This is a genomic window from Tenacibaculum sp. 190130A14a, assembly GCF_964048965.1.
GTDB lineage: Bacteria > Bacteroidota > Bacteroidia > Flavobacteriales > Flavobacteriaceae > Polaribacter > Polaribacter polynesiense.
The window spans coordinates 1,787,817-1,845,487 of the sequence record NZ_OZ040189.1; the positions used below are offsets into that span (position 1 = coordinate 1,787,817).

Annotated in this window: 57 protein-coding genes (2 of these 57 cut by a window edge); 24 read left to right on the plus strand and 33 right to left on the minus strand. The window is 31.4% G+C overall.

The features are described from left to right. From ABNT22_RS08635 to ABNT22_RS08670, 8 genes are all read right to left on the minus strand, one after another. Positions 1–2,009, minus strand: partial view of an NADP-dependent isocitrate dehydrogenase gene (locus ABNT22_RS08635; protein WP_348717551.1) — the 5' portion only. The gene continues 217 nt to the left of window position 1, outside the view; 2,009 of the gene's 2,226 nt are visible here — the first part of the coding sequence; its start codon is at positions 2,007–2,009; the stop codon falls past the left edge of the window. Positions 2,010–2,763: 754 nt separating this feature from the next. After that, entirely contained in the window at positions 2,764–3,111 is a 348-nt protein-coding gene (rplS, locus tag ABNT22_RS08640) for a 50S ribosomal protein L19 (RefSeq protein ID WP_348717549.1), read from the minus strand. Positions 3,112–3,247: 136 nt separating this feature from the next. Continuing rightward, the gene (gene trmD, locus ABNT22_RS08645) at positions 3,248–3,925 is read right to left on the minus strand and encodes a tRNA (guanosine(37)-N1)-methyltransferase TrmD (RefSeq protein ID WP_348717547.1); all 678 of its coding nucleotides are present in this window, start codon (positions 3,923–3,925) and stop codon (positions 3,248–3,250) included. Positions 3,926–3,948: 23 nt separating this feature from the next. After that, the gene (locus ABNT22_RS08650; protein ID WP_348717545.1) at positions 3,949–5,391 is read right to left on the minus strand and encodes an energy transducer TonB; all 1,443 of its coding nucleotides are present in this window, start codon (positions 5,389–5,391) and stop codon (positions 3,949–3,951) included. Between the two features lie 142 nt (positions 5,392–5,533). Beyond that, positions 5,534–6,409, minus strand: a complete 876-nt coding sequence (locus tag ABNT22_RS08655; protein ID WP_348717544.1) for an RluA family pseudouridine synthase — start codon at positions 6,407–6,409, stop codon at positions 5,534–5,536. Between the two features lie 22 nt (positions 6,410–6,431). Further along, positions 6,432–8,108, minus strand: coding sequence for a gamma-glutamyltransferase (ggt, locus tag ABNT22_RS08660; protein WP_348717542.1), 1,677 nt, complete (start codon positions 8,106–8,108; stop codon positions 6,432–6,434). A 4-nt stretch (positions 8,109–8,112) separates the two neighbouring features. Next, positions 8,113–8,697, minus strand: a complete 585-nt coding sequence (locus ABNT22_RS08665; protein ID WP_348717540.1) for an ACP phosphodiesterase — start codon at positions 8,695–8,697, stop codon at positions 8,113–8,115. A gap of 63 nt (positions 8,698–8,760) precedes the next feature. Next, positions 8,761–10,227 carry an aminoacyl-histidine dipeptidase gene (locus tag ABNT22_RS08670; RefSeq protein WP_348717538.1) on the minus strand — a complete coding sequence of 489 codons (1,467 nt, stop codon included), beginning with the start codon at positions 10,225–10,227 and terminating at the stop codon, positions 8,761–8,763. A gap of 130 nt (positions 10,228–10,357) precedes the next feature. On the opposite strand from ABNT22_RS08670, the gene recR reads away from it, so the two are divergent. Continuing rightward, positions 10,358–10,975 carry a recombination mediator RecR gene (gene recR, locus ABNT22_RS08675; RefSeq protein ID WP_348717536.1) on the plus strand — a complete coding sequence of 206 codons (618 nt, stop codon included), beginning with the start codon at positions 10,358–10,360 and terminating at the stop codon, positions 10,973–10,975. Positions 10,976–11,171: 196 nt separating this feature from the next. Here recR and ABNT22_RS08680 read toward each other — a convergent pair whose 3' ends face one another. Then, positions 11,172–11,645 carry a hypothetical protein gene (locus tag ABNT22_RS08680; RefSeq protein WP_348717534.1) on the minus strand — a complete coding sequence of 158 codons (474 nt, stop codon included), beginning with the start codon at positions 11,643–11,645 and terminating at the stop codon, positions 11,172–11,174. 469 nt (positions 11,646–12,114) lie between these two features. On the opposite strand from ABNT22_RS08680, the gene ABNT22_RS08685 reads away from it, so the two are divergent. Next, the gene (locus ABNT22_RS08685) at positions 12,115–12,483 is read left to right on the plus strand and encodes a hypothetical protein (RefSeq protein ID WP_348717532.1); all 369 of its coding nucleotides are present in this window, start codon (positions 12,115–12,117) and stop codon (positions 12,481–12,483) included. A gap of 123 nt (positions 12,484–12,606) precedes the next feature. Continuing rightward, complete coding sequence (locus tag ABNT22_RS08690) at positions 12,607–12,984, plus strand: DUF2200 domain-containing protein (RefSeq protein WP_348717530.1); 378 nt, start codon at positions 12,607–12,609, stop codon at positions 12,982–12,984. A 131-nt stretch (positions 12,985–13,115) separates the two neighbouring features. Here ABNT22_RS08690 and ABNT22_RS08695 read toward each other — a convergent pair whose 3' ends face one another. From ABNT22_RS08695 to ABNT22_RS08740, 10 genes are all read right to left on the minus strand, one after another. Then, positions 13,116–13,514, minus strand: coding sequence for a hypothetical protein (locus ABNT22_RS08695; protein WP_348717528.1), 399 nt, complete (start codon positions 13,512–13,514; stop codon positions 13,116–13,118). A 200-nt stretch (positions 13,515–13,714) separates the two neighbouring features. Next, on the minus strand, positions 13,715–14,548 hold the full coding sequence (locus tag ABNT22_RS08700) for a universal stress protein (protein WP_348717526.1): 834 nt from the start codon (positions 14,546–14,548) through the stop codon (positions 13,715–13,717). Between the two features lie 18 nt (positions 14,549–14,566). Beyond that, positions 14,567–14,869, minus strand: a complete 303-nt coding sequence (hpf, locus tag ABNT22_RS08705; RefSeq protein WP_348717524.1) for a ribosome hibernation-promoting factor, HPF/YfiA family — start codon at positions 14,867–14,869, stop codon at positions 14,567–14,569. 183 nt (positions 14,870–15,052) lie between these two features. Next, positions 15,053–15,622, minus strand: coding sequence for a hypothetical protein (locus tag ABNT22_RS08710; protein WP_348717522.1), 570 nt, complete (start codon positions 15,620–15,622; stop codon positions 15,053–15,055). Between the two features lie 68 nt (positions 15,623–15,690). Then, positions 15,691–16,089, minus strand: a complete 399-nt coding sequence (locus tag ABNT22_RS08715) for a hypothetical protein (protein WP_348717520.1) — start codon at positions 16,087–16,089, stop codon at positions 15,691–15,693. A gap of 10 nt (positions 16,090–16,099) precedes the next feature. Then, positions 16,100–16,495, minus strand: coding sequence for a lipocalin family protein (locus tag ABNT22_RS08720; protein ID WP_348717519.1), 396 nt, complete (start codon positions 16,493–16,495; stop codon positions 16,100–16,102). 41 nt (positions 16,496–16,536) lie between these two features. Continuing rightward, positions 16,537–17,118 (minus strand): CopD family protein, encoded by a 582-nt coding sequence (locus ABNT22_RS08725; RefSeq protein WP_348717517.1) that lies wholly within the window; start codon positions 17,116–17,118, stop codon positions 16,537–16,539. Positions 17,119–17,165: 47 nt separating this feature from the next. Further along, the gene (gene hemH / locus ABNT22_RS08730; protein ID WP_348717515.1) at positions 17,166–18,194 is read right to left on the minus strand and encodes a ferrochelatase; all 1,029 of its coding nucleotides are present in this window, start codon (positions 18,192–18,194) and stop codon (positions 17,166–17,168) included. 39 nt (positions 18,195–18,233) lie between these two features. Then, a complete protein-coding gene (locus ABNT22_RS08735; protein WP_348717513.1) occupies positions 18,234–18,764 on the minus strand; it encodes a TrmH family RNA methyltransferase in 531 nt (176 codons plus the stop codon). Beyond that, positions 18,765–19,652, minus strand: coding sequence for an AraC family transcriptional regulator (locus tag ABNT22_RS08740; protein WP_348717511.1), 888 nt, complete (start codon positions 19,650–19,652; stop codon positions 18,765–18,767). It lies immediately after the preceding gene. A gap of 210 nt (positions 19,653–19,862) precedes the next feature. Between ABNT22_RS08740 and hemA the strand changes: the two genes are divergently transcribed. The 14 genes from hemA to ABNT22_RS08810 all read left to right on the plus strand — a co-directional run bounded on the left by hemA (position 19,863) and on the right by ABNT22_RS08810 (position 33,591). Next, positions 19,863–21,131 carry a glutamyl-tRNA reductase gene (gene hemA, locus ABNT22_RS08745; protein WP_348717509.1) on the plus strand — a complete coding sequence of 423 codons (1,269 nt, stop codon included), beginning with the start codon at positions 19,863–19,865 and terminating at the stop codon, positions 21,129–21,131. Next, positions 21,115–22,701 carry a hydroxymethylbilane synthase gene (gene hemC / locus ABNT22_RS08750; protein WP_348717507.1) on the plus strand — a complete coding sequence of 529 codons (1,587 nt, stop codon included), beginning with the start codon at positions 21,115–21,117 and terminating at the stop codon, positions 22,699–22,701. Before hemA ends, hemC begins: the two co-directional genes overlap by 17 nt. A gap of 47 nt (positions 22,702–22,748) precedes the next feature. After that, positions 22,749–23,711 (plus strand): porphobilinogen synthase, encoded by a 963-nt coding sequence (hemB, locus tag ABNT22_RS08755; RefSeq protein WP_348717505.1) that lies wholly within the window; start codon positions 22,749–22,751, stop codon positions 23,709–23,711. A 3-nt stretch (positions 23,712–23,714) separates the two neighbouring features. Further along, positions 23,715–24,053, plus strand: coding sequence for a hypothetical protein (locus ABNT22_RS08760; protein ID WP_348717503.1), 339 nt, complete (start codon positions 23,715–23,717; stop codon positions 24,051–24,053). 1 nt (position 24,054) lies between these two features. Continuing rightward, positions 24,055–25,344, plus strand: coding sequence for a glutamate-1-semialdehyde 2,1-aminomutase (gene hemL / locus ABNT22_RS08765; protein WP_348717501.1), 1,290 nt, complete (start codon positions 24,055–24,057; stop codon positions 25,342–25,344). A 12-nt stretch (positions 25,345–25,356) separates the two neighbouring features. After that, the gene (locus tag ABNT22_RS08770; protein WP_348717499.1) at positions 25,357–25,821 is read left to right on the plus strand and encodes a protease complex subunit PrcB family protein; all 465 of its coding nucleotides are present in this window, start codon (positions 25,357–25,359) and stop codon (positions 25,819–25,821) included. Positions 25,822–25,823: 2 nt separating this feature from the next. Beyond that, positions 25,824–26,849, plus strand: a complete 1,026-nt coding sequence (gene hemE, locus ABNT22_RS08775; RefSeq protein WP_348717497.1) for a uroporphyrinogen decarboxylase — start codon at positions 25,824–25,826, stop codon at positions 26,847–26,849. A 25-nt stretch (positions 26,850–26,874) separates the two neighbouring features. Then, positions 26,875–27,477: a TlpA family protein disulfide reductase gene (locus ABNT22_RS08780; RefSeq protein ID WP_348717495.1), complete on the plus strand. Its 603-nt coding sequence runs from the start codon at positions 26,875–26,877 to the stop codon at positions 27,475–27,477. A gap of 72 nt (positions 27,478–27,549) precedes the next feature. Next, positions 27,550–28,296, plus strand: a complete 747-nt coding sequence (locus ABNT22_RS08785) for an EI24 domain-containing protein (protein ID WP_348717493.1) — start codon at positions 27,550–27,552, stop codon at positions 28,294–28,296. Between the two features lie 27 nt (positions 28,297–28,323). Further along, positions 28,324–29,226, plus strand: coding sequence for an oxygen-dependent coproporphyrinogen oxidase (gene hemF / locus ABNT22_RS08790; protein ID WP_348717491.1), 903 nt, complete (start codon positions 28,324–28,326; stop codon positions 29,224–29,226). 110 nt (positions 29,227–29,336) lie between these two features. Continuing rightward, on the plus strand, positions 29,337–30,728 hold the full coding sequence (locus tag ABNT22_RS08795; RefSeq protein ID WP_348717490.1) for a HAMP domain-containing sensor histidine kinase: 1,392 nt from the start codon (positions 29,337–29,339) through the stop codon (positions 30,726–30,728). After that, positions 30,729–31,421, plus strand: coding sequence for a response regulator transcription factor (locus tag ABNT22_RS08800; RefSeq protein ID WP_348717488.1), 693 nt, complete (start codon positions 30,729–30,731; stop codon positions 31,419–31,421). It begins immediately after the preceding gene. Between the two features lie 105 nt (positions 31,422–31,526). After that, entirely contained in the window at positions 31,527–32,087 is a 561-nt protein-coding gene (locus ABNT22_RS08805; RefSeq protein ID WP_348717486.1) for a hypothetical protein, read from the plus strand. A gap of 193 nt (positions 32,088–32,280) precedes the next feature. Continuing rightward, entirely contained in the window at positions 32,281–33,591 is a 1,311-nt protein-coding gene (locus ABNT22_RS08810; protein WP_348717484.1) for a dihydrolipoamide acetyltransferase family protein, read from the plus strand. A gap of 54 nt (positions 33,592–33,645) precedes the next feature. On the opposite strand, the gene ABNT22_RS08815 is transcribed toward ABNT22_RS08810, so the two are convergent. Beyond that, on the minus strand, positions 33,646–35,643 hold the full coding sequence (locus tag ABNT22_RS08815; RefSeq protein WP_348717482.1) for a dehydrogenase E1 component subunit alpha/beta: 1,998 nt from the start codon (positions 35,641–35,643) through the stop codon (positions 33,646–33,648). Positions 35,644–35,851: 208 nt separating this feature from the next. Between ABNT22_RS08815 and ABNT22_RS08820 the strand changes: the two genes are divergently transcribed. After that, positions 35,852–36,589, plus strand: coding sequence for a DUF6263 family protein (locus ABNT22_RS08820; RefSeq protein WP_348717480.1), 738 nt, complete (start codon positions 35,852–35,854; stop codon positions 36,587–36,589). Between the two features lie 49 nt (positions 36,590–36,638). Here the strand turns inward: ABNT22_RS08820 and ABNT22_RS08825 are convergent, their stop codons facing one another. The 6 genes from ABNT22_RS08825 to ABNT22_RS08850 form a co-directional block, all read right to left on the minus strand. Further along, positions 36,639–37,316, minus strand: a complete 678-nt coding sequence (locus tag ABNT22_RS08825) for a GNAT family N-acetyltransferase (protein WP_348717478.1) — start codon at positions 37,314–37,316, stop codon at positions 36,639–36,641. After that, positions 37,306–38,196 carry a TIGR01777 family oxidoreductase gene (locus tag ABNT22_RS08830; RefSeq protein WP_348717476.1) on the minus strand — a complete coding sequence of 297 codons (891 nt, stop codon included), beginning with the start codon at positions 38,194–38,196 and terminating at the stop codon, positions 37,306–37,308. Before ABNT22_RS08830 ends, ABNT22_RS08825 begins: the two co-directional genes overlap by 11 nt. Further along, positions 38,190–38,768, minus strand: a complete 579-nt coding sequence (locus ABNT22_RS08835; RefSeq protein ID WP_348717475.1) for a YdeI/OmpD-associated family protein — start codon at positions 38,766–38,768, stop codon at positions 38,190–38,192. The genes ABNT22_RS08830 and ABNT22_RS08835 overlap by 7 nt, the downstream gene beginning before the upstream one ends. A 1-nt stretch (position 38,769) precedes the next feature. Further along, positions 38,770–40,101, minus strand: a complete 1,332-nt coding sequence (locus tag ABNT22_RS08840) for a M28 family metallopeptidase (RefSeq protein WP_348717473.1) — start codon at positions 40,099–40,101, stop codon at positions 38,770–38,772. 60 nt (positions 40,102–40,161) lie between these two features. Further along, the gene (locus ABNT22_RS08845) at positions 40,162–41,484 is read right to left on the minus strand and encodes a hypothetical protein (RefSeq protein WP_348717471.1); all 1,323 of its coding nucleotides are present in this window, start codon (positions 41,482–41,484) and stop codon (positions 40,162–40,164) included. A 75-nt stretch (positions 41,485–41,559) separates the two neighbouring features. Beyond that, positions 41,560–42,948 carry a Gfo/Idh/MocA family protein gene (locus ABNT22_RS08850; protein ID WP_348717469.1) on the minus strand — a complete coding sequence of 463 codons (1,389 nt, stop codon included), beginning with the start codon at positions 42,946–42,948 and terminating at the stop codon, positions 41,560–41,562. Between the two features lie 105 nt (positions 42,949–43,053). Here ABNT22_RS08850 and ABNT22_RS08855 point away from each other — a divergent pair, with 105 nt between their 5' ends. Continuing rightward, a complete protein-coding gene (locus ABNT22_RS08855; protein WP_348717467.1) occupies positions 43,054–44,061 on the plus strand; it encodes a beta-ketoacyl-ACP synthase III in 1,008 nt (335 codons plus the stop codon). A gap of 53 nt (positions 44,062–44,114) precedes the next feature. Here the strand turns inward: ABNT22_RS08855 and ABNT22_RS08860 are convergent, their stop codons facing one another. Continuing rightward, on the minus strand, positions 44,115–46,499 hold the full coding sequence (locus ABNT22_RS08860; protein WP_348717465.1) for an outer membrane beta-barrel family protein: 2,385 nt from the start codon (positions 46,497–46,499) through the stop codon (positions 44,115–44,117). Between the two features lie 93 nt (positions 46,500–46,592). Beyond that, positions 46,593–48,989: a TonB-dependent receptor domain-containing protein gene (locus tag ABNT22_RS08865; protein WP_348717463.1), complete on the minus strand. Its 2,397-nt coding sequence runs from the start codon at positions 48,987–48,989 to the stop codon at positions 46,593–46,595. Positions 48,990–49,083: 94 nt separating this feature from the next. Here ABNT22_RS08865 and ABNT22_RS08870 point away from each other — a divergent pair, with 94 nt between their 5' ends. Continuing rightward, positions 49,084–49,446: a CoA-binding protein gene (locus ABNT22_RS08870; RefSeq protein ID WP_348717461.1), complete on the plus strand. Its 363-nt coding sequence runs from the start codon at positions 49,084–49,086 to the stop codon at positions 49,444–49,446. Here ABNT22_RS08870 and ABNT22_RS08875 read toward each other — a convergent pair. From ABNT22_RS08875 to pyrR, 5 genes are read right to left on the minus strand one after another with little or no spacing between them, the layout of a single operon-like run. Beyond that, positions 49,433–50,380: a ribonuclease Z gene (locus ABNT22_RS08875; RefSeq protein WP_348717459.1), complete on the minus strand. Its 948-nt coding sequence runs from the start codon at positions 50,378–50,380 to the stop codon at positions 49,433–49,435. The genes ABNT22_RS08870 and ABNT22_RS08875 overlap by 14 nt on opposite strands. Next, positions 50,381–50,704 carry a T9SS type A sorting domain-containing protein gene (locus ABNT22_RS08880; protein WP_348717457.1) on the minus strand — a complete coding sequence of 108 codons (324 nt, stop codon included), beginning with the start codon at positions 50,702–50,704 and terminating at the stop codon, positions 50,381–50,383. A 37-nt stretch (positions 50,705–50,741) separates the two neighbouring features. Then, entirely contained in the window at positions 50,742–51,074 is a 333-nt protein-coding gene (locus ABNT22_RS08885; protein WP_348717455.1) for a hypothetical protein, read from the minus strand. A 2-nt stretch (positions 51,075–51,076) separates the two neighbouring features. After that, the gene (locus ABNT22_RS08890; RefSeq protein WP_348717454.1) at positions 51,077–52,012 is read right to left on the minus strand and encodes an aspartate carbamoyltransferase catalytic subunit; all 936 of its coding nucleotides are present in this window, start codon (positions 52,010–52,012) and stop codon (positions 51,077–51,079) included. Between the two features lie 46 nt (positions 52,013–52,058). Next, the gene (gene pyrR, locus ABNT22_RS08895) at positions 52,059–52,598 is read right to left on the minus strand and encodes a bifunctional pyr operon transcriptional regulator/uracil phosphoribosyltransferase PyrR (RefSeq protein WP_348717452.1); all 540 of its coding nucleotides are present in this window, start codon (positions 52,596–52,598) and stop codon (positions 52,059–52,061) included. Between the two features lie 151 nt (positions 52,599–52,749). Here pyrR and ABNT22_RS08900 point away from each other — a divergent pair, with 151 nt between their 5' ends. From ABNT22_RS08900 to ABNT22_RS08915, 4 genes are all read left to right on the plus strand, one after another. Next, entirely contained in the window at positions 52,750–54,411 is a 1,662-nt protein-coding gene (locus tag ABNT22_RS08900) for a SulP family inorganic anion transporter (RefSeq protein ID WP_348717451.1), read from the plus strand. 194 nt (positions 54,412–54,605) lie between these two features. Further along, complete coding sequence (locus ABNT22_RS08905) at positions 54,606–57,050, plus strand: M1 family metallopeptidase (RefSeq protein ID WP_348717449.1); 2,445 nt, start codon at positions 54,606–54,608, stop codon at positions 57,048–57,050. 11 nt (positions 57,051–57,061) lie between these two features. Further along, a complete protein-coding gene (locus tag ABNT22_RS08910) occupies positions 57,062–57,544 on the plus strand; it encodes a hypothetical protein (protein ID WP_348717447.1) in 483 nt (160 codons plus the stop codon). 112 nt (positions 57,545–57,656) lie between these two features. Next, positions 57,657–57,671: the 5' portion of a hypothetical protein gene (locus tag ABNT22_RS08915; RefSeq protein WP_348717446.1), read on the plus strand. 1,179 nt of this gene lie beyond the right edge of the window; only the first 15 of its 1,194 coding nucleotides appear in the window; the start codon lies at positions 57,657–57,659; its stop codon lies beyond the right edge, outside the window.

Below are 57,671 nucleotides of genomic sequence, written 5' to 3' on the forward strand. Positions count from 1 at the left end.
TGAGCCCAATACATTGCTAGGTAAAAATGTGACCCTCTATTGTCTAATTCACCAGCCTTACGAGAAGGTGACTTTTTATTATCTAACAAGGTTTCAATAGCTTCATCTAAAGCATCCGCTAAAACTTTTGCTTTAGGATTGTTATTTGTTTCACTTAAATGCTCTAAAGAAACAGCTAATGCTAAAAATTCACCTAAAGAATCCCAACGTAAGTGATTCTCTTTAACGAATTGCTGAACGTGCTTTGGAGCAGAACCTCCAGCACCTGTTTCAAATAAACCTCCACCATTCATTAATGGTACAATAGATAACATTTTAGCAGAAGTACCTAATTCTAAAATAGGGAACAAATCTGTTAAGTAGTCTCGTAGTACGTTTCCTGTTACAGAAATAGTATCTTTTCCTTCTTTTGTTCTTTGTAAAGTGAATGCTGTTGCCTCTGCAACAGACATGATATGAATTTCTAATCCTGAAGTATCATGGTTTGGTAAATAAGCTTCTACCTTTTTAATTAATTCAGCATCATGAGCTCTGTTTTTATCTAACCAAAAAACAGCTGGTGTTTGTGTAGCTTTAGCACGTGTAACAGCTAATTTTACCCAATCTTGAATTGGGGCATCTTTAGTTTGACACATTCTCCAAATATCTCCTTCTTCTACATTGTGAGAAATTAACACAGTTCCGTTTGCGTCAACTACTTCTACGGTACCGTTTGATGCAATTTGGAAAGTTTTGTCATGAGAACCATATTCTTCTGCTTTTTTAGCCATTAAACCAACATTTGGAACAGTACCCATAGTAGTTGGATCAAAAGCACCATTTTCTTTACAGAAATCAATTGTTGCTTGGTATAGAGAAGCATAAGAGCTATCAGGAATTATTGCCTTAGCATCTTGTTGCTTTCCTTCTTTATTCCACATTTGTCCTGAAGTACGAATCATTGCTGGCATAGAAGCATCAATGATAATATCAGACGGCACGTGTAAATTAGTTATTCCTCTATCAGAATCAACCATTGCCACATCTGGATTCTTTGCATAAATTGCGTCAATATCAGCTAAAATCTCTGCTTTTTTATCAGCAGAAACTTCTTCTAAATTGCTTAATAAGTTTCCAAAACCATTATTAACATCAACACCTATTTGTTCAAATGTATCTCCGTGTTTTTCAAACAAATCTTTGAAGAAAGTACGTACTGCATGCCCAAAAATGATAGGGTCAGAAACTTTCATCATCGTAGCTTTCATATGTAAAGAGAATAAAATCCCTTGTTCATTAGCATCTTGTACTTGCTTATCTAAGAATGCTAATAATGCCTTTTTACTCATTACAGAAGCGTCAATAACTTCGTCTGCTAACAAAGAAACTTTTTCTTTTAGTACTGTTTTGATTCCGTTAGCATCTGTGTGTACAATTTGTATATCCGTTGCAGTTGGTACAGTAACAGATTTTTCACTATGTGCAAAATCACCATCAGTCATTGTTGCTACGTGCGTTTTAGAGTCTGCACTCCAAGCTCCCATTGAATGTGGATTTTTCTTAGCATAGTTTTTAACTGCCTTTGGAGCACGTCTGTCTGAGTTTCCTTCACGTAAAACAGGATTTACCGCAGAACCCTTTACTTTATTATAACGAGCTAAAATTGCTTTTTCTTCTTCAGTATTTGCATCTTCTGGATAATCTGGTAAAGCATATCCTAATGCTTGTAATTCTTTAACTGCTGCCTTTAACTGAGGTACAGAAGCAGAAATGTTTGGTAATTTGATAATGTTAGCTTCTGGTTTTGTAGCTAACTCACCTAAAAATGCCAAAGCATCTTCTACACGCTGATCTTCAGGTAACATATCTGAAAAATTAGCTAGTATCCTTCCTGCTAATGAAATATCTTTTATTTCGATTTCAATGTTTGAAGATTTTGTAAAAGCTTTTACAATTGGTAAAAACGAACGAGTAGCTAACGCTGGAGCTTCATCCGTTTTTGTATACATAATTTTAGCTGTTTTACTCATACTGTTGTATTTTGAATCTCACTGTATGTGAGTAATTAGTAATGATTAAATTCTTTTGATTTTGAAGCGTAGCAAATTTAAGGATTACAAATGAAATTTTTCATAGAGATTTTTCATTAATCTTTAGTTTTTGTTATGGATATGATAAAAATATGAGGTGATTTTGAGAAGTTGTTATAAATAATAAAAGCCATATCATGCAGTTTCCTGTCTGATATGGCTTCCTTGAAATAGCATGTATGTCCTAATTTGGTATTGCTACAAACTAAATAGATTAACATCTATGTTTTTAATAAATTAAAAACTACATATAATGACTATTTCAAAATGAAATAATAATTGATAAACATTTTATTTATGAATTACTATCTCAAGCGTTTTTAAACGAACCTCAATTGTTATAATGAATCTAATCAAATAACTATTTTAACTTTCAATTAAAATTATAAATCATAAAATAATCTATAATTCTATTTCAATTACATAAATATTAAATCAACTATTACTTCGGTTGCTTAAAAACGATTTATATAAAGAACGTTACTTTATGTATTTACTTTTCGGTGATTGCAATAGTAAACTATTTTCTGACGTCACTTACTTTTGTAAACTACTCAAATTTAAGAAATAAAGTTTGTTTAAAATAAGAATTAACTAATTATTAATCAACAAGATAAGAACAGGTGTTGTTAACAATTGTTAATAAAAAAAGGAGCTTTTAAAAGCTCCTTTTATAGTTTGTTTGAAGATAAAATTAGTTTCTTCTTTCTTTGATTCTTGCTTTCTTACCAGTAAGACCTCTGAAGTAGTAGATACGAGCTCTACGAACTTTACCTCTTTTATTAACTTCAATCTTTTGAATAGAAGGTAAGTTAATTGGGAAAATACGCTCAACACCAATAGTACCAGACATTTTTCTGATAGTAAAAGTTTCTGAAGAACCGCTTCCTCTTTTTTGAATAACAACTCCTCTAAAGAACTGAGTACGAGTTTTGTTACCTTCTTTAATTTCGTAATAAACAGTGATTGTATCACCAGCACCAAATTCTGGTAATTCGTTTTTTGTTACAAATTCGTCTTGTACAAATTTTACTAAATCCATTTTATTTAAATGTTATGATTTTAACAAAGCAACATGCACGATTTTCGTCAGAGGTTGATTTTGTGGGTGCAAATTTATAAATATTTTTTAAATAGAAGAAATATTTTTGTTGTTGATTTATAGAGAGATAGCTAAATTAATCTTCCAATAAATCTGGTCTTATCTCTTGTGTACGCTTATAGGCTTGCTCATTTCGCCATTCTTCAATTTTAGGAAAATTACCTGACAAGAGAACGTCCGGAACTTTCATTCCATCAAATTCCGAAGGGCGTGTGTACACAGGAGGTGATAATAGATTGTCTTGAAAACTATCTGTTAAAGCAGATGTTTCATCACCTAATACACCTGGTATAAGTCTAATTACTGCATCACATAAAACGGCAGCTGCTAATTCACCACCTGTTAAAACATAATCTCCAATAGAAATCTCTTGGGTAATATATTTATCTCTTATACGTTGATCTACGCCTTTATAATGGCCTGTTAATATGATAATGTTTTCTTTTAAAGAAAGCGTATTAGCCGTTGCTTGATTTAAGGTTTTAGCATCTGGGGTCATGTAGATAATGTCATCATAATCTCTTTCTGCTAATAATTTTTCAATACACTCTGAAATAGGTTTAATCATAAGTACCATTCCTGCGCCACCACCAAATTGATAGTCATCTACTTGACGGTAGTTTCCTATTCCGTATTCTCTTAAATTATGAAAATGTACTTCAGCCAATCCTTTTTCAATAGCTCTTTTCATCATAGAGTTTTCAAAAGGACTTTTTATTAAATCGGGTTCTACTGTAATAATATCTACTCTCATGCCGCAAAGATATAGTATTATACTTATTCAACATTAAAGGTTACCGGTAAAGTAAAACCTATTCTTGTAGGCTTATCACCATACATTGCAGGAGAAGCCTTTGTCAGTTTTTTGATAACTCTGATAGACTCTTCTTTTAGTTTTGGATGTGGAGCTCTACATCTTATATCCGTAATCTTTCCCTTTTTATCAATTTTAAACTGAACAAAAATTCTTTTTCTTCCAGGAGAAAGTCCAAGTCTATTTGCTAAGCCCGCATTAAATCTCCTAACAAAGAATTCTCTAATAGTTCGGTTATAACAGTTTTTTCCCATAGTAGCATTTAAAGAGTTTTTACAACTTGGAAAAACAGGAATCCTGGTATATCCTATAATACTATTCGTAACTACTTTATTACTACCATTTTCAAATTTTATTACCGATGTAAAATACTTATTTACTGGATGTCTATTTTTAAAAGTAGAATTTGAAAGGTCATATTTTTTGAATAGACTAATAATCTTTTTTTCTAATTGTTCAGATCTAGAATTGGTAGATATTTTAAAAGCTTTACCAGTTACATCTAACTCAAAGAAAAGCTTTAGTCTATCGTTTACTCTATTTAGATTGGCTTTTTTTATATCTTCTTCCGTTAAGTTTTCTTTGAAATAGGTAGCCAATGTATTTGTCGAATTTGGTTTGAAAACACTATCAAAATTATGGTCTAATTCTATGTTAGTTGGGGCATCATTTTTTTCAAATTCTTGTTTTATGTGGTAATAATAACTTGTAGGTTCATTATTAATCATTTTCGGAACAAAAATAGTGTCGTACTCTTTGGTTATTTTAAGAATGTTCTTTTTGAAAACTTCAGGAGCTTTTAATTCACTTACATTTAGTTTACCATTTGTGTCAATTAATACCTTGAAATCGAGAATAACTCTCTCATTATTATTTAATAAACTATCTGTTAGATTATAATTTATTGAATTATAAAAATAGTTTCTAATAGTTTTATTTAGGCAATAGTTAATATCACTGTAAAAGTCTAAATCGTCACAAGATGAACAATTAGGAGAAGAAATTTCTAAGGGAACAGAGCTGCAATTGATAATGTTTTGGGTTCCTTTATTTGAAATGATTTGCAAGGAATATTTTTTTCTTGTGTCTAGTTTTGTCGTAAAATTATGTAGACTATACTCTTTAAATGCATTTTTTAAAGATGCTCTTAAATCTTTATTAAGATAGGTGTTTAAATTGATTCGATATGGAATATTCTCTTTATTAACTTGAAAAGACAAAATAATCTTTTTACTATTTTTCGGATAAGTAATGTTTTTTAATAAATCTGGATGAATTTTTTCTTTTAAATAATTAGAAAGTTTATTGTTGGCATTTGGACTTGTAAACGTATCGTATAATTCATCTTTAGCAGTTTGAGAAAAAGAAAATGATGATACCAATAATAATAGAAATAGTTTTTTCATTGCAATAAATAAATTTTGGGTAAAGGTATAAAAAACATCTAAGTTGCTTAAGAGCAAATTATAAAATAGCGCTAGTTTTATTTGAGATATTTACCCAATAATAAATAGTTTTTGATTGTTATTTCTACAAATATGAATTTGCTTAAAATTCAGGAAATATTTTTTTAAACTTTTTAGGAAGTTCAGAGGTAATGTAAAGTTTTTTGTTAGTTAGTGGATGGGTAAATGCTAAGGTTTTGGCGTGAAGGTATAGACCTTTTCCTTTTAATAGTTTACCTTCTAAAAAGTAATCTTTATCTCCTAAAATTGGGTTGTGAATAGAAAAGAGATGTTTTCTAAGTTGATGTCTTCTACCAGTAATAGGATTTAGTTTAACGAGATTTAAAAAATCGAAACGTTCTGAAGAAACTGTTTTTTCAACTTTAAAATGAGTGATAGCTTCTTTTTCTTCAAGTGTTTTGTTGATGGTTCCTTCTAATTTCATTTTCCCTATGGTAATAGCAACATAGGTTTTTTGGATGTCTTTATGTTCAAAAAGTTTGTATAAAGCTCTAATGGAACTACTTGTTTTTCCCACTAATAATAAGCCACTTGTAGGATAATCTAATCTATGAATGGGGGTGGGACGAACAGCATCTTCTAAGGTACTTTTTTGAAGGTTTTGTGGAAGTGCGTTATAAATAGTCACAAAGGTATTTCCGCTAACTAAAACACCGGGAGGTTTTTCTATAATGGCCAAATAATCATCTTCAAAAACAACTTTTAAAGGAAGCTTAAGTTTTTGAATTGATTTGGGAAGTTCAGTTGTTTGAAATAGTTCAATAGTTTCTTTTCCTTTAATAAACAGGGCAGTTGTTGCTATTTTACCGTTAACTCTAACTAAATTCTTTTTAATGGCTTTTTTAAAGCCAGATTTACTGGGTAATGTTTTAAAAATACCTACTCCATACTCTTGTAATCGAATAGGGCTATCAAGCTTGGGAACGATATGAGTTTCAATTAACTTTACTTCTTTCAATATCAATATCTATGTATTAGCATTAAAATCCTACTGCCTTATCATCTCCACGTGGATCTGCTCCTCCTTCTAATTTTCCATTAGGTAGAATTAAAATTCCTTCAACTTTACCAATTACAGGAGAATTGGTTTCGTCTAATTCATACCCGATAGTTTTGAGTTGGTCTTTTACTTTAGGATCAAAACTATTAGGTTCCATTCGTATGACATCGGGTAACCATTGATGATGAAATCTTGGTTGGTTTATAGCTTCTTGCATTCCCATATTATATTCGTGAACATTCAAAATAGTTTGTAAAACAGAGGTGATAATAGTAGAACCTCCCGGAGTACCAACAACCATATACAACTTGCCTTCTTTTTCAACAATTGTAGGAGTCATAGAACTTAGCATGCGTTTTTCTGGAGCAATTTTATTAGCTTCAGCTCCAATAAGTCCAAACATATTTGGTTCACCTGGTTTACTGCTAAAATCATCCATTTCGTTATTTAGAAAGAATCCTAATTCAGAGCAATATAGTTTTGAACCATAAGCTCCATTAATAGTTGTTGTTACCGATACTGCATTTCCATATTGATCAACAATGGAATAGTGGGTGGTTTCATCACTTTCTACCATTTCAATATTTCCATGAGATACCTCTGAAGATTTCGTTGGTTTTTCAAAAGAAAAGTTATCCATACGTTTTTTTGTATACTCTTTTGAAATTAATTCTTTTACTGGGATTTTAACAAAATCAGGGTCACCTAAAAAGAAACTTCTATCTGCGTATGCTCTTCGTTCTGCTTCAGTAATTACTTGTATCGATTTTGCCGTGTTATGTCCAAACTTATCTAATTCATAAGGTTCAAGAGCATTCATAATTTGAGCAAGGCAAATTCCACCACTTGAGGGAGGTGACATGGAAATAACTCTTAAGTTATCGTATTGGAAGGTGATTGGAGTTCTCCATTTTGCTTCGTACTTGGCTAAATCTTCTTCTGTTACATATCCGCCATTTTCTTGTAAAAACTGAGCGAGCTTTTTAGCAGTTTCACCTTTGTAAAACTCATCTCTACCGTTTTGCTGAATTCGCGTTAAGGTTTTAGCAAGTGCCACATATTTAATAGTGTCACCTGCTTTCCATTTTTTATCAAATAGAATTTTGTTTTTGTTTGCTTTGGGAAAATTGGGTTGGTATTTCTGAATCCTTTTTTCTTGTTTTTTAGTGACAACTACTCCCTTGTATGCAAGTTCAATAACTGGTTGAATAATTTCTTCAATAGGTAATTTTCCAAATCGTTTATGAGAAGCAAATACTCCAGCAATAGTACCTGGTACACCTACTGCTGTAGCTCCTAATGTGCTTTTGTTTTTGATTACGTTTCCTAAGCTATCTAGATACATGTCTTTATGCGCTGCTAGAGGAGCTTTTTCTCTATAATCTAGCGCACCTATTTCTCCGTCATTTTTTCTGTAAATCATAAAACCTCCACCACCAATGTTTCCTGCATAAGGATAGGCAACAGCTAAAGCAAGTTCGGTAGCAGCCATGGCATCAAAAGCATTTCCTCCCTTTTCTAAAATAGCTACACCAATTTTAGAAGCTTCTTCACGGGCAGATACAACCATTGCTTTTTCAACAATTAATCCTTTAACTTCTTTTTTACATGAAATAGTAAAAAGAGTAAATAAAAATAAGATGGTTAGTTTTTTCATATACTTATAACAATGCGATTTTTTCTTTACAAAAGTTTTGTAATTCTATAAAAAATGTGGTGAAATCTTGTTCAAATTGGCCATAATGATTTAACAGATCTTCAGTGGCAAGATTCATCTGAGATTTTCCTTCTGTGCGACGATTCATTCCGTTTAATACTTCTTGAATTCCTTTAGCAAACTGGTAGTTGTATAGCCAATTATATTGAATCATATAAGGAAGCATTTCTTGAGTTCTTTCAGGAAGAATATGGTTGTGTTCTTGGAGTAAGTTGTATACTGAGTTTACAAATACTCCTAAAGGAATTTGAGAATAATTTTTCCAGTTTTTAGCTAGGAAGTGATCGTAAAAAATATCAATAATAACTCCGTCGTAATGTCGGTAACGTTCATGAAGTCTACGCTTGCTTTTTCTAACTATAGGATGCGCATCTGTAAAAGTATCAATACTACGATGTAGTAAGATGCCTTTTTGTATATTTTCAGAAAAATGGGAAAACTGATTTCCTTTTACATGATCAGCAATAAAATTACCAATCATTAACTCTTTATTATCACCCGAAAGGTATAAGTGCGCCAAAAAATTCATTTGATAAATGTAAACAAAAAACCACAACTAAAAAGTTGTGGTTTAAAATAGATGTTAACATCTCTAATTTTTTGAAGGAGTATGTTTTAAAATTTCTAATAAATACTTCCAGAATTTTTGTGTTGATGAGATTTGAGCGCGTTCATCTGGAGAGTGTGCTCCTCGAATGTTTGGACCAAAAGAAATCATATCCATTTTAGGATAGTTAGTTCCTAAAATACCACATTCTAATCCGGCATGACAAGCAGCTACGTGTGGTTGCTCTCCGTTGTTCATTTGAATATATAAGTCTCTTAATACTTTTAAGATTTCTGAATTTACATTTGGTAGCCATCCAGGATACGATCCAGAGAACTCTACGTTGAAACCAGCTAATTCAAAAGCAGCACGTAATGAATTGGCTAAATCCCATTTGTTAGTTTCTGAAGAAGAACGTGTTAAACATCCTACTTTAATGGCTCCGTCTTTAACAATTACACGGGCAATATTGTTTGAAGTTTCTACTAAGTCTTCAATATCTGGACTCATACGGTATACTCCATTTAAAGCAGTATATATTGCTTTGATTAATCCTTCTTGTACACCTAAATCCATAATAGAAGCTGGAGATGCAACTTCTTTAATTTCTATAGTTAAGTTTTCTTCTAAAGAAGCAAACTCCTCTTTAATTGTATTGATAAGCTCATTGATTTCAAATAAGAAAGGTTCTTTAGAAACAGTGTCAATTACAATGGTAGCAAAACTTTCACGAGGAATAGCGTTACGTAAACTACCACCATTAATTTCAGCAATACGTAATCCGTAATTTGTAAACCCGTCAAATAACAAACGGTTCATGATTTTATTTGCATTTCCTAAACCTTTATGAATATCCATTCCTGAATGTCCACCATTTAAACCTGTAACAGAAATTTCAAAAGCGGTGGTGTTTTCAGAAGTTACTTCTTCTTGGTAGGTTCTTGTTGCAGTAATATCAACCCCTCCGGCACAACCAATTCCTATTTCATCATCTTCTTCTGTGTCTAAGTTTAATAAGATTTCACCAGTTAACAAGCCTCCTTCTAATCCCATTGCACCAGTCATACCGGTCTCTTCATCAATTGTAAAAAGAGCTTCAATTGCTGGGTGTGCAATATCTGTAGAAGATAATACAGCCATAATAGAAGCTACTCCCAAACCATTGTCGGCTCCTAAAGTAGTTCCTTGAGCTTTTACCCAATCACCATCTACAAACATTTTGATTCCTTCTGTATCAAAGTCAAATTCTGTATCAGCATTTTTCTGACAAACCATATCTAGATGGCTTTGCATTACTACAGTTTTTCGATCTTCCATTCCAGAAGTTGCAGGTTTACGAATGATTACGTTTCCTACCTTGTCTACTTGAGTTTCTAGGTCTAAACTTTTACCAAAGTCAACCATAAATTGAATGACTCTTTCTTCTTTTTTAGATGGACGTGGAACTGAATTTAAATCAGCAAAGTGATTCCAAACAGCCTTAGGTTCTAAGTTTCTTATTTCTGAACTCATTGTGAATTGTTTGTTTAATTTTTGTAGGTTCAAAGGTACGTTTTTAGACTTTTAAGACAAAAGATAAAAGCAGAAAGAGTGTATGTCTTTTTTCTTGCTTTGAAGCTTCTTATTGTTGTAATTTTGCAACATGGATTTCTCTTCAAAACTTTTAGAAAATGCAGTAAATGAAGTAAGTCGATTGCCTGGAATTGGTAAGCGAACTGCTTTACGTTTGGTACTGCATTTATTAAAGCAACCATCTGAAAATACAAAGTATTTAACAGAGGCTTTGTCAACTTTGCGCAATGAAGTAAAATCATGTAAAAAATGTCATAATATTTCAGATACTATTTTGTGTGAAATATGTGCTAACCCGAACAGACATACAGAGGTAATTTGTGTAGTTGAGGATATCCGCGATGTAATGGCTATTGAAAACACAGCGCAGTTTAAAGGTTTGTATCACGTATTAGGGGGGAAGATTTCTCCTATGGAAGGAATTGGTCCGCAGAACTTACAAATAGAAAGTTTGGTAGAAAAAGTACGTAATGGAGAAGTAAAAGAATTGATTTTTGCGTTGAGTTCTACGATGGAGGGAGATACAACCAATTTTTATATTTATAAACAAATTGAAAAATACAATATTACAACATCGACTATTGCAAGAGGAATCTCTGTGGGAGATGAGTTGGAATATGCAGATGAAGTTACTTTAGGACGAAGTATTGTAAATAGAATCCCATTCGAAAATAGTTTGAAGTCTTAAGTTTGGTTAAAATAAAAGGAGTGTAAAAAACACTCCCTAATTTATACAATTTTGCCAATCATTCCCCAACATGAATGATTTGTTCAAGTGGACGTTCAAGAATGTATATCCTTACAAATATTATTAATAGTTAAGGTTGTATTTCATATTATGAACTTAATTATTTTAAACGTTTTCTTTAAATTTTATAAATGACCTAGAATGATTTATCAATAAACTCATTTACGCTAGAAGGTAATAGTTTTTTATGACCGTTTAATTGTTCTATAATTTGAACATCCTTATCAAAGTATCTTTTTTGGATAAAAATAGCAGGTTTTCGTAAGTCCGTTCGATACTCTATTAATGAATAGATTTTCTGATTAGCGTTGTAGTAAACGATAATTCGAGCCTCTGAAAAACCAAGTTTAGGATAAAAATAGGTAATGGTTTGAAGTTTATTTCCCTTTAAATCTTTTTCAACTTGATGAGAATATTTGGACGCACAGGAAATAATGCATGTAGTTTTGTTGGAATCTATTAAACTATCTACTTTCTTTTTATAATGATTAGAATGTTGTTTAACCATTAAACTATCAACTATACCTTTGCTATTTTCATTGTGTGTTATTTTTTGTTGACAGGATAACGCTATTAAAAATATTACTATATAAAATACATTATGCTTCATAACTGTTTAATAACTTTAAGTAGTAACTAGTTAAAAATAAAGGGGGTAAGTGTTTTTATTAAGAAAGGAAACTTCCATAAATATGGATGAATACAAAACTAAAATATAAACTATCCCGAAATCATTGGCCAAATTACTTCAACAACTAGTTTGTAAATTATAACTCCAAGTAAACCTCCAATAAATAAGCTTTTTGTGTTTTTTTGTGGTTGTTCTTTTTTCATAATGCATTGATGGATTTTAGTTGATAGCACTTAATATTTATACAGAGTAATTTGTGCTATTGGTGCTAATGTAATAATTTACTTTTAGGTTTGAAGATTTAGAGAGGTATTTCTTTTATGAATTGAATGTATTGGTTTCACTACATAGAATTGATGATTCACAACAGTTACTTAAAAGTAGTGAATTATCCACGGTACATTTGGAGTAATTATACTAATTATTAACCAAATAAAATTTAAAAAAAATGAGTGTACCAACTTACGGATCATTACAGAACCAAATGAACAAAGAGTATCGTTGTAATCATGCAGCTCAACTAAAAAAAAGTTATGAATCTCCAGAATGTTTAATGAATTTTGTTGAGCAAAGCAATGGTTCATATGGTATAAAGAATGTCAAGAACAACGAATATTTTGATAGTAGCATAACAACAATGACTAAGAAAGTTAGCGGGGCAAGTGAGCAATGGCGATTATTAGCGTTGCCAGATGTTGAAAATGGATACTATGTTCAAAACGTAAAGAATAATGAGTTTATGACCAGTAGTGCAAGTCAATTAAGCTCTAAAGCAGGAAGTAAAGAAATTTGGATTATTGAAGAAAGACAATCTTAATTTTCTAATAAAAAAAGAGGGGAGAAGTACTCCTCTTTTTTGTTATGATTAATAATCTTAAATTTTTTGATTAGTTTTAGGGTTATTAACGAAAGCTAGGCATGGCGATCAATTCAAAGTCAAATGAAAGTTACACCAGAAAAGAACGAAAAAGTAGCACAAATGATATTTTCATCTATTTATCCATTGTATTTGAATAGATTAGAAAAAAATGGAAGAACAAAAGAAGAGCTGGACCAAGTACTTGAATGGTTTACAGGTTTTGATAAAGATACGTTACAAGGACTTATCGATGAGCAGGTGACATTTGGGACATTTTTTAAGCGAGCAAACATACATGCAAATGCCCACTTGATTAAAGGTGTTGTTTGTGGGTATAGAATTGAAGAGATAGCCGATGAATTTGAGGTGTATAAGCAATGTAGGCAAATGGAAAAGCTTATAGATGAATTGGCAAGAGGACGTAAAATGGAAAAAATTTTACGTCAAGAAAAGAAATAATTCAAGAGGAATAAAAATAAAAAAAGTACAGTTTAATCTAATCTTAGTTATAAATTAGAAAGATTGTAAACTAAAAGAGATCCCCTTTAATAGTAAAGGGGAAAGAAAGTTTTGTAATCTATATTTTAGGGCTAGCGCTCAAGTTCTGTGAAAAAGCCATCTGCTTGTGCTTCAAAGTCAAGTTTCAGTTTTGTATTAGACAAAATAATAATATCTCCTTTTCTAATATTGTTAATATACAAGGCTTTTTTATCTCCATTTTGTTGTATAGTGTATTTATAAGTGCCAGTAGTAGGTTCAATAGCTGTGTTTATATTGTTTTCAATAAATACAGTATTCTTTTTGGTGTTAAAAGTCCACACAACATCTCCTGCGTTAAAGTTGGAGTTTGCCGCAAACCCGCCGTAGATTTTTTTAAGATTCCATGTTCCACTGATGTTTTTAGCCTCTGCAAATTCATCATTGTTACTACAACTTAAAAATAAAATAGTACTCGAAATAAGAAGTAAACTGAGTATTCTAATTTTCATAGTTAAATATTTAATAGTTCATTAGGGTAGATGAAAAAAATTGAATAAGGTTGCGTGGATTTCAAGATAATTGCTTGTTGGTATATGTTTATGTATTTCAGTTGAATAAAAATTGAGTTTTATTTTTAACATCTTGCATTAAAAAAGCACAGGTATAAAACTGTGCTTTTTTGTGAAAGTGTTCTATTTTAAAGAATAAGTTAAGCTGTGGCAGGTATTACCATAAACGGAATTGTTAATTGGTGTCCTAAGTTTGCAATTACAGGTTCTCTAAATAATTTTTCAAAAAAACCATGCTTATATTTTATCATTGTTAAAATATCAACTTCCTCATTTTTGATAAAATTGATAATTTCATCTGTTTTGTTAGTGTATTGAGGAATTTCAACATAAGCATGATCCATATCTTTTAAATGTCCTTTTAATGCTTCTAGATTTTCCTTTTGACTTTCATTTAAATTAGGAGCTGTTTGAATATGAAGAACATGAATGTTAGATTTGTGTAAGTTGGCTAAATCTTTAATTTCGTTTAACTCAGAACTATTGTATAGACGTTTAAGTCCACTAGAAAAACCAATATTTTTTGGTGTAGTATACTTCAAGTCATTTGGGATTGCCAACACCGGACATTTAGAAAGTTTACTAATAATTTCTACGGTGTTACTTCCTAAGAATATCTCTTTTGCTCCAGTTGCTCCTTTGGTTCCCATTACAACTAAGTCTATTTGATGATTTTCTACGGCAATACTAACGGCTTGCTCAATATCATGGGTGCTTGTAGATGATTTAAAGCTATGTTTAGGGTTAGGATGTGTTTTTTCAATACGTTCTTGTAAATGTTTTAAATCTTTTAGAGCATTTTCTTGCATAACACGTGATAGCTTGTTAGAAAAAGAAGAAATTCTAGAAGATGTAACAGGTGCCGAATGAAGTAGATGAAAAGTGCAGGTTTCATTGGTAAAAAGATTCAGAATATATTTGGTAGCTGCCCAAGCATTTTCTGAAAAATCGGTGGGAATGAGTATATGTTTCATAATGGTTGCTTTTATGGTTTATAAATGAGACATCATTATTTGCTTACGTTTGCTGAGTTGCTTTTCTAAATCATTGACTGTATGTTTTACAGCAACTTGATAATTTTCTTCATTAGAAGAAGCAAATATTTGAGGTCCAGATTGACTTAAAATTATTTCACAAATTTTACCTTTTGCTGTAGGGGTATTTTCGTATTTGATAAAAACCTGTGCTTTTATAAGCCAATCGTACTTTTTGTAAAGTTTATGTAGCTTTTTCTCGATATAGTCTTGTAGGTTTTCACTTACAGGCATTTTTACAAATTCAATATGTACTTCCATGGTAATTTATTTTTAAATAGATACTCAAATTTACATGGAAGAAATAGGTAGAGGAATGATATATATCATGTTATATCATATATGATAAAGGTATATTTGTTAGAATTGTGTTGAATTGATGTAAAAAGATGGTCAAATCTATTTATATAATCAGTTATATGATGATGTTTTACATGAAAAAGGTTAGTTAATCCTGATTTTAGCTTTTTGTCGAATACTGAAAATTATTCCAACCAATAGCCCAACAAGTCCACCGAGATAACTGAAATTATGAATACAACCTACTAAAACAAATTGTTTGTGATGAATAAGGTTGTTAGGTAAATACCAATTAGTGGAAGTTTCTAAAAGAAAAAGTTTACCGTATAAAAAACCTAGAAAACTGGTAAGTAAAGAGATTCCTAAGGTTAAAAACAGTGCTTTCATTGTAATATAAAACATCCTTTTGTGATTGGAGTGAATCAATCCAGTTATACTAAGAAAAATGCCTATGATAAGGCCCACCCACCAGGTTGCTAATATACCTACAATGGTTACACCGATTCTGGGATTATTCATTATAATTTCTGGTGATTGAATAGTGTTAATGTTTTGCCCCAACCCCCAGTCTTCAAAACCAAATTGTATAAATTTAAACTTGGTATAATATTCTTTGGATATACTATAAGTTATATGGTCGTGAAGTACTCCGTACATACTTCCTAAAATAGTTGCAATGATGATAACTAAGCATAAAATAAAAGCTTTCTTCATATTTTAAGAAATAAACTATGGATTAATCATGAAAAAAGCGAAGGTTAAAACTTCGCTTTTTTCAATGTTTACTTTCTTTTAAAAGTAGTCGTTTCTGTGATGTTGTCTATAACGGTTTCACTTTTAAAAGTATTTGATTTATCGCTAAAAATGATGGTATAGACTTCTTTTATACCGGTACTTTTTTCAGTGAGTTCATAGGTGTCTGTTCCTTTTTTTACCCAAGTGGCATTAAAGGTGTTTTCTATAATACACTCGTTAGAATTGTCTTGGTTTCCGTAGTTAATAGCAGTAAAATTTCCGTTTTCAGAAACTGTAATAGTTGATTTATTGTTACAGGCATCTACTTCTTTACCGTTTTCAGAAAAGAAATACCAAGTTCCAACAAATGGGTCTAAAGTTTCAGTATTGTCTGAACAGGCGAATAATGAGATAGCAATTAATGCTAAACAGAGCAATTTTCTCATAATTTTAAGTTTATTGTTTTCTCTTGTAAACAGTAGTTTCAGTAACTTGGTCAATTACTTCTGTAAAAGTAAAAGTATTTCCATTATCACTGAAAGTTACTTTGTTAACGCGTTCTTCGGTACTTCCTTCATTTGTTAATCCGTAGTTACCATTCCCCTTGTTTGCCCAGTTTCCATTTGCAGTATTGTCAAGAATACATTGTTTGTCAACCATTTCATATCCAGTAAAGGTGTATTTTCCATTTTCAAGAATAATTACGGTAGATTTTTTTTTACACTCGTCAACTTCTACACCATTATCAGAAAAGTAATACCAATTTCCAACAAAGGGGTCTAAAGAATCATCAGAATCTGTACAAGCAAAAAAGCTCATAGCAACAAATGCTACTGATAGTAGTTTTTTCATAGCTTAATTTTTTATTGTTAATAATTTGAATGCGAATATATTTATTTTTTTTCATCATCCAAGAGTTCTTCTTCAAACTTATCCCAGCTTTTTTTAGCACGTATTTTTTTGTAAAATCGAACAGCTAGCATTAGCAAAATAGAGACTAATAAAATACCAACAACACCCCAAATCCAATTAATGGTGTCTTTTAGTACAACCAAAAAGACAATTGAAAAAAGTAGAATAGTTGCTACTTCATTCCATAAACGTAATTTAAAAGAGGTATACTTAATCTCGTTGCGCTGTAATTGATTGTATATTACTTGACAAAATCCATGGTATACATATAATACTAGTACAAAAGAAAGTTTAACTAACATCCAGCCTTCTTCTAAATACACTGGATGTTTATATAGCATCCAAAAGGCAAAAAAACTTGCCAATATTGCAGAAGGCCAAGTAATTATATACCACAAACGTTTTTGCATTAATTGATACTGAGTTTGTAAGATTTCTTTTGCTGGTTGCTCTTTTTTATCGGCTTCTACATGATATATAAATAAACGAACCATATAAAATAGCCCTGCAAACCATGTAACTACAAAAATGATGTGTAATGCTTTTACGTATAAGAAATCCATTTCAGTTTTTTTTCTAATTATTTTATCAATCGATTTGTTTGAGATGTTTAATTATTATCAAACTCGTTAATCCATTTAGCTAAGACGTCTACCCATTCATCATTATCATTAATACAAGGTACGGTATAGAATTCATCACCACCCGCTTCTAAAAATTCATGTTTACCTTCCATGGCAATTTCCTCTAGAGTTTCTAAACAATCAGAAACGAATGCAGGAGTTACGATAGCCAGTTTTTTGATACCATCCTTTTCTGCCTTGTTAACAATGGTTCTGTCTGTATAAGGTTGTAACCAAGGATCTACACCTAAACGCGATTGGAAAGAGGTAGATACTTTGTTTTCATCTAAACCTAATTCAGCCATAACATTCTTAGTAGTTTGATAACACTGATGTCTATAACAAAATTTATGAGCGTCTGAAGGGGTATTGCAACAAGCTAAATTACCAGCTTCTGGGTTACAATGAGACTTGGTAATATCTGATTTTCGAATATGTCTCTCAGGTACTCCGTGATACGAGAATAATAGATGGTCGTAGTCTTTATCTTTCAAGTAATCTTTAATACTATTCGATAATGCTTTGATATATTCTGGTTGGTTGTAAAAAGCAGGAACATCGGTTATTTTCATATCTGAAAAATGCTTTTTACGCAATTCTTCTGCTAATACTAAGATAGTTTCCGTAGTTGCCATAGCAAATTGCGGGTATAATGGCACTAGTAAAACATCTTTAACGCCTTTATCATATAATTCCTGCAACCCGCTTTGTAAAGAAGGGTTTCCGTAACGCATGGCTAAGGCAACAGGTAATTCTGTTTTAGCTTGCACCTTGTTTTGTAGTCTTTCAGAAAGCACAATTAAAGGAGAACCTTCTTTCCACCAAATTTTTTGATAAGCTTCAGCAGATTTTTTAGGTCGTGTATTTAAAATAATTCCTCTAACAATAAAAGCTCTTAACCAATATGGAACGTCGATAACACGCTCATCCATTAAAAACTGATCTAAGTACTTTTTTACATCTTTCGGATCTGTACTGTCTGGAGATCCTAAGTTTACTAATAAAACTCCTTTCATATTTCTAGTTTTGTTAATACGTATAACATAAACACATGTTTACGTTACATCGTTTGTAACAATAGTTTTGTTTCTCAATTGATTGGTTACTTCGTATAATGCAATAGATAAACTATGAATAACATTCATACTTGAGTTTCTACCATACATAGGTATAGCTACAGTGGCATCTACAACATCTATATTTTCAATTCCATGGCGTTCGCTTCCCAAAAGTAACACGATTTTTGAATGATTTTCAAAATTAAAATCTTGAATATTGATACTACTATCGGTAATTTCTATACCAATAATAGTGTTTCCTTCTTCTTTTAACTGTTTGATAAGCGTCTCAAAATTGTCATAACTATCATGTGCAATTTGTTGAATGGTATTGCGAGCAGTTTTCTTTACAATTCTATTCGTAATGTTTGGAGAATTTTCGTGTAAATATATTTTTTGAACGCCAAAACTTTCAGCAATACGAAAACACATTCCTATGTTTTCAGGTGTACGAATGGCATCACAAACAATAGTGATAGGAAAAGTTGTTTGGGTATTTTCTATTTCGTCGTGGGTTAATTGCTTCATCTAATTACTTTGTAATGATATGACGTATTGTTTTGGAGTAGTTCCGAACTTCTTTTTAAAAGCAGCAATAAAATGACTTGATGTGCTATAGCCAACTTGAAGTCCAACTTCATTTACATTTAATTGATTACTTTCAAGCAGTTTTCTAGCATGTTCCATCTTATAGTCAAATAAAAAGCTATATACAGTATCTCCGTAAATTTGTTTAAACCCCTCTTTTAACTTCTTTAAGTTTAAACCAACTTCATTTGCAAGCTCCTGTAGTGTTGGAGGCTCAGTCATTTGTGCTATGATAATGTCTTTCGCTTTTCTAATTTTTAAAACATCTCGTTCATCAACTAAAAAAGGACAATATTCGCCTTCATACATTTCATCTTTTTGAAAATACAGACTTAACAACTCGTAAATTTTACCTTTAACGTATAGGTTCTTTAATGAGCTATTAATATTAGCATTAATTAACTGTTGAAGTACTACTAACTCTGTTGGTTTAATAGTGGCATCTTCATAATATTTTCTATTGCGATTGTCTTCACTTAAAAAAGGGATAAAGGCAGCTTCATTAGAAAATAGTGAATGAAATTTTTTAATAGATATCACTAAAGATACTATTTGAGTTTTGGGTTGTAATTCTAAATTTATTGGTAGTTTTTGTTGAGGGTTGTACAATAAAATAGAATGTTTGTCTAATACGTCAAAAGTGTAGTTTCCGTTGTTAAAAAGGAAGGATGATTTACCTTTTATACAGAAATGTAATTGTATAAAAGTGTTGTCAATGTCTCGTTCAAAACGTTGAATTTCACCACTTTCGTTTTGAAAATACAAAACGCGAAAACCATTTTCTAGGTCAATTTCTTCAAAAGTACTTCTAGCGATGTTTTTTGACATAGATCAAAAAAAGTTTTTAATTCATTTTATTTAGAATGATTATAAATAAAATCATTCTAATTGCCTTATTTTACTGCAAATTTACACTTTTTTGTACGTTTTTTATTTAAATAACGACTAAAAAACGTGAAACGACATTAAAAGTACTTTTAGCGATACTTTTTTTTGAGTAATCTTTATATTTTTGACCGTTTTTAGGAAGTAGATTGAATGCAAACAGAAAATAAATCAACGAATTTTTACAATATAGGTGTTAGTTATGTAAAAGCAGATGCGCATACACGCGGAAAGTTTTCACTATCTAAAGAGAATCAATTAAACTTATTAGAAGAAGCTAAAGCTATAGGTTTAGGTGAAATATTTGTTTTATCTACCTGTAACAGAACTGAAATAACTGGTTTTGCTGAGCACCCTTTTCAAATCATCGGTTTGTTGTGTAAACATTCGAATGGTTCGGTAGAAGAATTCGCAAAAGTATCTTATGTAAACAAAAATCAAGAGGCTATTCAACACTTGTTTAGAATGGGAACTGGTTTAGATAGTCAGATTTTAGGTGACTATGAAATTGTAGGTCAGTTACGTCAGGCATTCAAACAAGCGAAAGAATTTGGTACTACCAATGGATATTTAGAACGTTTGCTTAATTGCGTGATGCAGGCAAGTAAACGTGTGAAAAATGAAACAAAGTTAAGCTCAGGAACAACCTCTGTTTCATATGCCGCTGTTCAATACATCATCAAAAACTTACCAGATTATAACTCAAAAAACATTTTAGTATTCGGTTTAGGAAAAATGGGTAAGCATACTTGTTTAAACCTTGCTGAGTATACTAAGAATAAATCAGTATGTTTAATTAATAGGACCGAAGAAAAGGTTGATGCATTTGTAAAAGAAAACCCTGCGATTAGAAAAGCTAAGTACGAGAACTTAAATAAAGAGATAGCCAATGCTGATGTACTAATTGTATCGACAGGAGCAGATGTACCTACAGTTGCAAAAGAACATATTTTAACCAATAAAGAGTTGTTGGTGTTAGATTTATCGATGCCAGCTAACGTATCTCATGATGTAAAGGAATTAGCCAATGTTACTTTGGTTAATGTAGATGAACTTTCAAAGATTACAGACGAGACTTTGGCAGTACGCCAACAAGAAATTCCTGTTGCTGAAGGAATTATTGAAGAACACAAAGCAGAATTCAATGAATGGTTAAACCATAGACGATTTGTACCAGCTATTAATGCATTGAAACAATCGTTACTAACTATTCAAAAAGACGAAATAAACTTTCACAAGAAGAAAATTGAAAATTTTGATGAGATGCAAGCAGAAGTTATCACATCAAGATTTATTCAAAAAATTACTACACAATTTGTTAAGCATTTAAAAGACGAAAAAACTTCAGTTTCTCAAAGTATTGAAGTTATGTCTAAAGTGTTTGGAACAACGTTACAATCTATTAATGCAAAAGATAATTAGAATAGGAACTCGTGAGAGCGAGTTGGCCTTATGGCAAGCCAATAAAGTACGTAAGGAACTTGAAGAGTTAGGCTACGCAACAGAAATCGTACCGATTAAATCTACTGGAGATATTATTTTAGATAAACCTTTATACGAATTAGGTATTACAGGAATATTTACTAAAAATTTAGACATAGCGATGTTAAATGGCGATATTGATATTGCTGTGCACTCTATGAAAGATGTTCCAACGGTGTTGCCAAAAGGAATTATACAAGCTGCGGTTTTAAAAAGAGCTAATCATAACGATATCTTAGTTTTAAAAGATAATGAAGAGTTTATGGCACAGCCTAATGGTGTTATAGCCACAGGAAGTTTACGAAGAAAGGCACAATGGTTAAACCGTTATCCATCGCATAATGTTGAAGACTTAAGAGGGAATGTAAATACACGTTTAGAAAAGTTAGATGCAAATGAATGGAACGGAGCTATCTTTGCAGCAGCTGGATTAGAGCGTATTGGAAAAAGACCTAAAGGAGCTATCAACTTATCTTGGATGATTCCTGCTCCAGCACAAGGAGCCATTATGATTACGGCTTTAGAAGAGGATACGTATGCTATTGATGCTTGTGAACAAATTAACGATCGAGATACAAAGCTTTGTACAGATATAGAACGCGAGTTTTTAAATCGTTTAGAAGGTGGATGTACTGCCCCTATTGGAGCTTTTGCTAGAATTGATGAAGTAGAAAAGAAAATTCACTTTAAGGGAGTATTATTAACTAGAGATGGAAGTAAGAAAATAGAAGTTCAGAAAACATCTAAAATAGGACCTCATAAGTATATTGCAAAAGATGCTGCAAACTACATAATTGAAAGAGGAGGGAAGTTAATGATGATGGAAGATCAAGGAATAGAAAAAGAATTTTCTATCTATTCGACAAAAAAATTATCGGAAGCTCAAAAGAAATTATTACCTACTTCTATGAAAGTGGAGGATAGTGATTTTATCAAAATTCGATTCAATAGAATTGCACCTAAGATTATAAAACAAGAAATAGAAAACGTAATTCTTACCAGTAAAAATGGAGTAGAAGCTGTATTGAATAATTATCCAGCAGAAGAATTACAGTTCAAGAATATTTATTGTGTTGGAAGAAGAACCAAGAAATTAATTGAGCAAAAAATTGGAAAGGTAGTAAAGTCAGAAAGAAACGCTCAGAAATTGGCAGCATACCTTTCAAAAGAAATTAAAGGGCAAGAAGTAACTTATTTCTGTAGTGATTTACGTTTAGATACTTTACCAAAAGTATTAACAGAAAACGAAATTACAGTACATGAAGTAGAAGCCTATAAAACTATGTATAGCCCTGCTGAGGTAGATGTAAAAGTAGATGGAGTACTATTTTATAGTCCGTCAACTGTTGAAAGCTATATGCAGCAAAATTCAGCAGATAAAATAGCATTTTGTATAGGAGAGAGTACAGCTAAAGAAGCTCGTAAGCATTTTGAAAATGTACAAGTAGCAAATGTACCTACTGTAGAGAATGTGATTGAAATGGTGAATTTACATTTTGTAAAAAAATAAAAATATATCACCTCGAGTGCAGTCGAGAGGTTTTTAAATCAAGTTATATGTTTAGAACACGTAGACTTAGAAAAACAGAAGGAATCCGAAGATTGGTAAGAGAAAACCAATTATCGGTGAACGATTTTATATACCCATTGTTTGTTGAAGAAGGAGAAGGGATAGAAAAGGAAATTGTATCGATGCCTGGAATCAAACGTTGGTCTTTAGATACTATTTCTAAAGAATTGGATGAAGTAGTTGCATTAAACATACCTGCAGTTATTTTATTTGGTATTCCAACAGAAAAAGATGAAGTAGGAACAGAAACTTGGAATGATAACGGAATTATGCAACAAGCAGTTCGTTATATTAAAAAGAACTATCCGAGTTTATATGTAATAACCGATGTATGTTTTTGTGAATATACGTCTCACGGACATTGTGGTGTATTGTGTGATAATGATGTGGATAATGATGCAACATTAATAAACTTAGCAAAGCAAGTAATTTCTCATGCAAAAGCAGGAGTAGATATGGTAGCTCCTTCAGGAATGATGGATGGAACCATAGCCATGATTCGTGAGAGCTTAGATCAAGCAGGCTATCCGAATTTACCAATTATGGGATATTCTGTAAAGTATGCTTCTGCATTTTATGGTCCGTTTAGAGATGCAGCAGATTCTGCACCAAGTTTTGGTGATAGAAGAACTTATCAAATGGATCCGGCGAATAGAGATGAAGGTTTACGTGAAGCTACTTTTGATGATGAAGAAGGGGCAGATATTTTAATGGTAAAGCCAGCTTTGTCATATTTGGATATTATTAGAGACTTAAAAGAGAACTTTGATCGACCAATTGCGTGTTATAATGTAAGTGGTGAATATGCCATGGTAAAAGCGGCTGCGGAAAAAGGATGGATTGATGGGGAACGTGTAATGATGGAAAGTTTATTATCTATGAAAAGAGCAGGAGCCGATATTATCATCACTTATTTTGCTAAAGAGGCAGCGAGGATATTAAATAAATAGTCTATGAGATTATATACTCGTTGTAAATCATGTAAAAGTGAGTTTAAGATTAAGTCTAATGCTGAAACTAGACCTGATTTACAAATGGAAAAAGGAGAAGAATTCAAAGTAAATTGCTTGAACTGTGGAAAAGTAGATAAAGTTCATGTTAACGATATTAGAGCTGAACAAAATAATATTATAATTTTAATAGGTTTAGTATTTGGGATAATTACTACAATTGTTTTGTGGTATTATTTTGGAGCTATTGGAACTATTAGCGCTATTATACCTGTGTTATTTTGGCAAACAGAAATGAAATCTGTAAAGGCTTTTAATTCATATTTGATTAGAAGAAAATAAAATGGAATTTAAAAAATCACAAGAATTATATAACCAAGGATTGGTAAATTTAGTAGGAGCAGTAAACTCACCAGTGCGTGCATTTGCTTCTGTAGGAGGAAATCCTTTATTTATTAAAAAAGCCAAAGGGAGTAAAATTACCGACGTTGATGGTAATTCATATGTTGACTTAGTACTTTCATACGGACCGATGATTTTAGGACATCGTCATAAAAAAGTGCAAAAGGCAATTACCAAAGCATTAAAGAATGGATATTCTTTTGGAGCTTCAACCAAAAATGAAATCAAATTAGCAAAAATTGTTTGTGATGCTTTTCCAGGAATGGATAAAGTTCGTTTTGTAAATTCGGGTACTGAGGCGGTTTTAAGTGGAATTCGTTTAGCTCGTGCATTTACCGGGAAAGATAAAATTATTAAATTCTCAGGTTGTTACCATGGGCATCAAGATGCTTTATTAGTAGCAGCAGGGTCAGGATTGGCAACCTTAAGTTTACCTGGGTCTAAAGGAGTTCCGGAAGGAGCAGTAAAAAATACCTTGATTGCAAACTACAATGACTTAGAAAGTGTAAAAGCACATTTTGATGCTCATGATGATATTGCAGGAGTTATTTTAGAACCAGTAGCTGGAAATATGGGAGTAGTAACTCCGCAAAATAACTTTTTAAAAGAATTAAAAGAGTATGTAAACTCGAAAGGGGCCTTATTAATCATTGATGAGGTAATGACAGGGTTTAGATCTAAATTCGGAGGAGCTCAAGAATTATTTGATGTAGAAGCAGACATTACTTGTTTAGGTAAAGTAATAGGAGGAGGATTTCCTGTAGGAGCATATGGAGCTCGTAATGAAATTATGGAAATGGTAGCGCCGTTAGGAGGAATGTACCAAGCAGGAACATTATCAGGTAACCCAATAGCAATGGCTGGAGGTATTGCTACCTTAACAGAATTGAAAAAACAAAATCCATACGAGAAATTTAATGAGATTGCTCAAATAATTGAAGTATTTTTGTTAGAATCGGCTAAGAAATACGACGTAGAAATTACTGTTAACAGATTTGGGTCAATGATTAATCCATTTTTTACCAATAAAACAGTAACGAATTTCACAGAAGCACAAACTTCTGATACTGAAAAGTTCGCAACGTTTTTCTGGGCAATGATGCATAACGGAGTGTTTTTACCACCATCGCAATTTGAAGCTTGGTTTTTATCATCGGCATTATCTGAAAAAGATATTCAAAAGATAGCTAAAGCAATTGATAAAGGGATGGAAGCTGTTTCAAAAATGTAAATCCTATGTGTTATGAAACTTATATTTAGTATCTTATGTAGTTTATTGTTAACTTCATGTCCAAATAAAAGTATGAGTGATACTCAAGAATCGAATGAAATAGTATCTTTATTTGAAGGAAGTTTGTTAGGAAGTGGAAAAGAAGGGTTTCAAAAAGAAAACCTAATTATTTCTTCTGAAAAACAATGGCAGGAGTTTTTAAATAAGATAGATAGCGTAAATAAAGTTTCTTCAGGATTTAAATCTGAAATAGATTTTAAAAGTTCTATTGTCTTAGTAACTATTGATAGTGTTAGGAACTCTGGAGGATTCGGAGTGAAGATGATAGCGCTAAAAGATGAAAACGAAAAGTTGGATGTTATTGTAAATTATACCGGGCCAAAACCAACTGATATGGTTACAATGGCAATAACACAACCTATAAACATTGTAAAAATTAAAAAAACGAACAAAGAGATCATCTTTGTAGAAAGATAAATATGATAAAAAACGATTTATTCTTAAGAGCCTTAAAAGGAGAAACTGTTGATAGACCTCCTGTATGGATGATGCGTCAAGCTGGGCGCTATTTACCAGAGTTTATGGAAATCAGAAAAAAATATGATTTCTTTACCCGTTGTCGTACTCCAGAATTAGCATCTGAAATTACTGTACAACCAATTCGTAGATATGGAATGGATGCTGCTATTTTATTTTCTGATATATTAGTAGTACCGCAAGCAATGAATGTTGAGGTAGAAATGAAGCCTAATTTTGGCCCATATTTGCCAAATCCAATTCGTGATAGAAAGAGTTTGGATAATGTAATTATTCCAGATGTTCATGAAGAATTAGGGTATGTAATGGATGCTATTAAAGCTACCAAAGAAAAACTGAATAATGAAATACCATTAATTGGTTTTGCAGGGTCTCCATGGACTATTTTATGTTATATGGTACAAGGTCAAGGGTCTAAGAATTTTGATAAAGCAAAAGAATTTTGTTTTACTCAACCAATTTTGGCACACGAATTGCTTCAGAAGATTACAGATACCACAATTGCTTATTTAAAAGCAAAGGTTGAAGCAGGTGTAAATGCTGTTCAGGTGTTTGATTCTTGGGGAGGAATGTTATCTCCAACAGATTATCAAGAATTTTCATGGCAGTATATAAACCAAATTATCGAAGCATTAAAAGACGATGCCCCAGTTATAGCATTTGGAAAAGGGTGTTGGTTTGCGCTAAATGAAATGTCTAAGTCAAATGCTTCTGCACTGGGTGTAGATTGGACATGTTCTGCAAGAAATGCTCGTTATTTATCTGGTGGAAATATTACATTACAAGGAAATTTTGATCCGTCTAGATTATTGTCTCCACCTGCGGAAATTAAAAAAATGGTAAACCAAATGATAAATGAGTTTGGTAAAGACAAATATATTGTTAACTTGGGGCACGGAATTTTGCCGAATATTCCTCTAGATAATGCAAAGGCTTTTGTCGATGCAGTTAAAGAATATAAAGGTTAATTTTTTATCCCCTAAATAATTAATTATGAAGAAAATAGTATTATTACTTACCTGTTTAATAGCAACTAATTTTTTCGCTCAGGAAAAAGTGTATTACAACTTTGCAGTAAACAATTGCACTGAGGAAAGTGCCGACAATATGATCGAAAACTGTATTAAAGGGTCATATTTATTAGATTATGATTTCACTTCTATTGATGGAAAAACATTAAGTACAAGTAAAGTTAAAAAGCCAATGGTAATTATAGCTGGTGCTTCTTGGTCCGCTCCTTGTCATGGAGATATCCCAGCAATTAACAAAATGGTAGAGAAGTATGGAGACAAACTTCAATTTGTTATGATACTTTGGGATAACGAAGCTAAGGCAAAAAGAATGGTAGATAAACTAAACAAAAATGTGTTTATCATTCCAGCGAGAGAAGGTGATAAAGTAAAGAAAGATTACTTAGATATTAGTGGATTTGTACACAAACTAGATTACCCAACAGCCTACCTTATAGATAAAACAAAGAAATTTGTTAATGTAAAAAGAGGAGCTGCTACGCCTACAAAACAAGTAGGGTGGGATCAAGTAAACGAAATTAATATTAAAAATTTCGAAGAATTTTTAGCACCAATATTAAATTAGAATTATTAAAATATTTAAATTACCTCTTTCTAAACGGAAAGAGGTTTTTTTATTTATAAGAAGAAAAAGAATATGATAAAGAATGTAATCGATGGAATAAAAGCATATGTAGGAGCATTGGAATTAATTTCCAAATTGAAACTCTGGAAGTATTTTATAATCCCTATGTTAATTAGTTTAGTAACTGCTATTGTTATTGGTGTAACTGCTTATGGACTTTCTGATAATATTGGACATTATATAGCTAATTTTTGGAAATGGGAATTTGGAAAGGAAACATTTGAAATGATAAGTACTTTTATCAGTGCCTTATTAATTGTTGCAATAGGGTTAGTATTATATAAACATATTGTAATGGCTTTGTCCGCTCCTTTTATGAGTCCCGTTTCAGAAAAAATTGAAGATCATTTTAGAGGAGAAGATCACATACATAGAGAAACAACTTTTCAAGAGCAATTGGTAAGAGGTATTAGAATTAATATTAGAAATCTAATACGAGAATTGGTCTTAACTTTTTTTATTTTGATACTTGGTTTTATTCCAGTAATCGGTATTGTTTCAACTGTGTTATTGTTTTTAACACAAGCGTATTATGCAGGTTTTGGTAATATGGACTATACATTAGAACGTCATTTTAAATATAAAGAAAGTATCACTTTTGTTAAAAGAAACAAAGGAGTAGCTATTGGAAACGGGATTGTTTTTATGTTGTTCTTATTAATTCCAGTAATTGGAGTCATTTTAGTATTACCATTGTCAGTAACAGCAGCTACTACCGAAACTATTAAGAAGATTCAGTTAAAAAAAATAGAAGAATAATTACTTTTGCAGTTCAATAGGAATTACATGAAAGAACAATTTTATAACTATATACAAAACTTACAAGACACCATTACTTCTAAATTAGAAGTAGTAGATGGAAAAGCCAAGTTTCAAGAAGATTTATGGGAAAGAACTGAAGGTGGAGGTGGAAGAACACGTGTTATTGAAAATGGAAACATTTTTGAAAAAGGAGGTGTAAACATTTCTGCAGTGCATGGAGAATTACCAGAAGTTTTAAGAAAGCAATTTGGAGTAGAGAGTGGTGATTTTTTTGCTTGCGGATTAAGTTTAGTAATTCATCCTAAAAACCCTTTTGTACCTACCGTACATGCTAATTGGCGTTATTTTGAAATGTATGATCAAGATGGGAATATTGTAACGCAGTGGTTTGGTGGAGGACAAGATTTAACTCCTTATTACTTATTTGAAGAAGATGCTGTGCATTTTCATACAGTTTGTAAAGAAGCTTGCGATAAGCATCATGCTGATTTTTACCCGAAGTTCAAGGAAACTTGTGATTCGTATTTCTGGAATGCTCATAGAAATGAAGCACGTGGGTTAGGAGGATTGTTTTTTGACTACCTAAAAGAAACTGAAGAGTTTACCATGCAAAATAGATATGATTTTGTTACGGAAGTGGGAAATAGCTTTTTAAACTCGTATGTACCGATTGTTGAAAGAAGAAAAGAGATGGAATATACACAAGCACATAAAGATTGGCAAGAAGTACGAAGAGGGCGTTATGTAGAGTTTAATTTGGTACACGATAGAGGAACCTTGTTTGGTTTAAAAACTAACGGTAGAATAGAAAGTATTTTAATGAGTCTACCACCAACGGTTCAATGGAAATATAACCATCATCCTGAAGAAGGAAGTGAAGAAGCAAAATTATTAGAAGTATTAGCCAAGCCTAAAGATTGGGTTTAGAAGTAAAAAGGTAAGAAGTAAACATCTTACCTTTTTTATTTTAGGTTAATAGAAGGTTAATAAGAAATAATTGAGTTTATGTAATTTAAACTTCCCTTATTTTTGAAGTTATGACTAAGAAAAACAACTTGTTGATTATTGCCTCAGTTTTAGGACTTTTGTCATTGTCTTTGGTTCAAGGGTATTTAATCAAGAATACATATACTTTAAAAAAGGAGTCTTTTGTAAATAAAGTCAATCAAGAAGTATCAAGAATTGATGATTATACCCCTGCGATTGATTCTATTAACGAAGTTTGGCAAAAATCTTTTATTAAAACCCTAGATAAGTACAGTTTAAAAACTATTTCTAAAAAGAATGTTTTATCTCGATTAAGGGAAGTTACTGATTCTTTGAACAAAGACTTTATAAAAGAGTATGAAAGAGAATTAAAAAGAAAAAAATTAGGTTATGGTTTGGAGTTTCATAAGAAAGTATCAAATATAATTCTAGTTGATAGTGTAAAAACAGATACTTTGTTTCATGGAAAAGAAAACCCAGTATATCGGTTATTAGGTCACGATTTTATAGAACAAGAAAAATTGCAAATAAGTAATTCTGTTTGGCATACAGAGCGCTCTTTTACCAAAACAATAGATGGTAAAGTTAAAAGGAGTTTTTATCAATTGTATTTTGAAACTAAAGATTACATTAATATTGATGAATGGAATAGTATTGTCTTTAACCAAATGAAAGGGCTTTTAGTACTCTCTTTTATGGTGTTTCTCTTTGTGTTTGGTTTAATGTATTACTCTATAAAAAACTTGATTAACCAAAAGAGAATATCTGATATAAAAACTGATTTTATCAATAACATCACACATGAACTAAAAACTCCTTTGGCCACTTTAACTCTAGCCACTAAAATGCTGGGAAAAAGAGAAGTTAAAGAACAATCCAATCTATTAGATGCTACCATAAAAACAGTAGAACGTCAAAACGTAAGGCTTCAAAAATTGATTGACCAAGTTTTAGATAATAGTTTAGGGTTTAGAGAAATCATCTTAGAAAAAAAAGAAGTCCGTTTATCAGCATATTTACATACGCTTTTGAATGATTTTGAGCTTTCAGTTAAAGAAAGAAATGTGAATCTTAATCTCGGTTTTAGTGATGTTGATATTATTGTTTTTATAGATAAGTTTTATTTTACAACTGCCTTGCTTAATATTTTAGACAATGCGGTCAAGTATGGAAGTAGTAATATAATTGTTAATGTTGAAATAAAACATGAGCACCTTGAAATAGGAATCAAGGATGATGGCATTGGCGTATCAAGAACAGAACAAGAACTTTTATTTGATAAGTTTTATAGAGTCCCTACTAAAGAAGTACATAACGTAAAAGGATTAGGTTTAGGTCTGTATTATAGTAATCAAGTAGTAAAAGCTCATAGAGGAAGTATCAGTCTTGAAAGTAAAGAAGGAAAAGGAACTTTATTTGTTATTAAAATACCAAAGAATTAAATGAGAGTTAATCATGTATTATTAGTAGAAGATGATTTAGATTTTGGAAATATTTTAAAACAATATTTAGAAATTTCAGAATATAAAGTTACTTGGGCAAAAGATGGATTAGAAGCTATAGAGTTGCTTGGTAAAATAAACTTTCATATATGTGTATTAGATGTAATGATGCCCAAAATGGATGGGTTTTCTTTAGCGGAAAAGATGGTAGAAATTTATCCGGAAATTCCTTTTGTGTTTTTGACTGCTCGTAAAATGAAAGAAGATAGAATGAAAGGATTAAAGCTTGGTGCTGATGATTATATCGTAAAACCCTTTGAAGCAGATGAGTTAGTCTTAAGGTTAAAAAATATTTTAAAACGTACTAATGGTATTGCTAATGAAGAGTTAGAATCGAGTTTAGAAATAGGACTATATCATTTTAATCCGCATAGGTTAGAATTAAGATTGAATGATGAATTGGTAAAACAATTGACAGAAAAAGAAGGAGAATTGATATTGTATCTTTTTCAGAATAAAAATCGATTATTGAAAAGAGAAGAGATTTTGAAAAAGGTTTGGAAGAGTGATGATTATTTTTCAGGAAGAAGTATGGACGTTTTTATAAGTCGATTGAGAAAGTATTTTAAGGAAGACCCTAAAATTTCTATTCAAAGCTCACGCGGAGTAGGTTTAGAATTTAAGATAGGTTAATAGGTTTTGAAGTTTGAGTTAATAATGGGTTAATGACTTCAAATAGTTTGTTTTCAGAGAGCTTAGCTAATAGTTTTGGAATGTGAAATTTTAAAAAATAACATTATGAAAACAATTCAAGCTATCTTATTTAAAGTATGTATATACCTTATGTCTACTTTATCAAATGCACAAGTGTCTGAAACTCCACAACCTCCAAGTACACCTAATAATACCCATACAGATGTTACCACTACAATTAGCAACTCTACTAGTGTTTCCAATTCAAATGATACGTATAAGTTTTATTCTAAACATGAATCTTCAAAGAAAGAAGGAGTGTTAGATATTTTAGAAGATGCTTTAGATAATATTCCTTTAACTAGAAAAGGAAGAGTTTATATTTGGAAAAAAGTAAAGCAAGGAGAAACAGTGTTTTATTGTAATTTAACCAATAATACCTTAAAAATAGTATTGGATAAGGATGAGGCATCATATAATTTCAGAAAAAAAATTAAACATTTGGGAGATGAACTAAAAAAATACATTTCTTCACATAGAGAACATCGATTTGAAAATACCTCTAATTCAGTGTCTAACGCACAAATACGAGTTGATAGAGCAAAGGAAGAGTTAAAACGTGCTATAAGGAATTTAGAAAAAGTAAAAAGGAATACGGAAAACTAGGAAATTCAAATAATTGTCAAAAACGTAATTTAAAGGCTGAAAATCAACGAATAATAATAAAAAAGTTGATTTTTAGCTTTTCTTTTTATGTATAATTCAAAATATAAACCAATTCATTTTAATAATTCAATAATAAAAATTGGAAAAATTGGGGTAATTTTAGTATTTTCGCAATCAAATAAAAAAACAAACAATGGCTAGATTTGAATTAAAATTGCCTAAAATGGGTGAAAGCGTTGCAGAAGCAACTATTACTTCATGGGTTAAAGAAGTAGGTGACACTATTGATATTGACGATACGGTGGTAGAAGTAGCAACCGATAAGGTTGATAGCGAAGTACCTAGTGAAGTAGAAGGAACCCTAGTTGAAATTTTATTTGACAAAGATGCAGTAGTACAAGTTGGTGAAACAATTGCTATTATTGAGACTGAAGGAGGAGAAGCTGTAACAGCAGTTGCAACTCCTAAGCAAGAAACTCCAAAAGAAGTAGCTCAATTAGAAGAAACAGTGGAAGCTGCAAAGGAAATGGTGAGCACTACAATTGATACTTCAAATAGTGATCGTTTTTATTCTCCTTTAGTAAAAAGTATTGCGCAGACAGAAGGTATTTCATTATCAGAATTAGAAACTATTTCAGGTACAGGAAAGGATGGAAGAGTTACTAAAAACGATATACTATCTTATATAGAAAACAGAGGAAGTCAGCCAAAACCAGCAGCAAAACCTGTTGTAGCGGCTCCGGCTCCTGTAAAAGAGGCTCCAGCTAAAGTTTCAACTCCAATCACTATGAGTGGAGAAGATGAAATTATAGAAATGACTCGTATGGGTAAATTAATTTCTAAGCACATGGTAGATTCTGTACAAACATCTGCTCATGTACAATCTTTCATAGAAATTGATGTAACTAATATTGTTAAATGGAGAAATAAGGTAAAAGATGCTTATTTAAAGAGAGAAGGAGAGAAGTTAACTTTTACTCCGATCTTAATGCAAGCAGTAGCGCAAACTATTAAGAAGTTCCCATTAATTAATATTTCTGTAGATGGTGATAAGATTATCAAGAGAGGGAATATTAATTTAGGAATGGCTGCTGCTTTACCTGATGGAAACTTAATAGTACCAGTAATTAAAAATGCAGATCAATTAAACTTAGTTGGAATGACTAAGAAGGTAAATGATTTAGCAAATAGAGCAAGAGCAAATCAGTTAAAACCAGATGAAATTCAAGGAGGTACGTACACAGTTACCAACGTAGGTAGTTTTGGATCTGTAATGGGAACTCCAATTATCAACCAACCTCAGGTTGCTATTTTAGCTTTAGGAGCTATTAGAAAAATGCCATCGGTTATCGAAACTCCTGAAGGTGATTTTATTGGAATTAGAAGCAAAATGTTTGTATCTCATTCATATGATCATAGAGTGGTAAATGGAGCTCTTGGAGGTATGTTTATCAAAACATTTAAAGAAATTTTAGAATCTTGGGATGTGAATCAAGATTTTTAAACTGAAGATATATCAAATAAAAAAGCTCACTTTATAAAGTGAGCTTTTTTATTTTTAGTAAGCTAGTAAATTTAATAGCTCTGTTTTAAATCGTTCTTTTGGCAAGTATTCTTTCTCTAGGTTTCCAGCAAAAGGAATAGGAGTTTCGATACTCGCTACTCTTTTAACAGGAGCGTCTAAATATTCAAAACAATTTTCCATAATTAAAGAAGAGATATCACTTGATACACTTCCAAATAAAGAATCCTCTTGTACAATAATCACTTTACCGGTCTTTTTAACTGAATTATATATAGTTTCCGTATCTAAAGGTTGCAATGATCTTAAATCTATTAAATCAGCAGAAATATTGTTATGTTCGTCTAAAGTGTTGAGTGCCCAGTGAACCGAAGCTCCAAAACTGATGATGGTAATATCGTTTCCTTCTTTTAATACAGAAGCCTTCCCAATAGGTAATGTGTAATAATTTGTAGGAACTTCTTGGTAAGTACTTCTATACAAAGCTTTGTGCTCAAAGAATAATACTGGGTTAGGGTCGTTTATAGCAGCAGTCAATAAACCTTTAGCATCATATGGAAATGCTGGATATATGACTTTTAGTCCTGGTGTTTTGGTAAACCAAGCTTCATTGGTTTGAGAATGAAAAGGTCCAGCACCAACTCCAGCACCGCATGGCATTCTTACCACAACATCCGCATGCTGATTCCATCTATAATGAGATTTAGCTAACAAGTTTACAATCGGGTTAAAACCAGTTGAAACAAAGTCTCCAAACTGCATTTCCATCACAGCTTTCATTCCATTTAAAGATAAACCATAGGCAGCTGAGACAATAGCAGATTCACAAATAGGTGTATTTCGAACACGTTCTTTTCCAAAAGCATCTACAAAACCTTCGGTAATCTTAAATACACCGCCGTATTCTGCAACATCTTGTCCCATAACAACTATTGAATCATCTCTTTCCATAGCTTGTCTTAAACCATTTGAAATCGCATCAATCAAACGAATATTTTCGGTTTCTTTATTAGGAGCTATGCTGCTAGGTGTAATCTTTTTAAATACATCTTCTAATTCAATTGAGATTGATGATGTAATCGCTGGTTCATCAAAGGCAATATTTAAATTGTCTTGAATTAAGTTTTTAAATTCATTTCTGAAGTTTTCATCTTGTTCATTAGTCAAAATGTTTTCAGAGATTAAGAACTCTTTGTAGTTATTCAGAGGATCTTTTAAAGCCCAGTGTTCCATTAATTCTTGTGGAACATATTTTGTACCACTAGCTTCTTCATGACCTCGCATTCTAAAGGTTTTGAATTCAATTAAAATGGGTCTAGGATTTTCTCTAATGCTTTCTGCAAGCTCAGATACTTTTGTATAGACTTCTATAATATTATTTCCATCAATGATATGTGATTCCATTCCATATCCTTTTCCTCTGTCTGCTAAATGTTCACAGTTATATTGTTCTGAAGTAGGGGTAGATAGTCCATACCCATTGTTTTCAATACAAAATAATACAGGTAAATTCCATACCGAAGCTACGTTTAAAGCCTCATGAAAATCACCTTCACTGGTTCCTCCATCACCTGTAAAGACAGCACAAACTTGATTGTTATTTTTCAATTTGTTGGCAAGAGCAATTCCATCTGCTATTCCTAATTGAGGACCTAAGTGGGAAATCATACCCACTATTTTATATTCTTGCGTACCAAAATGAAAGCTTCGATCTCTTCCTTTCGTAAAACCATTGGCTTTTCCTTGCCATTGAGAAAAAAGACGATGTAAAGGAATTTCTCTTGTTGTAAATACTCCTAAGTTTCTATGCATAGGAAGTATATATTCCTCTTTTGCTAAAACAGAAGTTACACCAACAGAAATCGCTTCTTGTCCAATACCACTAAACCATTTAGAAATTTTACCTTGTCTAAGAAGAATCAACATTTTTTCTTCAATCATTCTAGGCAACAACATCTTTTTGTAAAGTTCTAGGAGCGTTTGATTCTCTAATTTTTTTTTGTTGAATTGTATAGCTGTTTGTAGGTTATTCATATTGAATTATAAGGTTTTTAAGGAATATCAAATGTGACTAAAAAAAATATAGAATCAAAGTTATTTTAGTAATATTTCAATTTTGAAGCTTGTTTTTTGAGGTAATGTTAAAATTTGTTAAATAATTTTATTTATATGAAACTGTTAGATGGAATATAGCATACCGATATTTATGTATATTCGTGACATTAATTTAAAAAATAAAAGAATGAAAAAAATAGCACTTTTGTTATTACTTACTATGTCAATTGTAGGAATGGCACAAGAGAAAGTATTGTTACGTTTAAATTATGAAAAAGGTGATGTGTATGAAACGAAAATGCATATGAAACAGGATTTAGCTGGGATGATGGATCTAGATATAGTCATGAATATGAATATGAAAATTAATGCTATAGAAGGAGGTTTATATAACACTGAAATGAAAATTTCACATGTTACAATGAATATGACTTCACAAGGAAATACCATGAAGTATGATTCTAATGATAAAGAAGAAGACATGAATCGTTTTGCTAAAGGAGCCCATTCTAAAATGAAACCTATTTTAACATCATCAATGGAGTTTACTTATGATAAGTTAGCAGATGTAAAAGACGTAAAACTAATTTCAGGTACAGCTAGTATTGATTCATTCAAAGAAAATTCGAATACGATAGTGTACCCTAAAGAAGCGGTAGAATTAGGTACAAGTTGGAAAGAGTCTAAAACAACAAGTCAAGGGGTAAAACTGAATTATGAATATAAAGTAACTTCTATAGACGCTAATAAAGTAGTTCTTACTATTACAGGAACTATTTCTGAAATTGGTACAGGAGATTTTAATGGAAAGGCCAGTGTAGATAGAAAAACAGGAAATGTTTCAGAAATGAATGTAGATATGAATATGAATGTAATGGGGCAAAAGATAAAGCAAAATATTAGTATGACTACCACAAAAATGTAGTTTACAAAATAGCTATAAAAAATAAAAGCTCTGAAGTTATTCAGAGCTTTTATTTTTTAGTAAAGTACCACCAGTTCATATCTCTGGTTATTCTATAGCCAAGCTTTTCATATAGTTTAATAGCAGGATTTCCTTTGGTTGTGTGTAAAATAGGATGTTTTCCGTCTTTTATTATATCTTTTGTTACATGTAGTGTAAGTTGTTTAGCATAACCTCTTTTTGTAAAATCAGGATGGGTTACTACACCACTAACTTCAATAAAATCATCTGTTTGCATTCGTTGTCCAGCAATGGCTACCAATTGATTACTTTTAAAAATACCAAAGTATTTGCCCATATCAAACGTACGTTTTTTATAGTACCCTGGCATAACTAACCAAATAAGATGATAAATAGCATCTACATGTTTTTCAGTTAAAGGAACAATTTCTTCGGTAATATCAATTTCTTGTAAATTCTCTAAAACCATTTGAACTCCTTCTATTTTTTTGTCTAATGTGATTTTTGAAGTATCATATGTAGGAGTTTTATTTTCAGAAACTAGAAAAAAAGCATCAGTTAATTTGGCATATTCGTTTAAGGCATGTTTTGTTTTTTGGGTATTCGTAAATGCACCAAAGGGACATATATTAGGATCATAAAAAGTTACTTCATCATACTGAATAGCAAATTTCTTGTGTGTTTCTTTTAACGAAGACCAAACAGGGTTTTCTAGCTTATTTTTCATTATAAATGTTGTTTAGCGCAGTGCTCAAATCAGAATACATAAAAGTATACAAACTGGTAGTTTTATTCGAAGAAACCCTACTTCCTTTTAATAAAATATAAGCCATTTCCCCTAATGCTGTTTTTAAAACAAAAGAAGGTGCATTAATAGGGAATACCGTTTTTTTAATAGTTGTACCCAACGTATTTGTAAAGCTTTCATTGGTTTGATGTTCAGGAGCTACAGCATTGAAAATACCTTCAAAGTGCGTGTTTCGAATTGCTTCGAGATACAAATTACATAAATCATCAACATGAATCCAAGGAATATATTGTTTGCCATTGCCAAGAGCAGATAAAAATAAAGGCGTATTCATTTTTGATAGAGCACCTCCCGATTTAGTTAAAACAACACCTGTTCGAAGAATAGTTACAGGAATATTAATTTCCTTAAACTTAGAAGCTGCTTTTTCCCATTGTACACAAATTTTTGATATAAAGTCATTTTCAGGTTGATCGTCTTCTGTAAAAATCTTATCGGAAGTTTTGGCTCCATAATACCCAATTCCAGAGGCAGATATAAAACCTTTTAGAGGAATGTCTAATTCTTTTATTTTTTCAAATAATAAATTAGCAGATTGAACTCTACTATTTATTAGTTCTTTTTTTCTTTTAGTTGTCCAACGTTTATCAGCAATTCCAGCGCCTGCTAAATGAATTATATGAGTAACTCCAGTAAAGGCTTTTACATCAATATAATTTTCGGTAATGTTCCAATGAAATTCATTTTTGTTTTGTGGAGACCTAGTTAAAATGACAACTTCATAATTTTGTTTTTTTAAAAGTTGTTGTAATTGTTTTCCTATAAGCCCTGTTCCTCCAGTAATTAAAACTTTTACCATGTTCCTTTTTGTTTTTGATTGGCATTACATAATTCAATAATCTCCTTTATTCGTTTTTGTCTTGTAGCTACTCTTTTAGCACTAAACAACCAATACAAATAGCCTTTTCTATAAGATTTTGCAAAATTTTGATAGTTTGAATAAGCTGTAGGGTTATTATCAAAAGCTTGCTGTAAATCTTCTGGTACCACCAAATTCTCAACATCGTCTAAAGCAGACCAAGAACCGTTTTGCTTTGCTATTTCAATTGATTTTACCCCTGATTGATGCATGAGGTTGTTAGTAAGTAATTCTTTAATATATTTTTTGTTTAATGCACTCCATACACTTTTTGGTTTACGAGGACAAAAATATTGTTGTCGTTTACCATTTCCTAAACTTTTGACTGTTGAATCTATCCAACCAAAACATAAGGCAACTTTTACAGCTTCTTCCCATCGCATACTTGGAATGTTGGATTCTACCTTGTATAAAATTAAATAAACACCAGTACTTACATGATGATTTTCAAGTAACCATTCTCTCCATTCAATATCGGTTTTAAAATATAACTGAGGTCTGTTTTTACTCATGTTATCTAATAATTTTACTAGGAAAAGCAACAATACTTTCGTGTCCGTCTTCACCTACAGAGGCAATACCAAAAAAGAAATTATCAATAACAATTCCTTCTAAAGTAAATTCATTGATATCTCCAACATATCTACTATGATCCCAAGTTGGAGAAGTGGTATCTCTCCAGTAAATTTTATAGCCTTTCGCACCATTAACTTTGTCCCATTTAAGTTTTACAGAGGGTTGTACAATTCCTCCAATGGCTACATTTGTAGGAGCAGTAGGTGCACTTGCAATACTAGCCAAGTTAATTGCGTTTACGGCGGTTAATTTATTGGCATAATCAAAATTCACAAATTTAAGTTTATCACCGTACTCTATTCCGTTTTCTGTACGTATATCTTGGTGTTGCTGTGTGTAGTTTTCATGCGCTTCCATAATGCGAATCCCAGGAAATCCTATATCATTAAATGGTCTATGATGACCACCTCTTCCAAAACGATCTAAACGATACACCATTTTAGGGTTCATTTCTGGCATATACGTTTTAGTTGTTTTATAAATATATCGAGCTAATTGACGAGAGATACCATCTACTTCACCTCCATAAAAACGTCTCGCTCTTCGCTGACGTTCCGTTTCAGTAGGAGGGGTTGGTTCTGAAAAAATTCTAAAAGTTCTATTATCAATGACCCCATCAACTCCTTTAATGTTTCCAATCATATCATTATTCATCACTCCTAAAATGTTCCATCCTTTTTCTTTGGCATAAGTAGCTAGACCTTTTCCTCCAAATAGGCCTTGTTCTTCACCAGACAATCCAACATAGACAATACTATTATCAAATGAATATTTACTTAGAACACGAGCAGCTTCTATAGCTCCGGCCATTCCAGAAGCATTGTCATTTGCACCAGGAGCATCATCAGTAAAATTATTAGGATCAGAAATTCGAGAGTCTATATCACCACTCATGATGATGTAGCTATTAGGATTTTTTTTACCTCTTTGAATCGCAACGACATTAACTACCCAAACATCTTTCGTAATTCTAGCGTTCGTTCCTTTTTTGACCAAATCTTTTTGATAAAAAACCTCTAAACAATTGCCACAATCTTTAGAAATTTGATCAAATTCTGACTTGATCCATCTTCTTGCAGCACCAATTCCTCTTGTGTTAGAAAGTGTGTCACTTAAGGTATGTCTTGTACCAAAATTAGCTAATGTGGAAATATCCGCTTTTATCCTATTAGTCGATACATTGTTGATAATATCATAAATCTTAGCATCTGTTTGAGCAAACAAACAAACTGAAAGACTTAAAAAAAATAAAGTAATATAAGTTTTCATTTGAATAAGTTTTAAGGTTAACTTATTGGTTAGACGTTCTATTTTTAAATCATTTCAATATTACTTCTTAAAATGCCAAAAAGGAATTTTAGAAATAATAATGTTGGAAGTGTCCTTATTCCGAATTCGTTTACGAGTAATTTTTAAAACATGATTTCCTTCAGTCAAAGAATCAATATTGACATAGGTTTCATAGCCTAAATCTTTACGCTTGTTTTTAGTTGCAATGAATTTTGTTGAATATTTAATAGAATCAATATATATAGCAAACATTTCATTAAATGTTTTGTGATATTGATTCATTAAACTATCGCTATTCCGAGTAAAATCATCCCAAAAAAACATTCTTGACTTTAGTCCTCTAATATCTTCTTTAGGCTTTAAACTTTTATTATAGTCAAAAATTTTATCTTCTAAACGTTCATTAAAGACAATAAAAACATTAAGGTATGAATCTTTTATAACCTTAGAAGGAATGGTAGCTGTATTAATAAAATCGGTTTTATCAATAAGTTGGTCTTCGTAATTATATGGATTGGCATATACTTCAGATGACTTTCTGTCTTCTTTTAAATAATTGGATTTGTTATAAGAATATGTCGAGGAAAACAGCACAAATACATATACAGGAACTAGAATAAAGCTTAGTCTTCTTCCAAAGCGATTATCTAAAAAATTATATACTAACGGACGGTATAAAAAAGACAATGTAATAATGCTAAATACCCTGTATAAAGGAAAGTATAGTTTAGCAATCCACTTTTTCTTTTTTAAAAAACCTTGACTTATAAAATCAATGAAAGTAAAGAAAGCCCCGGCTAAAATGAATAATATAAGTGCAATACCAATAAAAACAGAAATTTTTTCCCAAATCCCATCTAAATCGGTATCCATGAAGATAAATACCGTAAACAAAATACTTAAAAGAGTAAATAGGCAAGCTAAAAAGTAGAAAATAAACAAAAAAGAGACTGCGAAAAGAATGCTACAATAATTTTCTAGATTACCGATGTATTTATCAAAAGAGCCTATTCTTTTTTGTAAATGTTTGGTGAATTTTGGTACGTATTTAAGTTCATCATAATCAATATCACCAGAAACATATCGCAACCCTAATGCTCCAATCCATAAACCACGAAGTATTACGTGTATGAGAAGATTAGATATTAAAATCCAACAAGATATTTTAATTGTATACCAAAGAATGGTTTCGGCAAGTTTACTATCGTGTTTAGCTATTTCAAAATTGGCTTCAATCGGACCAATAGCAGAAAATAAACCAAATATTGCAAAACCTGAAATCAGTAACTCTAATTGCCAACTTTCTTGTTGTAGACGGTCTAGTAAATCTTTAAAAACCGAACTGTTGTAATCTTTACTCATAGTTTGTTTAGTCTTGACCTAAAGATACATTGTTTTTTAAAGTAAAAAAAGGCCTTAAGAAGCTATATTTCTAAATTAGATTTCCCTTAGCATTTCAGTTTTATTTTTGTTTTTCCAAGTACCGCCAGTAAAATCAGGTACTTTAACAGAGCTGCTATTTTGTGCTACCGATAATTCTGAGAGGGGTGTAATAGAACTCCATAATACGCTATCGTATACATTAATATCTAAAGGTAATCCTTCATTTAAACATTTTATTAAGCGATAGATCATTACAAAATCCATTCCTCCGTGTCCAACTGAATTATCAGAAATTTGAGATTTTAACTTTGACCAAAGCGGATGATTGTACTTTTCTCGGTACATTTTATAGTGTTCTTCATCCAACCATTTATGTCCCCACCAAGCAAGTTCTTCTTCGTTTATGTATAATTTAGAAGGATAACCTTCATGAACCGCTTTTGTACCTACCAAAGTATTTAGTCTATCATAGGGTCTACCTGAGTGAACATCAAATTGTAGCATAATGGTTTTACCAAGTTTTGTTTTGATCATTGTTGTATTCATATCTCCACATTTTACATTGGCAAATTTGTCAATGTTTGCTTTTTTTGCGGCATCACTCAAGCTTTTTTCTCTTGAACTCATAGAAACTACATGATCATAGGTGTCTCCACGTCCAATATCCATATATTGACTTATAGGGCCTAATCCATGTGTCGTATAAAAATTACCGTCTTTATTTAAATGATGTTTGATTCTCCATTGATCTTCGTAATATTTTTCATCTAAAAGGTGTTTTCTTAAGTCATGAATGTAGGCTCCTTCAGCATGTGTTAAATCTCCAAAAACACCTTGATTGACCATATTTAAAACCCATAATTCTTCATTGTTGAAACAACAATTCTCCATCATCATACAATGTTTTTGTGTTCGTTCTGCAGTTTCAATAAGTTTCCAACAGTCTTCTAGCGTATAGGCAATAGGTACTTCGCAAGCAACATGTTTTCCATTTTCCATTCCGTATAGCGACATTGGAGTATGCATTTCCCATGGAGTAGCAATAATTAACAAATGAATATCATCTCGCTCAACTAGTTTTTTCCATTCGTTTGGATTCCCATAATAGGCGTGTGCTATCTTGTTATGTGTTTTTTGTAGATGTTGGTTTAGTTTATCTGTTTTTTCTTTTTTAAGATCAGAAACAGCTACGATATCCGCTTTGTCATTTTTTAGTAACCAATCGAACATTTGTATGAGCACTTGACCTCTATTACCGCAACCAATAATTCCAACATTGACTTTATCAATCTTAGGAGCGGTAAGTGCAAATGCACTTCCTTTGGCAGTTTTATTTAGAAGTTGTGAAGTGTTTTCTTCGTCTTTACAAGAAATAGTTGAAGATAATCCTAAAAATAAAGAGGCTTTCGCAGAAAGGGAAAGAAATTTTTTTCTATTCATCATAGTTTCATTAAATTGCTTTAGCTGTAGTTACTTGTAAAGGTATCAATTAATTGCTATTTTTACGGGCTAAAATTTAGTAAACGACAATAATCAACATAAAAATATATGTATAATTCAAAAATTACAGGATTAGGTTATTACGTTCCTGAAAACGTGGTAACTAACGATGATCTTACCCAGTTTATGGAAACAAGCGATGAGTGGATTCAAGAAAGAACTGGAATTAAAGAACGTCGTTGGATTGACCCTAAAACGGAGGATTCTACTTCAGTTATGGGAGCAAAGGCCGCTAAAATTGCGATTGAAAGAGCAGGTTTAACAAAAGATGATATTGATTTTATCATTTTTGCAACGTTAAGTCCTGAGTTGTATTTTCCTGGAGGAGGAGTACAAATTCAAGATTTATTAGATATGCCAACTATTGGAGCATTGGATATACGTAATCAATGTTCTGGATTTATTTACTCTTTATCAGTTGCAGATCAGTTTATTAAGACCGGGATGTATAAAAACATTCTTGTTATTGGATCTGAAAATCACTCAGGAGGTTTAGAAAAATCTACGAGAGGTAGAGGAGTGACTGTAATTTTTGGTGATGGTGCTGGAGCGGCGGTTTTATCGCGTAGTGAAGAAGAAGGAAAAGGTATTTTATCTTCTCATTTACATTCAGAAGGGAAACATGCAAAGGAATTAGCTTTGATTGGACCTTCAACAGGAAGATGGGTAGATGCAATTATGGAAGAAAATGACCCAGATGATACTTCTTATTATCCATATATGAATGGTCAGTTTGTTTTTAAACATGCTGTTGTACGTTTTTCAGAGGCCATTGTAGAAGGGTTACAGGCAAATGGATTACAAAAAGAAGATATTGATATGTTAATTCCGCATCAAGCGAATTTACGTATTGCACAGTTCATTCAAAAGAAATTCCAATTATCAGATGATAAAGTGTTTAATAACATCATGAAATATGGAAATACTACTGCAGCTTCTGTTATTATTGCTTTAACTGAAGCATGGGAGAAAGGAAAAATCAATGACGGAGATTTAGTAGTGTTGGCTGCTTTTGGAAGTGGATTTACTTGGGGATCAGTTGTGATTCGTTGGTAATTAAAAATGATAATTATAGAAAAAGCCGAAGTTTTAATCTTCGGCTTTTTTTATTAAAACATACCGCCTTGTGATTCATTACTATCTCTGTATTTTCTACTTTTTCTTTTGTTTTTACCACTTCCAAAATTATAGGAAAAACCTAAAAATATAGAATCATATTCGAGAATATATTTTCCTTTTTGCTGAAATGGATTTGTAGAAGAATAATCGAAGTTAACATTGTTAAAAATATCAGTACCTCTTAAAGTGATATTACCTTTACCATTCAATATTTTTAGTTTTCCGGCAATATTTACCATAGTGTATGGTTGTATAGTGTATTGGACATTTTGACTCTTACCTCTATGAATCGTTGAGAGTTGAAAACTTAACTTTTTAGAAACTTTGAAAGAGTTACTAATTCTCCCTTTAATAATGGTGTTTTTGATCATTTCGAAGTGTGAGTTTAAGACGCCTTGAGAATCTTGAATATAAGTTTCAAAAGAAGGTCTTATGGTCCACCATTTTTGCAGTTTGTAACTTCCAGAAATCTCAAAGCCATAACTATCTGCAAAATCATAATTAGTAAAAGAAGAAATTAACAGCTCTGAATTAGCCATATCTCTTTGTAATATACGACCAATTTTATCATTCGTTCTTCTGTAAAATGTACCTATTGATAGATAGCCTTTATTAATTGTTTTTGTATAATTAAGTTCTATTGAATTGGTGAATTGTGGAGTAATATTAATGTTTCCTTTTGCAATCGTAAGGGGAGAGGCCCATTCTTGAATTGGAGTAAGTTGATATGCCGAAGGTCTATCAACTCTTCTACTATATGCTAATTGTAATTCATCTTTTGAAGAAATGTGATAATTGATAGAAGCTGAAGGATATAAACTAAAAATTTGATCAGTAATAGAAGAAGTTCCTTGTTGCGTATTCAAAAACAAAGCATCCAACTTGAATTGTTCTGCTCTTAAACCAATTTGTATAGCTAGTTGATTAAACTCTTGCGTATAACTAATATACCCAGAGTAAATATCTCTATCGTAATTTAAGCTTGTATTCCCAATAGGTTGTATGTTTGAAGTATTAGTGCTTGGAGCTTCTTGATCAGTGATGATACGATTATAAAAGTTTTGTTTTCTATATTCTAAACCAAATTCTATAGAGCCCGATTCAATAGGTTTTGTATAATCTATATTGAAGAGCCATAATTTTTTAGTGTCTTCAATATCATTGGTATAATTATACTCTTTTGTAGTGGGATTTGTTATTTCTGAATTTACTGTGTGTTCTGGGTTCTTATTAATTGAATAGTTTAGCTCTAATTCTAAATTTTGCCCTGTATCGTCAAAGTTGTAAACGTAATCGATGTTATAACTTGCATCTTTTTGTTTGTATGTAGAAAAACGTCTGTTATCAAATAAAATAGTAGTGTTTTGGGTAGTTTTAGTATGCGTGGAGAGACTGTTATTGTCAAAATTTTGATTGGTATATAGTGATAATAAACTTTGTTTACTAAGTTCGATATCAGCTCCAAATTTAAAACTATGAAGATTCGAGTTGTTTAAAAAGTCTATGTCTTGTAATAAATTAGTTGTTGTTCTTTCAATGTTATTGAAGGTTTCATAATCTCCCCAACTAGTATTATAAGAGCTATAAAAATTGATTCGACCCACTTTGTAGTTTGCATTTAGAATGATGTCTGGACGAGTATTTTTACTATGTTTTATACCAATAACAATATTACCATTGAAACCTATTTTAGTATTCTTTTTTAAAATTACATTAATAATACCACTCATTCCTTCGGAAGTATATTTAGCGGAAGGGTTTGTGATAATTTCTATCTGTTTTATTGTATTTGAAGGAATTTGTTTTAATAATTGTTCAGTTTTTAAATTGGATGGTTTTCCATTTACAAGAAGTTGTACATTTTCATTCCCTCTAAGGCTAACGGTTCCTGAGAGTTGATTTACATCAACGGAAGGAATAGTTTCTAAGATTTCTAAAGAATTTGAACCAACAGCTAATAAATTCTTATCTATATTATACACCCTTTTATCAATTTTTTGAGCAACGCTAACAACCTTTGATTGAATTTCAACCTCACTTAAGTGCTCAGCATTTTCTTGTAATAAAAAAGTGCCTAAATCAATAGGAGATTTACTTTTTGTTAAATCAATGTTTTTCTGAGTTTTTTTATATCCAATAAACTGAAAAGATAAAGAGAGTTTAGCTTTTGGAAGTTTGAAGAGTTTAAATGTACCTTGGTTGGTCGTAGTAGTTCCTGTAATAATTTTGCCATCTAAAGTGGCACAGGTAATAGTTACATAAGATAAGGGAGATTTATTTTTAAAATCTTTGACTTGACCAAAAACTTGTACTTTTTGTGCAGAGGCACAAAATACCATACTAACTAATAGCATTGCTAATAGTAACTTTTTCATATTCGGGGACTTTCTAATTTAAGTCGCTAAAAGTAACAAAAAAAACCAAGGTTATAGATAACCTTGGTTTTTATTTATATAGTAGTTAGTTGTTTAGAAGAAACCGCCACCACCAGACTTTTCATTATTGTCTCTTCTTCTACGTTGTTTTGCCTTATTCTTACCTCCACCAAAACGATAGTTGAATCCTAAGTAGGTAGTTCTACTTTCCCACTTAAAGCGACCATTTTGTACAAATGGAGTTTCAGAATTAAACTTAAATCTCATTGTATCGAATATATCATTTACTCTAAAAGTAATATTTCCTTTTCCTTTTAAAACACTGTAATTAGCACCGATATTAACCATTTTCATTGGATCTACATCCCATTGAATATCTTTTACAGGTCCTCTATACATTGCAAATAATTGTAAACGTAACTTTTTACTTACGGTAAAGCTATTGCTTATTCTAGCATTAAATACATTAGCAGTAACTTCTCTTCTTGGAGCCATAGGATCTGTAATATCATTTGTTCCAAATTGTTTTTGAGAATAATAATCCATACTTGCATTTGCACGCCACCACTTAGCAACTTTGTAGTTCGCTGATAATTCTAAACCATATGCGTCAGTATCATCAAAGTTAGCAAAAGTTAAGATTTGTCTTACGTTTGTAGCATCATCTGGATCCTGATACGTAGCTCTATTAATAACATCATTAATGTTTCTATAGAAAGTACCAAAAGTTAATGACCCTCCCTTAATTCTTCTTGTATAATTAATTTCTAAAGAGTTTGTAAACTGTGGAACTAAGTCTGGATTACCAACAGAAGTAATTAAAGGTGTACTCCATTCTCTAATTGGGTTTACTTGTTGTATTCCAGGTCTGTCAACTCTTCTACTATAGCTTAACTGAAATTGATTCTTATCAGAAGGATTATAAGTAAAGAAAGCAGAAGGATAAACTGTAAATATTTCATCAGTTACAGTTTCTGTATCTTCTCCAACTTGGTTAAATACTCCTTTGATTTCATATTGCTCTAAACGAGCACCTAATTGCATAGTTACTTTACCGAATTTATGACCATAGTTGATATATGCAGAATAGATATCTCTGTCATAAGTAAAAGATGAATTAGCAAAACCAACCTGTGTAGTTAAGTTTGTATTATCGGTTTTATCAAGACGATATTCTACTCCTAATTCTAATTTACCATTTTTTGAAATTGGATTTGTATAATCTAAATTAATCAATGTATTTTCTCTTTCGTTATTGATATCATTGATATAATCATCTTGTGTTCCTTGTAAGAAATCATTCTCTAAGAAATTTGGAGCAGTATTTTTAGAATACGTTGCTTCAAATTCAATATTGTGTCCCTTCTTTTCGAAATCACGCTTATAGTTTACATTATAAGCTTGGTTTTTACTATCCGTAGATTGTTCATTTGGAGAGTTTTCAAAAAGTGAACCATCATTTAATGTAATTATAGCCCTACCACCTGCATCACTTTTAAACCAGTTATGAGTTGTATAAAATGATAAAGTATTTTTATCATCTAAATAAATATCAGCACCAACTTTTAATAAATGAGATTGGTTGTTGTTGGTAAAGATGAAATCTTGATTGTTAGTTCCTGGTCTATTTACAAAACCAAAATTGTATCTATCTCCTCCATTGTAACCATAATTTCCGAAGAAATTAACTTTACCAGTTTTGTAATTCATATTGGTAGAAGCATTATAACGAACATAATGACCTGCTTCAACTCCGGTATTTACAGAACCGTTGAATCCCATATTAGCATTTTTATTAAGAATGATATTGATAATACCACTCATACCTTCTGGGTTGTATTTTGCAGATGGATTGGTAATTAATTCTACGCTCTTAATTGAAGTAGAAGGAATTTGTTTTAAAAGCTGAGAAGCAGGAATGTTTGTTGGTTTTCCATCAACTAAAACACGTACATTTTCGTTTCCTCTTAAACTAATATTTCCTGTTTGACTATCAACGCTTACAGATTGTACATTGTTTAACAATTCAGAAGCTGTTGCACCAGCAGAAGTTAAATCTTTTCCAACATTAATTACTTTTCTATCCACTTTTTGAGTAACAGTAGATGTTTCAGCTCTAACTTCAACTTCTTCTAAAGTAGTACTATCTTCTTCTAAACTAATAGTTCCTAAATTTATCTTTCTGTTTTTATTAGTAACATCAATAGTTCTGTTATAAGTTTTATATCCTATAAATTGAACTTCAACAGTACTTTTACCTTCTGGAATGTTCTTAATTGTAAAAAGTCCATTATCAGTTGTTATTCCTCCAGTTATAATTTTATTGGCAAGGTCTTTGACAACTATATTAACGTAAGGAAGTGGTTCTTTTGTGGTTTGGTCGATTACTTTTCCCGAAATTACCCCAGGTTTCGGAAGATTACTTTTTGACATTTGAGCGAAAGATATGCTACTTACAAGTAAAAAGAGTATCAATAGTTTTTGTTTCATTTTATTTTTTAATTGAATAGTTTTAATGTCTAGTAGACTAACTTTAATCTATATTTGTTACCTTGTTTAACAGAGTTTAACGTATTATTAACAAATGAAAAATGTAACCTTGGTGCTGGGTGCGTCATTAAAACCGGAGAGATATTCTAATAAAGCAATCAAACGTTTGACAGCTAATAATATAGATGTTGTTGCTGTTGGAGGTAGAGAAGGTGTTGTAGATAATGTTACAATTGTTAAGGAAAAAGAGAACTTTGCAAATATTGATACAGTAACATTATATCTTAATCCAAAAAGACAAAAGGACTACTATGATTACATTATAAGATTACAACCGAATAGAGTGATTTTTAATCCAGGTACAGAAAATTTTGAGCTGATAGAAAAATTAAGAGCATTCGATATTAAAGCTGAACTAGCTTGTACTTTAGTTTTACTAGCAACTAATCAGTACTAAGTACGTTTAAAGGAATATTTTCGTTCGAATAACGGTTTCCTGCCACGGCCAATTCTACATTGTCAAAAATAGTATTCGCTTCTTCTTTAAAGTCTTCTAGGTTTTTATATCGACTTGAATAATGGCCTATAATTAACTTCTTTGCGTTCGCAGCTTTGGCTATTTTGGCTGCTTGTTCTGCAGTTGAATGTTTAGTTTTATCGCAAAGATCTTCTCTGTCTTTTAAAAAAGTCGCTTCATGATATAATACATCTACATTTTCAATAATTGGAACGATATCAGGTTTATATGAGGTATCACTACAAAAGGCAAAACTTTTCGGAGCAGAAGGAGCCAAAGTTAATTCACTGTTAGAAATAATTTCACCAGAGCTCAATTGGAAGTCTTTACCCGCCTTTAAATTATGATAATCACAAACATCAATTTCGTCGTATAACTTAATTTTGTCAATATTTAACCTTCTAGGTTTAGGTTTTTCAGTAAACAAATAACCATTTGTATATACTCTATGGTCTAATGGAATAGTTCTTACCTCTACCTTGTCATCTTCAAAAATAAGTTCACTTTCTTTAGAATTAAGTTCATGAAAAATAATGTTAAATTTTGTCCACGATTTAGATAATTTTAATTGTAATACCGTTATTTCCTTAATCCCAACAGGACCATAAATATGTAAATCTTTTTCTCTATTTAAAATACCAAAGGTAGATATTAGGCCTATCAAACCAAAGAAATGATCACCGTGTAGGTGAGAAATAAAAATGTGGTTAATTTTGGAGAACCCTACTTTGTATTTACGCATTCTACTTTGCGTACCTTCTCCACAATCGATTAAAAAATGACGATTGTTTATTTCTAAATATTGGGCTGTTGGAAAAGCATTTACCCTAGGTGTTGCTGAATGGCAACCTAAGATAGTAAGTTGTAAACTCATTTATCTAATAACAAAACGTTTTGAAATAACTTGTTCTTTCGTTTGAATAGCATAGATGTACATTCCAGATTTTAAGTTATTCCTATAAAAAGGTAATTCATTCTTTCCAGCATGAACTTTATAAGTTTTGTGGAAAACAGTTTTACCTAAAACGTTTTTTACTGTTAAAATAATCTGTTCACTATTGTTAGATTTAAAGTAAAAAGTTGTTTTATTCGAAAACGGATTAGGGGATACAATAACATCCTTTATTGATTTTTCTTGCGAAAAACCTACAAAAGAGAATGATATAAATAAAATTAATAAAAGTATTTTTTTTACCATAAATTGCTTTTTTAAGGGGTTAAAACAATTTAAGTTTTTAAAAACCTAAATCACGTTGTATATTTTCCATTTCTATAACATCTTCTGCTTCTTGCAATGTAGGAACGATATTAAATTCCTCAGGAAAAGCATCAATATCAATGTTAGTACATATCAAAACAAAAGACATGCCATTTTTTTTATGCATACTTGCATAACTCAAAAATAATGAAATATTTTTTTCAACAACATTTTTTTGAGAAGAAAAATCAATAATTAAGTGATTTTCCTGAAAATTAACATATTGTTTTTCAAAATATTGATAAAACTCATTGAATGAATTTTCTTCTACTGTAACTAATGTATATGATTCTGTAGTATCAATTTTCATAATTATCTTTTTATTTGTTGGGCTAACAAATAAATAACAGCCATTCTAACCGCAACTCCGTTTTCAACTTGATTAAGTATGATTGACTGGTCGCTGTCGGCCACATCACTTGTTAGTTCTACACCTCGATTAATAGGACCAGGATGCATAATAACAATTTTTTTGCCAAGATTATCCAATATTTCTTTATTAATACCAAATAACTGCGTGTATTCTCTGGTAGAAGGGAAGTATTTTATATCCATTCGTTCATGTTGAACACGTAATACATTGGCAACATCACACCATTCTAAAGCTTTTTTTAAGTTGTTTTCAACTCCAACACCTAAACTAGATATGTATCTTGGAATTAGTGTAGTTGGACCACAAACTTTTACTTCAGCACCTTGTAATTGTAAAGCAAAAATGTTAGATAATGCTACTCGAGAGTGTAAGACATCTCCAACAATAACTATTTTTTTACCTTTTAAACTATTTGTGTTTAGTGCTTCTCTCATAGAAAAACTATCTAACAAAGCCTGTGTAGGATGTTCATGTGTTCCATCACCAGCATTTACTATTCTAGCATCTACATGTTTTGATAGGAATACTCCCGCACCAACATTTGCGTGTCTCATTACAACAATATCTACTTTCATAGATAAAATATTGTTAACAGTATCAATAAGTGTTTCTCCTTTTTTTACGGAAGATTGACCTGCTGAAAAATTAATAACATCTGCAGATAAACGTTTTTCGGCAAGTTCAAAAGAAAGCTTGGTGCGTGTACTGTTTTCAAAAAACAAATTAGCAATTGTAATGTCACGTAAAGAAGGAACCTTTTTAATAGGTCTATTAATTACTTCTTTAAAATGAGAGGCAGTTTCAAAAATTAATTCTAAATCGTTTGGGTTAAGGTATTTTATGCCTAATAAATGTTCTACACTTAACTGATTCATTGGTTTATAGTTGTAATAGTTGTATTGTTATTTTTTGATACTACATTTAAATTTTTTCTAAAATGATAGCATCTTCATTTTGTATTTCTTTCCAGTGAACGACTACCTTTTCTTGATTGATAGCATCTACTTGTCGTCCTCTATAATTTGGTTGAATAGGTAAATGACGACTAAATCTTCGATCAATTAATACCAATAATTCAATATTCTCGGGTCTTCCATATGCCTGTAGTGCAGTTAGAGCCGATCGTACACTTCTACCAGAATAAAGTACATCATCTATAATAACTACTTTTTTATTTTCTATTAAAAAGTCAATTTTAGTAGGGGTAGCTTCTAAGGGCTCTTCATTTCTTCTAAAATCATCACGATAAAAAGTAATGTCTAACAAACCTAATTGTAAATCAGAAATCCCGTAGTCTTCCTTTAGTATATGTACTAAACGATTGGCTAGAAAACTACCTCTAGGTTGAAGTCCAATTAAAACGGTATTAGAAAAGTCGTTATGATTTTCGATTAACTGACATGCTAATCGATGAAGAATAATTTCAATCTCTTTCGAGGTAAGTAAAATTTTGCTTTCCATTTTTGTCGCTATCAAAGTTTTATATGATAGTTTCAAAATCCAAAAGTAAGCTAAAATTATACGTCAACAAAATTAAACTTAATGAAACATAAAACTATATAAATAAAATTATCTTTACATTTGCCAGCTTTTACATAAGATCCGAAATATTATGATGAAATATATTAAAAGTAAGAAGATTAACATTAAAGATGATACACTAGCAGGAATTACAGTATCATTAGCAATGATACCAGAAGTTGTTGCTTTTGCTTTCGTAGCTCAAATAGATCCTTTAGTAGCGCTTTCTGGAGCGTTTATTATAGGTTTAATTACTGCTGTTTTTGGAGGAAGACCAGGGCTTATTTCGGGTGCTGCGGGAGCAGTTGCTGTAATCTTTGTGAGTATGATTGCCGAAGGCCATAAAAAAGGAATGTTATTCGATACTCCAATAGATAATATGGGATACTATTATTTGTTAGGTGCAGTTATTTTAATGGGACTTATTCAAGTAGGTGCTGGAGTACTAAAACTAGGACGTTTTGTTCGATTGATTCCACACCCTGTAATGATGGGATTTGTGAATGGATTAGCGATTGTAATTTTTATTGCTCAAGTTAAAATGTTTTCACATAAGGAATTAAGTATTTCTTCAGAAGGAGTAAAAGAATATACAAACATTTTTATGCAAGGATCAGAATTGTATACAATGTTAGGTTTAGTACTGTTAACTATGGCAATAATTTGGGGTTTACCTAAATTAACAAAAAAAGTACCTGCTGCTTTAACAGCTATTTTAATTACAACTGCTATTGTAGTAATTTTCGGGATTGATGTTAGTACTGTTGGATCTTATATTAGAGAAGGTGGAGGAGATGGTTTATCTGGTAAGTTTCCTACGCCGAATTTAGAATTGTGGCAGAACTTACCCTTTAATTTAGAGACACTTTCGTTTATTTTACCATACGCATTTTTAGCTGCTTCTGTTGGTTTGATAGAATCGTTAATGACTATGAATTTAGTTGATGAATTAACAGATTCTAGAGGAAATGGAAATAAAGAATGTGTGGCTCAAGGGGCAGGTAATATTGTAAGTGGATTGTTTGGAGGTACTGGTGGTTGTGGTATGATTGGACAAACTGTAATCAATATCAATGCAGGAGGTAGAGGACGATTGTCTGGAGTAATGATGGCATTGACTCTATTAACGTTTATATTATTTGCAGATAAATATATTGAACAAGTTCCTATAGCGGCATTAGTAGGAGTTATGTTTATGATGGTAATTGAAACATTTGCTTGGTCAAGTTTCAGAATTATGAATAAAATTCCAAAGTCAGATGCATTTGTACTAATTATTGTTTCAGCTGTAACAGTTGTGTTTGATTTAGCAATAGCAGTATTTGTTGGTGTAATAATTTCTGCACTAGTTTTTGCATGGGAAAATGCTAAGAAAATTAGAGCACGAAAAAGAATGAAAGAAGATGGAACAAAGGTTTACGAAATTTGGGGACCTTTATTCTTTGGTAGTATTACTGCATTTAATGAAAAGTTTGATATAAAAAATGATCCTGATACTGTTGAAATCGATTTTGTTGAATCTAGAGTTTCAGACCATTCGGCAATCGAAGCAATTTTTGCATTGGTAGAAAAATACCAAGCAGCAGGGAAGAAAGTAAGATTAAAACATTTAAGTGAAGATTGTAAAGTTTTGTTATATAAGGCTAGTCCTATTTTTAGGGAAGTTATAGAGGAAGATGTAGATGATCCTCGTTATCACCTAGCGGCAAATCCAGAAAAGTTTCCAAAACCTTTATCGGAATACACATTTTAGTGTTGAAAGTTTATAAATAAAAAAGGTGGTTAGAATACAATTCTAACCACCTTTTTTATTTTGTGTTGGCATAATGTTTGACATTGTTTTGCAAACTAGAATGGGTTCAAAATTGGAGTGTTTTTCTTTTTAACTCCCAATTAACAAGCCAACAAGCATATTTTATTATTTTTGAGCCATTAAAGAAAGATTTTATGAAGTTTCAGAAAGCCCTTATTGTATTACTTACCCTACTTTCAATAGCTATCAATGCTCAATCAAAAATATATAGAGCCGAAAAAGATAAAATTCATGATATAATTCATACAAAATTAAAAGTTGATTTTAATTTTGATCAAAAGGAATTGAACGGGGAAGAGTGGATTACTTTAAAACCACACTTCTATGAAACTGATAAATTGACTTTAGATGCTAAAGCCATGAAAATTCATAAGATTAGTTTGAATGGAACAGATTTAGATTATTTTTATGATGATTTTGAATTAAAGATAGATTTACCTCGCAAATTTAAAAGAACCGAAGAGTTTACTATATACATTAAATATACAGCAAGGCCAGAAAGAGTAAAGCAAAAGGGAAGTGCTGCGATAACAGATGCTAAAGGTTTGTATTTTATAAATCCTAAAGGGTTAGAAAAGGATAAACCAACTCAAATATGGACACAAGGAGAAACAGAAGCTAGTAGTTGTTGGTTTCCAACCATTGACGCTCCTAATCAGAAAACATCACAAGAAATATATATTACAGTTCCTAAGAAGTATGTTACTTTATCTAATGGAAAGCTTGAAAAGCAAACGAATAATGTAAATGGTACTCGTACTGATTATTGGAATTTTACTCAGAAGCATGCTCCGTATTTGTTTTTTATGGGAGTAGGAGAGTATGAAATAATTAAAGATACTTATAAGAATATACCAGTAGAATATTATGTAGAGAAGAAGTATGCACCTTATGCAAAAGATATTTTTGGAAATACTCCGGAAATGTTAGCATTCTTTTCAAAGATTACTGGTATTGATTATCCATGGAACAAGTATGCTCAAATTGTAGGAAGAGATTATGTAAGTGGAGCAATGGAAAATACTACAGCAGTTATTCATGGGGAACGCGCGTATCAAATGCCTGGGCAATTAATAGATGAAAATGTACAAGAAAACACCATTGCCCATGAAGCATTTCATCATTGGTTTGGAGATTTAGTTACTACAGAGAGTTGGAGTAATTTAACAGTAAACGAGAGTTTTGCAAATTATAGCGAATACTTATGGCTAGAGCACAAATATGGAAAAGAAGAGGCGGATGCACATTTGTTTGAAGATACCCAGGCATATAAAAATGGAGATAATTACGACAAGCATTTAGTTCGTTTTTACTATGATGATAAAGAAGATATGTTTGATGCTGTGAGCTATAATAAAGGAGGAGCTATTTTACATATGTTACGTAGTTATCTTGGAGATGAAGCTTTTTATGCTGGTTTAAATAAGTACTTAACAGATTACAAATATAAAGCTACGGAAGCACACCAGTTACGTCTTGCATTAGAAGAAGTTTCGGGGAAAGATTTAAATTGGTTTTTTAACCAATGGTATTTTAATAATGGACATCCTAAGTTAGAGATTTCTTACGATTTTAATAAGTTAAGAAAAACGGTAACGGTAAATGTAATTCAAACTCAAATAAACGAGTTTAAATTTCCTTTTGCGATAGATGTTTTTGAAGGAGGAAAAAGAACAAGACATCATGTTTTTGTAGAAGGAAGAGATGCTTCTTTTACCTTGCCTTTTACGCAACAACCTAGTTTAATTCAAGTAAATGCAGATGGTGTATTACTGTGCGATATTAATGAGAATAAGGTATTAAGTGAGTATATTCATCAATTAAAATACGCTGTGAATTATGCACACAAAAGAGAAGCTTTATTGGAAGTAGCGAAAAAGCAGGATGATAAGAAAGCATTTAACGCTATAGCCAATGCAATGAGTGATGATTTCTATAAAATAAGGGTATTAGCGTTAGAGAATATTAACTTGATTAATAAGCATACAAAGAGAAGAGTTATTCAAAAGATTATGCAAATAGCGAATAATGATTCTAAAACATTAGTACAAGCCGCAGCTATTGAAACATTGGGTAAACTAACCGATCCTGAATTGAAATCAGTTTTTGAGAAAGGGTTGCAAAGTAAATCATATTCTGTATTAGGAAAATCGTTAGTTGGAATGTACTACATAGATAAAAGTTTAGCAATTCAAAAATCTAAAACCTTACCATTAGAAGTGAAAAAGATTATTGCTACGCCACTTACAAGAATTTATTTAGAAGAGAACGACCATGATGAATTGAGTTTTATAGCAAGTAATGTAATGTCTGGAATGTTCTTAAGTCAGAATAAAAAAATTCAGTCATTGTATAAAAAGGCATTTGATAAAATTGCTAAAAGTGATAACACAAAGGCTATAGAAAATTTGTCAAATGATATAGTAGCTAAGGGAATTCAATATAAACAGTACAATTTTGATAAAGTAGGAGTTAATTTGTTACGTCAAATGGTACAAATGCAAAAAAGAGCTAAGCCGGCATCTCAAGAATCCAATATTAATGTAATTCAAAAAGCAATGGCGAGATTATTAGAGTAAAACACCTAAAGTTGAATGCTAAAAAAATATATACCAAAGTAACTTTAAAATGTTTAGATAAAAGTATTTCAGATTCATATTATGGAATTCTTTTAGTTGTCTTATTAAATGTTTTAACTGGTGTACTTATTGCTTTAATTGAAGATGCTACAAAAACAACAACTTTATTCCCTTTAGGATTATATTTTTTACCAGCTATATTTTACTATTTTGTTGCTAAAAATACTCGATTAAATACCATGAGATATGAAATTTATCTTTTTGTAGGTGTATTTTATATTTCTGTATGTTTGATAGAATTTAATAGAGGTTATTCTTTGGATAAACCAATGATGGTTTATTGGGATAATGGAAATAAAGCTCACCCTATGAGTTATGTAATACAACTTATTCCTTTAGTATACAAAAGCTTTAAACTGGGACTTTCTTTAATTTTTTTTAGAATTGCCTACTTGGTATATAAGTACCATAAATTGACCATGAATATCAAATAAGTTATTACGTCTTAGTTTGATGGTGAAAAAGCAGTTATAATATTGTTAGAATAATAGTTAGAAATAAGTATTTTTGGCACAGAACTTGACTAGCATAGCTAAACTTATACTTATGAAGAAAACTACT

Coding starts and splice junctions, on each gene's coding strand:
- pyrR (WP_348717452.1), bottom strand. CDS start 52,598: ATGGAAAGCAAAATTTTACTTACCTCGAAAGAGATTGAAATTATTCTT.
- ggt (WP_348717542.1), bottom strand. CDS start 8,108: ATGAAAAAACTAACCATCTTATTTTTATTTACTCTTTTTACTATTTCA.
- ABNT22_RS08695 (WP_348717528.1), bottom strand. CDS start 13,514: ATGAAAATTAGAATACTCAGTTTACTTCTTATTTCGAGTACTATTTTA.
- ABNT22_RS08715 (WP_348717520.1), bottom strand. CDS start 16,089: ATGAGAAAATTGCTCTGTTTAGCATTAATTGCTATCTCATTATTCGCC.
- ABNT22_RS08820 (WP_348717480.1), top strand. CDS start 35,852: ATGAAAAAAATAGCACTTTTGTTATTACTTACTATGTCAATTGTAGGA.
- ABNT22_RS08890 (WP_348717454.1), bottom strand. CDS start 52,012: ATGAATCAGTTAAGTGTAGAACATTTATTAGGCATAAAATACCTTAAC.
- ABNT22_RS08830 (WP_348717476.1), bottom strand. CDS start 38,196: ATGGTAAAAGTTTTAATTACTGGAGGAACAGGGCTTATAGGAAAACAA.
- ABNT22_RS08865 (WP_348717463.1), bottom strand. CDS start 48,989: ATGAAACAAAAACTATTGATACTCTTTTTACTTGTAAGTAGCATATCT.
- ABNT22_RS08780 (WP_348717495.1), top strand. CDS start 26,875: ATGAAGAAAATAGTATTATTACTTACCTGTTTAATAGCAACTAATTTT.
- ABNT22_RS08770 (WP_348717499.1), top strand. CDS start 25,357: ATGAAACTTATATTTAGTATCTTATGTAGTTTATTGTTAACTTCATGT.
- ABNT22_RS08875 (WP_348717459.1), bottom strand. CDS start 50,380: ATGAGTTTACAACTTACTATCTTAGGTTGCCATTCAGCAACACCTAGG.
- ABNT22_RS08885 (WP_348717455.1), bottom strand. CDS start 51,074: ATGAAAATTGATACTACAGAATCATATACATTAGTTACAGTAGAAGAA.
- ABNT22_RS08800 (WP_348717488.1), top strand. CDS start 30,729: ATGAGAGTTAATCATGTATTATTAGTAGAAGATGATTTAGATTTTGGA.
- recR (WP_348717536.1), top strand. CDS start 10,358: ATGGATTTCTCTTCAAAACTTTTAGAAAATGCAGTAAATGAAGTAAGT.
- hemB (WP_348717505.1), top strand. CDS start 22,749: ATGTTTAGAACACGTAGACTTAGAAAAACAGAAGGAATCCGAAGATTG.
- ABNT22_RS08835 (WP_348717475.1), bottom strand. CDS start 38,768: ATGAGTAAAAACAGACCTCAGTTATATTTTAAAACCGATATTGAATGG.
- ABNT22_RS08810 (WP_348717484.1), top strand. CDS start 32,281: ATGGCTAGATTTGAATTAAAATTGCCTAAAATGGGTGAAAGCGTTGCA.
- ABNT22_RS08700 (WP_348717526.1), bottom strand. CDS start 14,548: ATGAAACATATACTCATTCCCACCGATTTTTCAGAAAATGCTTGGGCA.
- hemL (WP_348717501.1), top strand. CDS start 24,055: ATGGAATTTAAAAAATCACAAGAATTATATAACCAAGGATTGGTAAAT.
- ABNT22_RS08740 (WP_348717511.1), bottom strand. CDS start 19,652: ATGTCAAAAAACATCGCTAGAAGTACTTTTGAAGAAATTGACCTAGAA.
- ABNT22_RS08685 (WP_348717532.1), top strand. CDS start 12,115: ATGAGTGTACCAACTTACGGATCATTACAGAACCAAATGAACAAAGAG.
- ABNT22_RS08825 (WP_348717478.1), bottom strand. CDS start 37,316: ATGAAAAATAAGCTAGAAAACCCTGTTTGGTCTTCGTTAAAAGAAACA.
- rplS (WP_348717549.1), bottom strand. CDS start 3,111: ATGGATTTAGTAAAATTTGTACAAGACGAATTTGTAACAAAAAACGAA.
- ABNT22_RS08710 (WP_348717522.1), bottom strand. CDS start 15,622: ATGAAGAAAGCTTTTATTTTATGCTTAGTTATCATCATTGCAACTATT.
- hemC (WP_348717507.1), top strand. CDS start 21,115: ATGCAAAAGATAATTAGAATAGGAACTCGTGAGAGCGAGTTGGCCTTA.
- ABNT22_RS08880 (WP_348717457.1), bottom strand. CDS start 50,704: ATGGTAAAAAAAATACTTTTATTAATTTTATTTATATCATTCTCTTTT.
- ABNT22_RS08665 (WP_348717540.1), bottom strand. CDS start 8,697: ATGAATTTTTTGGCGCACTTATACCTTTCGGGTGATAATAAAGAGTTA.
- ABNT22_RS08785 (WP_348717493.1), top strand. CDS start 27,550: ATGATAAAGAATGTAATCGATGGAATAAAAGCATATGTAGGAGCATTG.
- ABNT22_RS08905 (WP_348717449.1), top strand. CDS start 54,606: ATGAAGTTTCAGAAAGCCCTTATTGTATTACTTACCCTACTTTCAATA.
- ABNT22_RS08855 (WP_348717467.1), top strand. CDS start 43,054: ATGTATAATTCAAAAATTACAGGATTAGGTTATTACGTTCCTGAAAAC.
- ABNT22_RS08805 (WP_348717486.1), top strand. CDS start 31,527: ATGAAAACAATTCAAGCTATCTTATTTAAAGTATGTATATACCTTATG.
- ABNT22_RS08860 (WP_348717465.1), bottom strand. CDS start 46,499: ATGAAAAAGTTACTATTAGCAATGCTATTAGTTAGTATGGTATTTTGT.
- hpf (WP_348717524.1), bottom strand. CDS start 14,869: ATGGAAGTACATATTGAATTTGTAAAAATGCCTGTAAGTGAAAACCTA.
- trmD (WP_348717547.1), bottom strand. CDS start 3,925: ATGAGAGTAGATATTATTACAGTAGAACCCGATTTAATAAAAAGTCCT.
- ABNT22_RS08735 (WP_348717513.1), bottom strand. CDS start 18,764: ATGAAGCAATTAACCCACGACGAAATAGAAAATACCCAAACAACTTTT.
- hemE (WP_348717497.1), top strand. CDS start 25,824: ATGATAAAAAACGATTTATTCTTAAGAGCCTTAAAAGGAGAAACTGTT.
- hemH (WP_348717515.1), bottom strand. CDS start 18,194: ATGAAAGGAGTTTTATTAGTAAACTTAGGATCTCCAGACAGTACAGAT.
- hemF (WP_348717491.1), top strand. CDS start 28,324: ATGAAAGAACAATTTTATAACTATATACAAAACTTACAAGACACCATT.
- ABNT22_RS08720 (WP_348717519.1), bottom strand. CDS start 16,495: ATGAAAAAACTACTATCAGTAGCATTTGTTGCTATGAGCTTTTTTGCT.
- ABNT22_RS08760 (WP_348717503.1), top strand. CDS start 23,715: ATGAGATTATATACTCGTTGTAAATCATGTAAAAGTGAGTTTAAGATT.
- ABNT22_RS08870 (WP_348717461.1), top strand. CDS start 49,084: ATGAAAAATGTAACCTTGGTGCTGGGTGCGTCATTAAAACCGGAGAGA.
- ABNT22_RS08900 (WP_348717451.1), top strand. CDS start 52,750: ATGATGAAATATATTAAAAGTAAGAAGATTAACATTAAAGATGATACA.
- ABNT22_RS08850 (WP_348717469.1), bottom strand. CDS start 42,948: ATGATGAATAGAAAAAAATTTCTTTCCCTTTCTGCGAAAGCCTCTTTA.
- ABNT22_RS08725 (WP_348717517.1), bottom strand. CDS start 17,118: ATGGATTTCTTATACGTAAAAGCATTACACATCATTTTTGTAGTTACA.
- ABNT22_RS08690 (WP_348717530.1), top strand. CDS start 12,607: ATGAAAGTTACACCAGAAAAGAACGAAAAAGTAGCACAAATGATATTT.
- hemA (WP_348717509.1), top strand. CDS start 19,863: ATGCAAACAGAAAATAAATCAACGAATTTTTACAATATAGGTGTTAGT.
- ABNT22_RS08845 (WP_348717471.1), bottom strand. CDS start 41,484: ATGAGTAAAGATTACAACAGTTCGGTTTTTAAAGATTTACTAGACCGT.
- ABNT22_RS08650 (WP_348717545.1), bottom strand. CDS start 5,391: ATGAAAAAACTATTTCTATTATTATTGGTATCATCATTTTCTTTTTCT.
- ABNT22_RS08680 (WP_348717534.1), bottom strand. CDS start 11,645: ATGAAGCATAATGTATTTTATATAGTAATATTTTTAATAGCGTTATCC.
- ABNT22_RS08815 (WP_348717482.1), bottom strand. CDS start 35,643: ATGAATAACCTACAAACAGCTATACAATTCAACAAAAAAAAATTAGAG.
- ABNT22_RS08840 (WP_348717473.1), bottom strand. CDS start 40,101: ATGAAAACTTATATTACTTTATTTTTTTTAAGTCTTTCAGTTTGTTTG.
- ABNT22_RS08795 (WP_348717490.1), top strand. CDS start 29,337: ATGACTAAGAAAAACAACTTGTTGATTATTGCCTCAGTTTTAGGACTT.
- ABNT22_RS08670 (WP_348717538.1), bottom strand. CDS start 10,227: ATGAGTTCAGAAATAAGAAACTTAGAACCTAAGGCTGTTTGGAATCAC.